The organism is Promicromonospora umidemergens (assembly GCF_024171995.1).
Taxonomy (GTDB): Bacteria; Actinomycetota; Actinomycetes; order Actinomycetales; family Cellulomonadaceae; genus Promicromonospora; species Promicromonospora umidemergens.
Window position 1 is genome coordinate 1 of sequence record NZ_JAMTCT010000017.1, and the last position, 57,427, is coordinate 57,427.

The window sequence follows — 57,427 nt, forward strand, 5'->3', positions numbered from 1 at the left end:
TGTTGCCGCGGATCGAGGCTGAGGGTTCGTGGCGGTCGGGTGGTACGGCGCGCACGTTCACGTCGTGGTTGCGGGTGCGTGAGGGCATCTCGGCGGCGGCGGCGGGCAAGGACATGACGATGGCGCGTCGCCTGGCCACGGCGTTGCCGGTGACGCGGGAGCGCCTGGTCGCGGGGACCCTGGGTGCGGATCACGCGCGGGTGATGACCGAGGTCGCCCCGACGAGCGAGACGCGTACGGACGCGTTGGCCTGGCTCATCGATACCCGCACGGGGGAGACGACCACCCCGGAGCAGTTCGTGCAGACCGTGTCCGTGGACTTCCCGGATCCGGTGGACGACCCGGACGGGATTCGCACCCGTGAACAGGTCACCGCGGTGCTGGAGGGCGCGATCGCTGACGGGACGCTGGTGACCGGGGAGGGCCTGGTGTTGCGGGAGGCGAATGTGCTCAACGCGGACCAGTTCCGTGTGGTGGCGCGCCGGTTCGCCACCGTGACCGATCCGGACACTGATGATGTGGAGGAGGACAAGGCCGCGCAGGGCGAGTTCCTGGACCTGTCCAAGACGTTTGGCGGGTATCACGTGGCGGGGTTCCTGACCGACGAGCACGGCCTGCTGGTCTCGACCGCGATCACCGCGGTGACGGGCGTGCCCGCGGCCGAGGACTCCCGGACGCCCGCGCAGCGTCGGGCGCAAGGCCTGGCGGACGTGGCCCGTGTGGTGCTGGACACCAACCAGGCGTCCCCGGGGGCCGCGATCGCGCCGCACCTGAACGTCACCGTGTCCTGGACGGAGCTGGTCACCCAGGTCACCCGCACCCGCGACGGCCTGTGCCTCACCTGCGGACAGGCCACGCCCGCACGCGGGAGCCGGGCACGCGCAGCTGGTGGCCCGGTGGGTTCGGGTGTGGCGGGTGCGGCGTCGGTGTCCGGGTTGCTGTCAGCGGGTGGTCCCGTGTTCACCGAGACCGGCGGTCGTGCACCACGAGCACTGTTGCGTCGGTTGGCGTGTGACAGTGCGGTCACTCGGATCGTGTTCGGACCCGACGGTGCGGCACTGGACGTGGGTCGCGCGCAGCGGACCGTGACCGGGCAGATGCGTCGCGCGGTCATCGCCCGGGACGAGCATTGTGTCTATCCGGGGTGTGATCAGCCGCCCTCACGATGCGAGGTCCACCACGCGGTGACCCATTGGGCCGACGGCGGAGAGACGTCGGTCGCGAACAGTGCGTTGCTGTGCTGGTTCCACCATCAGCTCGTCGACGCGCGTGGCATCGTCATGCACTGGACCGGCAAGCCCGCACAGGGCACCGGCGCCGTCGGCGTGCTGGTCGAGACCGGGTGGGCGTTCACCGACGCCCGCGGGCATCGCATCCACCTGCCCGAAGCCATCGAGGCCCTACCCTCGCCGGACGTCGAAGCCGCCTGACCGGCAGGACCCGAACCGCGTCAGCGGGGCTCGATGAGCTGGTTGGTGATCCGTGCCGTGCAGATGCGGCGGCCCTGCTCGTCGGTGACGACGATCTCGTGCGACGTGATGGTCCGCCCCAGGTGCACGGGAGTCGCCGTGCCGGTCAGCAGCCCGTCCGTCGCGCCCCGGTGGTGCGTGATGTTCAGGTCCACGCCGGCGCACACCTTGTCCAGCGTGCTCGCGTGGATCAGTGCGCACCACGACCCCAGCGCCTCCGTGAACGCGGCGGTCGCACCGCCGTGCAAGCGACCGAGCGACTGGGTGTTCCCCGCCACCGGCATGGTGGCCACGACGCGCCGACTGCTCCAGGACCTGGATGCCCAGCTTCTCGTCCAGAGCACCCAGCGTGATCGTCCACGGCGTCGTCATGCCGACACTGTAGGGCGCTACGGCATGCCGCCGGAGCCGGCCCGGCCGGCCAGCGGGACCCGCCAGCGGTGGCGCAGGGACAGCCCTCGCGCGGCGAACACCAGCGCCGCGACGGCGCTCCCGGTGACGACGTTGAACCAGTCGAGGTTCCAGAGCAGCGACGTCAGCGCGGCACCGGCCACCGCGGGGATCGCGTAGAGACCCTGAGGCCGGAACACCTGGGGGATCTCGTTGGCGACGACGTCCCGCATGACGCCGCCGCCGACCGCGGTCGTGAGGCCCAGCAGCACGGACGTCACCGCGCCCATCCCGGACTCCAGCGCCGTGAGCGTGCCGGTGACGCAGAACAGCGCCAGGCCGCCGGCGTCGAACAGCAACAGCGTGCGGCGCAGCCGCCGTACTCCGAAGACGTGCAGGTAGACCGTCAGGGCGGCCAGGAGCGGCGGGACGACGTAGAGCGGCTGCTGGAAGGCGTTCGGCACGCCCTGGTTGATGACCAGGTCCCGGATGACGCCGCCGCCGAGGCCGACGAGCGAGGCCAGCATGACCGACCCGACGATGTCGAAGTCACGGCGCGCGGCCAGGAGCGACCCCGACACGGCGAAGAAGAACACGCCGATCAGGTCGAGCACGAACATGACGTTCACGGCCGGCCGGCTCCTGTCGTCGGCGTCGGCGCCGGTATCGGCGTCGGTATTGGCGCCGGTATCGGCGTCGGCTCAGGCATGGTGGCCGACGCGGGAGAGGATCGCCGTGAGCGCGGACCGGGTGCCGGTCGACAGCGTCGGTTCCAGGGCCGGGGCGAATCGCGGGGAGTGGTTGACCGGGACGGCGGCGGAACCCAGCGTCTCCGGGGTGAACGCGCCGAAGAACCAGTAGACCGACGGCACCCCGATCGCCGTGGCGAGCAGGCCGAAGTCCTCCGACGCCATGACGGGGGAGCCCTCGACGAGGTCGTCGCCGAACTCCCCGCGCAGGGCCTCGCCGAGGGCGTCGGTGGCGGCGGGGTCGTTGTGGTTCGGCGGGAAGGTCGACAGCACCTCGATCTCGGGCTCCGGCGCACCCGAGGCCGCCGCCTCGGCCGAGATGATCCGGCGCAGGGCGCTCAGCACCTGCTCACGGACGGCCTCGTCGAACGTGCGCACGTTGAGCGTGAGCTCGGCACGGTCCGGGATGATGTTCTCCTTCAGCCCGCCGTGGAAGGTGCCGACGGTGACGACGGCGGCGCGGCGTGGGTCGACCTCGCGGGAGACGATCGTCTGGACGCGGGTGATGATCGCGGCCCCGAGCACTATCGGGTCGGTGGAGTCCTGCGGCTGTGAACCGTGCGCCTGCTTGCCGTGCAGGGTGACCTTCCACGAGTCGGCCTGCGTCATCGGGTGGCCATGGGTGTAGGACACCGTGCCGGCCAGGCCGGGCAGCACGTGCTGCCCGTAGACCACCTCCGGTCTCGGGGCCTTGTTCCAGAGCCCGTCGTCGACCATGGCCGCGGCTCCCGCGGCAGTCTCCTCACCGGGCTGGAAGATGAGCACGACCGTGCCGGACCAGTCGTCGGTGGCGTCCGCGAGGATGCGGGCCGCGGTCAGCAGCGACGCGGCGTGCGCGTCGTGGCCGCAGCCGTGCATGACCGGCACGGCAGTGCCGTCCGGAAGCGTCCCGACGGCCGTGCTCGCGTAGGGCAGGCCGGTGTCCTCGGCGATCGGCAGGCCGTCGATGTCCGCGCGGAACGCGACGGTCGGACCGTCGCCGTTGCGCAGGACGCCGACGACGCCGGTACCTCCGCAGCGGATCGTCTCGATGCCGAAGGCCGCGAGGTCGGCGGCCACGAGGTCGGCCGTCCGGTGCTCCTGCATGGACAGCTCAGGGTGCTGGTGGAGCTGCCGGTAGGTCTTGTGGAGGTACTCGCGGTGGTCGTCGGTCAGCAGATCGGCTGCTGAGGCGTGCTGTCCATGTCTCATCGCAGAACCCCCTGCTACCGCCCGGAACCCGGTCCGCCCGGCCATCCGTTCACGCTAGCACCGGGCCGGTCGGCGAGGGTCGCAGGCCCTCGAAGAGCACGCTGGAGATCGTGGCGGCCAGCGCGTCCTCGCGTACCGGCCCGTCGGGCCGGTACCAGTCGGCCAGGGAGTTGACCATGCCGAAGATGAGCCGGCTGACGATGTCTGGGTCGACGTCGCCCCGCAGGTCACCGTCCGCCGCCGCCTGGCGGACCAGGGCGGCCAGGCGTTCGTCGATGTGCCGGCGCCGCTCCATCGCCGCCCGCTCGACGTCGCTGTTGCCGCGAACCCGCAGCAGGAGCGTGACGGCGGGGAGATTGCCGGCAAGGATGCGGACCGCCGCCTCGACGGTGGTCCGCAGCCGTACGGAGCTGCGCTCGCCGTCGGTCGCGGTCGCCGCTGCCTCGACCGCCGAGCTCAGCCCTTCCAGCGCCTCGTCGAGCGCGGCCGACAGCAGCGCTTCCTTGCTGGCGAAGTGGTGGTAGACCGCCGACTTGGTGACGCCGAGCTCGGCGGCGAGGTCGCTGATCGACGTCGCGTCGAACCCGCGGCGGATGAAGAGGTCGATGGCCGTCCGCAGCACCGCCTCGCGGTCGTGGCCCGGACGTCCGCGCGGGCGGCGGCCGGGTGCGGCCGTCGAGGTGCCGAAAGTGCTCATCCGAATATCGTCCCAGACGGGCAGGTCCAGGACCGCCGGTGAGTGGTCGGCAAGACGTCAGGTGTTCGGCAACTCGGGTTACCGAACACCTGACGTTCTACCGACCACTCACCGGCGGTCCTTCGCGACCAGCGTCAGCACGTCGTAGGTGGCCACCTGCTCGTCGTCCTGGTTGGTGACCGTCGCGTCCCAGCGCACCTCGCCGTAGTCGGCCGAGCTGCGCGGCGTCAGCTGCTTGACGGTCAGGCTCACCCAGATGGTGTCGCCCGCCTTGACCGGGGTGAGGAACCGCAGGCGGTCGACGCCGAAGTTGGCGAGCACCGGGCCGGGGTCCGGGTCCACGAAGAGCCCGGCGGCCAGGGACACCACGAGGTAGCCGTGCGCGACGATGCCGCCGAAGAACGGGTTCGCCGCTGCGGCCTCCGGGTCGGTGTGCGCATAGAAGGTGTCGCCGGTGAACTCCGCGAAGTGGTCGATGTCGTCGAGCGTGACCGTCCGGGAGGCCGTCTCGATGGTGTCGCCGATCCGCAGCTCGGCCAGCGACTTGCGGAACGGGTGCACGCCGTCGAGCACCCGCCGGGACCCCGTCGTCCACCGGCCGGTGATCGCCGTGAGCATGTCGGGCGAGCCCTGGACGGCTGTGCGCTGCATGTGGTGCAGCACCGCGCGGATGCCGCCCAGCTCCTCACCGCCGCCCGCTCGGCCGGGGCCGCCGTGCACGAGCATCGGCAGCGGGCTGCCATGGCCGGTCGACTCGGCGGCGTCGTCGCGGTCGAGGATCAGCAGCCGGCCGTGCCAGGGGGCGAGCCCGCGGGCCACCTCGCGGGCGACCTGCGGGTCGTGGGTGATCAGCGACGCCACCAGGCTGCCCTTTCCGCGAGCGGCCAGCTCGACCGCCTCGTGGACCGACCCGTAGGTGAGCACGGTGGCGACCGGGCCGAACGGCTCCACCTCGTGGGGCTCGGCGGCGCCGGGGCGGGCCCGCAGCAGCACGGGGGAGAGGAACGCGCCACGCTCGGCGTCGGCGCCCACGACGTCGACGCGCGCCGGGTCGCCGTAGACGATGTCGGCGGAGGTGCGCAGCGCCTCGATGGCCTTGCGCACCTCGTCGCGCTGGCCGAGGCTGGCGAGCGCGCCCATCCGGACGCTCTGGTCGGCGGGGTCGCCGACGGTGATCCGGCCCAGGCGCGCGCTGATCGCGTCGACCACGGCGTCGACGATCGGCTCCGGGACGATGACGCGCCGGATCGCCGTGCACTTCTGGCCGGCCTTGACGGTCATCTCGGTGACGACGCCCTTGACGAACAGGTCGAGCTCCGGGTCCTCCACCGTCACGTCGGGGCCGAGGATCGAGCAGTTCAGCGAGTCGGCCTCGACCCCCAGCCGGACGCCGCGGTGCAGCACCGCCGGGTGCTCGCGCAGGATCGCGGCGGTGTGCGCCGAGCCGGTGAACGCGACGGCGTCCTGCTCGCCGAGCTCGTCCAGCAGGGTGCCCGCGCTGCCGCAGACCAGCTGGAGGCTGCCGGCGGGCAGGATGCCGGAGGCGATGATCTGCCGGACCACCGCCTCGGTGAGGTACGCCGTCTGGCTGCCCGGCTTGACGATGCTGGGCAGACCCGCGAGGAAGGCGGGCGCGAGCTTCTCCAGCATGCCCCACACGGGGAAGTTGAAGGCGTTGATCTGCACGGCGACGCCGGGGCGCGAGGTGTACAGGTGCTGGCCGACGAAGGCGCCGCCCTTGCCGAGCGGTTCGAGGGCGCCGTCGAGGTGCACGGTGTCGTCCGGGAGCTCGCGCTTGCCCTTGCTCGCGTAGCTGAACAGCGTGCCGATGCCGCCGTCGATGTCGACCTGCGAGTCACGCCGCGTGGCCCCCGTGCGCAGGGACACGGCGTAGAAGTCGTCCTTGCGGCCGCCCAGGTGCAGGGCCAGCTGTTTGAGCAGCGTCGCGCGCTCGTGGAACGTCAGGGCCTGGATCGCCGGGCCGCCGACCTGGCGCGCGTGCGCCACCAGCGCGGCGAAGTCGAGGCCGTGGCTCGAGACGCGGGTGACCTCGTCGCCGGTCACGGCGTCGAGGACGGGTTCGCCGCCGTCGGTCCCGCGGAACCAGCTGCCCGCGACATAGCTCTCCAGCTGTGTGCTCACTGTGCGCATCCCTCCAGATCGGTCTGCCCGGGCCGTTGTGCTACCCGCTGTGCCTGTGTCAATGTATTACAGAACGTTCGGTCGGTAAATAGCAGCAGTCGCCCAGCGGAGGTCCCCCATGTCGGTAGTCGCCGAGCCAGAGCCTGAGGCAGATCCTGAGGCAGATCCGAAGGCGGAGCCTGAGAGCGAGGCGCAGCTCGAGGCCCGCTTCCAGGCCGTGATCGCCCGCAAGGACCGCATCGAGCCGCGCGACTGGATGCCGGACGCCTACCGCAGGACGCTGGTGCGGCAGGTCGCCCAGCACGCCCACTCCGAGATCATCGGGATGCAGCCGGAGGGCAGCTGGATCAGCCGTGCGCCCTCGCTGCGGCGCAAGGCCATCCTGCTCGCCAAGGTCCAGGACGAGGCGGGGCACGGCCTCTACCTCTACTCGGCCGCGGAGACGCTCGGCGTCTCGCGCCAGGAGCTCACCGAGATGCTGATCAGCGGCAGGCAGAAGTACTCCTCGATCTTCAACTACCCCACGCTCTCGTACGCCGACATGGGCACCATCGGCTGGCTGGTCGACGGCGCGGCCATCTGCAACCAGGTGCCCCTGTGCCGCACCTCGTTCGGCCCCTACGGCCGGGCCATGATCCGCATCTGCAAGGAGGAGTCGTTCCACCAGCGGCAGGGCTACGAGCTGCTGGCGACGATGATGCGCGGCACCGACGAGCAGCGCGCCATGGTCCAGGAGTCCGTCGACCGGTTCTGGTGGCCCTCGCTGATGATGTTCGGCCCGCCGGACGACGCGTCGCCCAACACCGCGCAGTCCATGGCGTGGGGCGTCAAGACCCACACCAACGACGAGCTGCGCCAGCGCTTCGTCGACATGACGGTGCCCCAGGCCGCCGCGCTCGGCGTGACCCTGCCGGACCCGGACCTGGTCTGGAACGCGGAGCGTGGCGCGCACGACTTCGGGCAGCCGGACTGGGACGAGCTCTGGGCCGTCGTCAAGGGGAACGGGCCGTGCAACACCCAGCGCGTGGCCCACCGCAAGCGGGCCTGGGACGAGGGCGCCTGGGTCCGGGAGGCGGCGCTCGCCTTCGCGAACGGCACCGGCACCGGCACCGACGACAACGACAACGACAACGACGGGACCGAACCGGCATGAGCGGCCAGATCAGCGGCGAGTGGCCGCTCTACGAGGTGTTCGTCCGCGGCAAGCGCGGCCTCAACCACGTCCACGTCGGTTCGCTGCACGCGCCGGACGACCAGCTCGCGCTGCGCCACGCCCGCGACGTCTACACCCGCCGCAACGAGGGCGTGAGCATCTGGGTCGTGCGCTCGTCCGCGATCACCGCGTCCAGCCCGGACGAGAAGGACCCCCTGTTCGCGCCCAGCGGGGACAAGGTCTACCGGCACCCCACGTTCTACGACATCCCCGCCGACGTACCGCACATGTGAGCAGCGCCCACAGGGAGGAGGACCACCGCATGCCCGACGTCCGGACCCACGAACCAGACGACCACGACAACGCCTACTCGGGGTTGCTCGTGGGCGACGCCCGCTGGGCGTTCGGCACCGACTTCGAGGACCCGCTGGCCGGCGTGGACACCACGGTGCCCGACGGCGTCGACCCGGCGGCGCTGGCGACGTACTGTCTGATGCTCGGCGACGACGCCCTGGTGCTGTCCCAGCGCCTCGCCGAGTGGTGCAGCAACGCGCCCGACCTCGAGGAGGACATCGCGCTCTCGAACATCGCGCTCGACCTCCTCGGCCAGGCGCGCCTGCTGCTCGCGCGGGCGGCGGCCGCTGACGGCACGCAGGTCCCCACCCTTCCGGCGGGCTCACCGGTTCCCGACGAGGACCGGCTGGCGTTCTTCCGCGACGACCTGCGGTTCCGCAACGTGCGGCTGGTAGAGATCCCGGGCGGCGACTTCGCCGAGACCATCACCCGGATCCTGCTCTTCTCCACGTGGCGCCTCGCGCTCTTCGAGGAGCTCGCGCACAGCCGGGACGCCGTGCTCGCGGCGGTGGCCGCCAAGGCCGTCAAGGAGCTCACCTACCACCGGGACTTCGCCGGCCGCTGGTTCCTGACCCTGGCCCGCGGCACCGACGAGTCCCGGCGGCGGCTGCTCGCCGGGCTCGACACGCTCTGGCCGTACTGGACCGAGCTGTTCGAGACGCACGGCGTCGAGCGCGAGACGGCCGAGGCCGGTGTCGGGGTCGACCCGGCAGGCCTCGCCGCCGACGTCGACGTCGTCCTCGACCAGGTGCTGGCGGCGAGCGGCGTCGACCGGCCGGCCCTGCCGCCGCTCGCGGGGGTGCAGGGCCGCAAGGGCCGCGACGGGCGCCACACCGAGGTGCTGAGCAGGATGCTCGCCGAGATGCAGGTCGTCGCCCGCGCGCACCCCGGGGGGCACTGGTGACCGCCGCGCTCCGCCGGGAGCCGACGCGGGAGCCGACGCGGGAGCAGGCTCTGGCCCGGGACCCGGTGCTCGCCCGGGCCTGGGACGCCGCGTCCGCCGTCGTCGACCCAGAGCTGCCGATGCTCACCCTCGTCGACCTCGGGGTCCTGCGCGACATCGCCATCGACGACGACGGAGCCGTCGTCGCCGCGATCACCCCCACCTACTCCGGCTGCCCAGCGATGGCGACCATGCGCGACGACCTCGTGCGGGAGCTGCGGGCCGCCGGCTTCGCCGACGCGCGGGTGCGGGTCGTCCTCGAACCAGCCTGGACCACGGACTGGATCACGCCGGCCGGGCGGGCGGCGCTCGCGGCTGCCGGGATCTCCCCACCCGGGCGGGCACCCGGGCGGGCCGGCCCGGTGCCGCTGCGGCTCGTGCCCACGCGCCGGGCCGTGCGCTGCCCGCGGTGCGGGTCCGACGACGCCGTGGTCGGCTCGGAGTTCGGCTCCACCGCCTGCAAGGCGCTGTACCGCTGCCTGGCCTGCCTCGAACCGTTCGAGCACGTGAAGGAGATCTGACGTGACCGCGACCCTGCCGGCCGGCGCCCGCGCCTCGCGCACGACGTTCCACACGCTTACCGTGACCGACGTCGAGCGGCTCACCGACGACGCGGCCGCCGTGACGTTCGACCTGCCCGCCGACCTGGCTGACGTCTTCGACTTCGCCGCCGGCCAGTCGCTGACGCTGCGGCGCACCGTCGACGGCGTCGAGCACCGCCGGACGTACTCGATCTGCTCGCCCGCTGGCAGCGCCCCGCGGATCGGGGTGCGCGAGATCCCCGACGGCCTGTTCTCGTCCTGGCTGGTGCACGAGGTGCGGCCCGGCGACCAGGTCGAGGTGCAGCCGCCGAGCGGCAGCTTCCGGGCCGACCCGGCCCGCGGCGGACGGCACCTGTGCATCGCGGCGGGCTCCGGCATCACGCCGATGCTCTCCATCGCGGCCACGGTGCTGGGCAACCCGGACGCGCGGGTAACCCTGCTCTACGGCAACCGCACCACCAGCTCGGTGATGTTCGCCGAGGAGCTGGCTGACCTCAAGAACGTCCACCGCGAGCAGCTCGACCTGGTCCACGTCCTGTCCAGGGAGCCGCGCGACGTCGAGCTGTTCTCGGGCCGGCTCGACGGCGACCGGCTGCGCAAGCTGCTGACGCTCGTGGTCCCGGTCGGCGACATGGACCACGTCTGGCTCTGCGGGCCGTTCGGCATGCTGACCGACGCCCGGGCGGTGCTGGACGAGCTCGGGGTCCCCGCAGAGCGGGTGCACGTGGAGCACTTCTACGTCGACGAGCCCCCGCCGGAGCTGCGGCACGCCGACCGGGTCGTCGAGGGGGCGACGAGCCAGGTGACGGTCGTCCTCGACGGCCGGTCGACGACCAGCGCGATGCCGCAGGACACCAGGCTCCTCGACGCCGCGCAGGAGGTCCGTGCCGACCTGCCCTTCGCCTGCAAGGGTGGCGTCTGCGGCACCTGCCGCGCGAAGGTGCGCGGCGGAGAGGTCGACATGGTGCGCAACTACGCCCTCGAACCCGAGGAGGTCGCCGCAGGCTTCGTCCTCACCTGCCAGACGTTCCCGGTCAGCGCGGCGGTAGTCGTGGACTACGACGCATGAGCGCGCCGCTCGTGGTCGAGGAGCACGACGACCGGGTGGTCCTGCGGCTGAACCGGCCCGAGGTCCGCAACGCGATCGACCGCGCCATGGTCGAGGCGCTGCACGACGCGTGCGCCGCGCTCGAGGCCGCACCACGGGTGGCGCTCCTGATCGGCTCCGGCGGCACGTTCGCGGCGGGAGCGGACATCGCCCAGCTGCGCGAGCGGCGCAGGGAGGACGCGCTCGCGGGCATCAACTCCGGCGTGTTCGACCGGGTCCACCGGCTGCCGATGCCGACCGTCGCGCTCGTCGACGGGTACGCGCTGGGGGGCGGGGCGGAGCTCGCGTACGCGTGCGACTTCCGGATCGGCACCCCAGCCACCCGGATCGGCAACCCGGAGCCCGGACTCGGCATCCTCGCGGCGGCCGGCGCGGCCTGGCGGCTGAAGGAGCTCGTCGGCGAGCCCCTGGCCAAGGAGGTGCTCCTGGCCGGTCGGGTGCTCGACGCCCAGGAGGCCCTGGGGGTGCGCCTGCTCAACGAGGTCGTCGAGGCCGGCGACCTCGAGGCGGCCGGGCACCGGCTCGCCGACCGCATCACCGCCCAGGCACCGCTCGCGGTGCGGCTCACCAAGTCCGTCCTCGACGCACCGCGCGACGCGCACCCGCTGATCGACGACGTCGCGCAGGCGGTGCTGTTCGAGACGCAGGACAAGACCGACCGCATGACGGCGTTCCTCGACCGACGGAAGGAGCGGCGATGACCGCGGATACCTCCGGTACCCCGGGCGCGGCCAGCACCGCCGACGCCGTCCTGCGCACCGCGGACGCCGTACCGCGGGCCGTCGGCGTGTACGGCGGCGGCCGTATGGGCGGCGGGATCGCGCACGCCTTCACGCTCGTCGGAGCGGCCGTCACCGTGATCGAGAACGACGCGACGTCGGCCCGGGCGGCACGCGTGCGGATCGAGGCGAGCCTCGCCAGGGCGGCGGCCAAGGGCGTACGGGTCACCGGCACGTTCGAGGTGGTGACCGACGCCGCGGCCCTGGCCGACTGCTCGCTCGTCGTCGAGGCGGTGCCCGAGCTGGTCGAGGTCAAGCACGAGGTGCTGCGGGCGATCGCCGCCGCTGCCCCCACCGCCGTGATCGGTAGCAACACCAGCTCCCTGTCGATCGACCGGCTGGCAAGCGCCCTGCCGGACCCGTCCCGCCTGGTCGGCCTGCACTTCTTCAACCCGGTCCCGGTCAGCGGGCTGGTCGAGGTGGTGGTCGGCCCACGGACCGCGCCCGGTCTGGTCGAGGACGCCAGGGCCTGGGTCGCAGGTCTGGGCAAGACGGCCATCACCGTCAAGGACTCGCCGGGTTTCGCGAGCAGCCGGCTCGGTGTGGCGACAGCGCTGGAGGCGATGCGCATGCTGGAGGACGGCGTGGCCGACGCCGCCGACATCGACACGGCGATGACGCTGGGCTACCGGCACCCGGTGGGTCCGCTGCGCACCACCGATATCGTCGGGCTCGACGTCCGGCTGCACATCGCCGAGCACCTCGAGCGCGAGCTGGGGCCACGGTTCGCGCCGCCGCGGCTCCTCCGGGACAAGGTCGCGGCCGGTGAGCTGGGCCGCAAGACCGGACAGGGTTTCTACACGTGGTGACGCAAAGACGTGGTGACGCAGAGCCGCTCGCTGGGGCGGCCCATACCTCAGGAGGACCAATGACCGACAGCCCCGTCACCGTCGACCGCACGGCCGCGGTAGCGGCCATCACGCTGAACGACCCCGAGCACCGCAACGCACTGACCGCCGCGGCCAAGGAGGCGCTGCGGGACGCCGTGGCGGAGGTGGCCGGCGACGAGGGGGTGCGCGCCGTCGTCCTCACCGGGTCGGCCAGCGCGTTCTGCCTGGGCCAGGACCTCGGCGAGCACTCGAAGGCGCTGGCGGACGGGCCCGAGGCGGCGTTCGCCACGGTCCGCGAGCACTACACACCCATCGTGCGGGACCTGCTGACCATGCCCAAGCCGGTGATCGCCGCTGTGGGCGGTACCTGTGTCGGCGCGGGGCTCGGCCTCGCGCTGGCCTGCGACCACCGGGTCTTCGCGACCGGCGTCAAGCTGGCCACCGCGTTCGCCGGGATCGGGCTGACCTTCGACACCGGCCTGTCCGTCACATTGCCGCGCGCGGTCGGGGACGCACGGGCGAAGGAGCTCCTCCTGTTCGGCCGGACCTTCACCGCGGAGGAAGCCATCGGCTGGGGCATCTCCGGCGAGACGGTCGCCGCCGAGGAGGTGCTGCCCCGGGCGACCGCCCTCGCCCGGCAGCTCGCCGACGGGCCGACCACCGCCTTCGCGCAGAGCAAGCGCCTGATCGAGCGGGCGCACGGCCTGAGCCTCGACGAGGCCCTCGAGGCCGAGGCGCTCGGACAGACCAGGTGCGGCTCGACCAGCGACCACACGGCGGCCGTCGCGGCGTTCCTGGACCGTCGGACGCCCGTCTTCACCGGTCGCTGAGCCCGCTGGGCCAGCTCACCCTGAGGAAGATCGGGTTGCTGTAGAACCACAGGTCGTCCCAGGGGTTGGCCTCGCCGGGGGACATCCTGCGCCGGCCCCGTCGGGTCGACGTCGGCGCCCAGGTAGCCGGGCCGGCTCCGCTTGCCGTCGGTGCCACGCACCCGGACGTAGCCGTCGTGCTCGGCGACGAACGTGGAGGTCAGCTCGACCGAGCCGGACCTCCCGGCGGTGTCCCAGGAGCGGACCACCCTCGTGCCCGGAGCGTAGAGCGTGTCCGGATCGTCGGCGGGGCCGGTGATCCTGCCGCGGATCAGGTCGACACGAGCCAGCTCGGGCAGGAGTCCCGCGCAGTTGACGCTTTCTGCCAGATCGACGGTGATGGTCAGCTGGACCTCCGTCCGACCCAGGTCTTGTTGTAGGCGCCGGGCGGGAACGAGCTGTACTCGGCGACGGGCCGCCCCGCTCCGACCGGCGGCGGGTAGACGCCGGTGGGCGGCGACTGGGTCAAGAACCCCGTCGACCCGCTCGACCAGACCGGTTACGACGCCATCCCGTTCAACGACGACGGCGACACCTGCCGGACGCCGGCGAGCCAGACATACCTGCCGCGATGAGGGCGGGACCGGCAGAGCGACGGTCGTTCAAGGGTGCTCCTGTGGAGTTCGTAGCGAGACGCTCCCTGGTCGGCACGGGAGCGCGGCCCACCATCGCAACCACCCACCTCGTCGGCACCCCTTGACGTCGTCGTGCCCCTGCTCGTAACGTCCGTACAGAAGACTGCAAGAATCTGACAGAGCCAAAGCACAAAGCAGTGCGCACTCTGCAATTCACTCACCATGCCTCCGTGTGGCCAGCGTCTCCGACCTGCCGCCTCGGTGGCGTCGACCCGACCCAGAACGAGGACGTTCATGAGAATCCCCTGGAAGCACACGGTCGTGGCGGGCGCGGCGGTGGCGCTCGTCGTGCCGCTCGGCGTGGTCGCCGTCGCGCATGCGGCGGACGCCACCAACCTCGCGCTCGGCAAGCCGATCGCCGCGTCGTCGGCGACGCAGGCGTACGTCGCCGGCAACGCGAACGACGGCAGCACGAGCTCGTACTGGGAGGGCGGGGGCGGCCAGTACCCGGCGCACCTCACGGTCGACCTCGGCGAGCAGGCCGACGTCGAGCGCGTCGTCGTCACGCTGCCGCCGCCGGCGGTGTGGGCGCCGCGCACGCAGACGTTCAGCGTGCTCGGCCGGTCCGACGGCGAGTCGTCGTTCCGCACCCTCGAGGCCTCGGCGGACTACGGCTTCGACCCCGCGAGCGGCAACCAGGTCGAGATCCCGCTGAACGCGGAGGCCGACGAGATCCGCCTCGCGTTCACCGCCAACACCGGTGCGGGCAACGGCCAGGTCTCCGAGCTGCAGGTCTGGGGTACCCCGACGGGCGGCGGCGACCCGACCGACCCACCGACCGATCCGCCGACCGATCCGCCGACCGATCCGCCGACCGACCCGACCGGCACCAACTACGCGCAGGACCGGCCGGCGGCGGCGTCGTCGACCGAGTGGACGTACGGCGCGGCGAACGCCGTGGACGGGCGGACCGAGACGTACTGGGAGGGTGCGGGCGGGCAGTACCCGTCGACGATCGACGTCTCGCTGGCCGCGCCCACGCAGCTCAGCAGCGTGCGCGTGCGGCTGAACCCCGACGGCGCGTGGAGCCCGCGCACGCAGACGTTCTCCGTCTGGGGGCGGTCCGGCGGCGACCCGTGGCGAGAGCTCGAAGCCTCCGCGGCGCACGCGTTCGCGCCCGGGACCGGCAACCTGGTGGACGTCCCGGTGACCGGGACGGTCACCGACGTGCGGCTGCGCTTCACGGCCAACACCGGCGCCGGCAACGGCCAGGTCGCCGAGCTCGAGGTCTACGGCGAACCGGCGCCGAACCCGAACCTCACCGTCACCGCGGTGACGGCCACCCCGGAGTCACCCACGGCGACCACCCCCGTGACTCTCACGGCGACGGTCGAGAACACGGGCGACCGGGCGTCGTCGGACACGGCGCTCGACGCGCGGATCGGCGGCACCACCGTGGGCTCGGCGGACGTCGCGGCCCTCGAGCCCGGCGCGAGCGCCCAGGTGGAGGTCGAGGCGGGAACCCGCCCCGCGGGGGAGTACACGGTGGGCGCGCTCGTGGACCCGGCGGACACGGTGGCCGAGCAGGACGAGACCGACAACGCCTTCACGGCGGAGACGAAGCTCGTCGTCGGCGAGGCGCCCGGGCCCGACCTCGAGGTCGTCTCCGTGTCCTCCGACCCGGCCAACCCGGCCGTCGACGCGGACGTCTCCTTCACGGTCCGGGTGCGCAACCGCGGGAACGAGCCGGCCCCGGCCGGTTCGGTGACGCGCGTCGTGGCCGGTCCGAGCACGCTGAACGGCACGACGCCGGCCGTACCCGCCGGCGAGACCGTCGACGTCACCCCGGACGGGTCGTGGACCGCGACGAACGGCGGGGTCACGGTGACGGCGACGGCCGACGCGACCGACGTCGTCGACGAGACGAACGAGGACAACAACACCGGCAGGCTCGCGGTGACCGTGGGGCGCGGCGCCGCCGTCCCATACACGACCTACGAGGCGGAGGACGGCCAGTACACCGGCGAGCTCCTGGAGACCGACCCGCTGCGCACGTTCGGGCACACCAACTTCGCGACCGAGTCGTCGGGCCGCGAGTCGGTGCGGCTGAACAGTACAGGCCAGCACGTCGAGCTCACGTCCACCAACCCGACCAACTCGATAGTGGTACGCAGCTCGATCCCCGACGCACCCGGCGGCGGCGGCCAGGAGAAGACGATCAGCCTGTACGCGGACGGCGAGCTCGTGCAGAAGCTGACGTTGTCGTCGAAGCACTCGTGGCTGTACGGGACCACCGACGACCCGGAGGGCCTCACCAACACCCCGGGCGGTGACGCCCGCCGGCTCTTCGACGAGTCGCACGCGCTCCTCGACCGGTCGTTCCCGGCGGGCACGGTGTTCCGGCTCCAGCGCGACGCCGGCGACGACGCGGAGTTCTACGTGATCGACATGGTCGAGCTCGAGCAGGTCGCACCGCCCGCGGCGAAGCCTGCCCGGTGCACGTCCATCACCGAGTACGGCGCGGTGCCCGACGACGGCCAGGAGGACACGGAAGCGATCCAGGACGCCGTCACCGCCGACCAGAACGGCGACATCGACTGCGTGTGGATCCCGGCGGGGCAGTGGCGCCAGGAGAAGAAGATCCTCACGGACGACCCGCTCGACCGCGGCACGCACAACCAGGTGGGCATCAGCGACGTCACGATCCGCGGCGCCGGCATGTGGCACTCTCAGCTCTACAGCCTCCTCAAGCCGCACCTCGCGCCTGGCGTCATCAACCACCCGCACGAGGGCAACTTCGGGTTCGACATCGACGACAACGTCCAGATCTCCGACATCGCGATCTTCGGCTCCGGCGACATTCGCGGCAACAACGGTCAGCAGGAGGGCGGCGTCGGCCTCAACGGCCGGTTCGGCCAGGACACGAAGATCGACAACGTGTGGATCGAGCACGCGAACGTCGGGGTGTGGGTCGGCCGCGACTACTCGAACATCCCCGAGCTCTGGGGTCCGGCCGACGGGCTCCAGCTCAGCGGGATGCGCATCCGCAACACCTACGCGGACGGCGTCAACTTCAGCAACGGCACCCGCAACTCCACCGTGCTCAACTCGTCGCTGCGCAACACCGGCGACGACGCGCTCGCCGTCTGGGCCAACCCCTACGTCAAGGACCCGGCGGTCGACATCGGGCACGACAACACGTTCCGCAACAACACGGTGCAGCTGCCGTGGCGCGCCAACGGCATCGCGATCTACGGCGGCTACGACAACAGCATCGAGAACAACCTGATCTCCGACACGATGAACTACCCCGGCATCATGCTGGCGACCGATCACAGCCCCCTGCCGTTCTCGGGGACGACGCTCATCGCCAACAACGGCCTCTACCGCACCGGCGGTGCGTTCTGGAACGAGGACCAGGAGTTCGGTGCCATCACGATCTTCCCGCAGACGCACGACATCGTCGGCGTCACCATCCGCGACACGGACATCGTCGACTCCACCTACGATGGCATCCAGTTCAAGAACGGCGGCGGCAACATGCCCGACGTCCGGATCACCGACGTGCGGATCGACAGGTCCAACAACGGCTCCGGCATCCTCGCGATGGGCGGCGCTCGCGGCAACGCGATCCTGTCGGACGTGACGGTCACGAACTCGGGTGAGGGGGACATCGAGAAGGAGCCGGGCTCGCAGTTCGTGTTCACGGGCCAGTAGGCGCGGTCCCCGACAAGGTTGACTTCGGTCGCTCGGGACGAGATCGGTCGCTTGATTGACCGATCTCATCCCAAGCGACCGATCTCATCGAGTCGAGCTCCCTGGCCGTGTCATCGAGCAAGGGACTCGCCCTGACTCAGGTGTTCGGCTGTCTCCACCAGCTCGGCGAGTGCCGCGGACCGGGCGCCGGCGGGCCAGGCGAGGATCGTCGTGGCCAACGGGGCGTCGTGGACGGGCACGGAGACGTGCTCCGGCCACTGCCAGGCACGGCTGGAGTACGGAATGACCAGCAGCGTCCGTCCGAGGGCAACGAGCTGTGCCAGCTGGGACTGGCTGTGGACCTCGGGCCCTGGTCCGGGCGGGTAGGTGCCGTCGTGGCGCGGCCACCGGGCGATCGGCAGGTCGGGGACGTCGCTCACCTCGGCCATCGTCAGGCTCGGGCGCCGCGCCAGCGGATGCGCCGCCGGCACGATGGCGACCTGGCCCTCCGTCATGATCTGAGCGCTGTCCAGCCCGGTCATCACGTCGAACGGTGCGTGCATGATCGCCACGTCGGCGCGGCCGTTGCGCAGGAGCCGCGCCTGTCCACCGATCTCGCACAGCAGCACCTCGACCTCGACGGCGCCGGGCCGGGCGGCGTAGGCGTCCAGAAGCGCCTTCAGCAGCTCGTGGGAGGCGCCTGCCTTCGTGGTGAGCACCAGGGCCGGCTGCGCCGCCGCCGCGCGACGGGTACGCCGTGCTACGGCTTCGACGGCGTCGAGCGCGAGCCGGGCCTCCACCAGCATCACCTCACCTGCGGCGGTGAGCGAGACACCCCGACGGTCCCGGTCCAGGAGCACGACGCCGAGGCGGCGCTCCACCTGCTGGATGGCGCGGGACAGCGGCGGCTGGGCCATGTTCAGGCGCTCGGCGGCGCGGCCGAAGTGCAGCTCCTCCGCCACCGTGACGAAGTACCTCAGCTCGCGAGTCTCAAGTCCGTCCACGACCGCAGGGTATCCCTGATACCCCTGGGGTATGAGTCCGGACCGGACCGGTCTTGGACGGCGTCGTCCTCGCGTACGCACCATGGGCCCAGGCGCACCCCCGCGTCCTGACGAAAGGCGCACCGTTGAGCAAGCCCTCTCCTTCCCTTCCCGGCGGCACCTGGTCCCTCGGCGACATGACGGTCACCCGGTTCGGCTACGGTGCCATGCAGCTCACCGGACCCGGTGTGCTGGGTCCGCCCGCCGACCGTGACGGAGCCCTTGCCGTCCTCCGAGAGGCCGTCGACCTCGGGATCACCAACATCGACACCGCGGGTGCCTACGGCCCGCTCGTCACCAACGAGCTCATCCGAGAGGCCCTGCACCCGTACCCCGAGTCGCTGCACGTGATCACGAAGGCCGGAGCGACCCGTGACGAGCACGGCGGATGGCCGGTGGCGCGTCAGCCCGACCAGCTGCGCGAACAGATCGAGTCCGACCGCAAGAGCCTCGGGCTCGACACCCTTGACCTGGTCCAGCTACGTCTCGGCGCCGGTATGGACCGCGAGGCGGGCTCGCTCGCCGAACCGTTCGAGACGCTCGTCGAGCTGCAGCAGCAGGGCGTCATCCGACACCTCGGCCTGAGCAACGTGACACCGGAACAGGTCACGGAGGCTCAGTCGATCGCGCCGATCGTGAGCGTGCAGAACCTGTACAACCTGGCGCACCGGGACGACGACGAGCTCATCGACCGGCTCGCCGCCGAGAACATCGCCTACGTGCCGTACTCGCCGCTCGGCGGGTTCAGCCCGCTTCAGTCAGCGGCGCTCTCGGCGGTGGCGGCGCGTCGGGGCTCCACGCGGATGTCGGTGGCGCTGGCATGGCTGCTGCAGCGGTCGCCCAACATCCTGCTGATCCCGGGAACCTCGTCCGCGGCGCACCTGCGCGAGAACGTCATCGGCGCCGGTATCACCCTCGGTGCCGCGGACGTCGCAGAGCTGGAGGCGCCCAGCTGACCGAGCCGGTCACGGTGACGAGGTGACCCGGCGGCGCAGCTCGGCCGCGGCGGCCCGGGGGTCGTCGGCCTGGGTGATCGCACGGACGACGACGACGCGCCGTGCCCCGGCGTCGAGCACCTGATCGAGTCGGTTGGCGTCGACCCCGCCGATCGCGAACCAGGGGGTGGCCGGCTCGTGGGCGGCGACGTCGCGCAGCAGGTCCAGGCCGACGGCGGGGCGGCCCGGCTTGGTCGGGGTGGCCCACAGCGGCCCGACGCAGAAGTAGTCGACGCGCGGGTCGGCCTCGGCGGCCAGCGCCTGGTCCAGACCGTGGGTGGAGCGGCCGAGGACGGGTCCGTCGCCCAGCAGGGCCCGCACCGCGTGCGGCGGGAGGTCGCCCTGGCCCATGTGCACCGCCGGCGCACCGGTGAGCTGCGCGATGTCGGCCCGGTCGTTGACCGCCCAGAGCGCGCCGTGCTCGGCGGCCACACGGGCGACGAGAGCGTGCAGCTCGACCTCGCGGGCCGCGTCCAGGGACTTGTCCCGGAGCTGGACGACGTCGACACCGCCCTCCAGTGCCGAGTGCAGGAACGGTTCGAGGTCGTCCGTGTCCTGGCGAGCGTCCGTGCACAGGTACAGGTGGGCGTCGGCGAGTCGGGTTCGGGGGTCCACGAGCGCGAGTCTAGGCAGACGGCGGAGCAGACGGCGGAGCAGACGGCGGCCTCCGCTGGGGCCAACGCCCTTGTCGGGGCACCTCTCGGACGGGGATATGGTTGTCGGGTGCACGGGAGCCCCGCACGGGGCTGAGAGGGCGTGAGCGCCGACCGTCGAACCTGATCTGGGTCATGCCAGCGAAGGGAGAACACGTGAGCAGTCATGTGAGCAGTCGTGCGTGCGACGTCCTCGTCATCGGCGGGGGCATCATCGGCCTGACCGCCGCCTGGCGTGCGCTGGAGGCCGGCGCGAGCGTCGTCGTCCTGGACCCGTCACCCGGCGACGGCGCCACCCACGCCGCCGCGGGCATGCTCGCGCCCGTCATGGAGGCGGGCTTCGGGGAAGCGGGGCAGGCCCGGCTGGGCACCGCCTCGCTCGCTCTCTGGCCGGCGTTCGCCGAGGCGCTCGAGCACGCGGCGGGGCTGGCGCCGGGCGCCGTCGGGCTGGAGACGACCGGCACGCTCGCCGTGGCCTACGACAGCGACGACCTGGTCGCGATGCGCCGGATGCTCGCCCTGCACCGCGAGTGGGGTCTCGGCTCGACGGAGATCTCGGCCGACGACGCGCGCCGCCGCGAGCCCGCGATCGGGCAGCGGTTGGCTGGCGCTGCGTGGGTACCCCGCGACCACCGGGTCGATCCCCGCGCGGTGCACGGGGCGCTGCTCGCCGTCGTCGCCGCGCGCGGGACTCTCGTCCGCCGCGCCGCGGTGTTGCTGACGTGGGCGGGGGGCGCGGTGGGGGACGGCATGGTGGCGGACGGTGCGGTGGTCGGCGCGGTCGACGAGGCGGGCGACGGGTACGCGGCCGGGACGGTGGTCCTGGCCGCCGGCCACGCGAGCGGGGCGCTGTTCGCGGGCGCGCCCACCCGGCCGGTGCCCGGCACGACGCTGCGCCTGGACGCCGCCGCCGACCGGGCGCCGGCGGTCGTGGTGCGGGGCACCGTGCAGGGGCGCCCCGTCTACGCGGTGCCCCGCGCGCCGCGGTCCGACGGGCGGCGCGAGGTTGTCGTGGGCGCGACGTCGGACGAGCGCGAGGACGACCACCTGACGCGCGCCGGCGACGTCTTCGCCCTGCTGCGGGACGCCCGCGCGTTCCTGCCAGGGCTCGACGACGCCGTGCTCGTGGAGACCACCACCCGGTCCCGGCCCGGCAGCCCCGACAACGCGCCGTTGCTGGGCCGGGCGGCCGACGGCCTCTGCCTGGCCACCGGGCACCACCGCAACGGCATCCTGCTCACGCCCCTGACGGCCGCCGCCGTCGACCAGGTGCTGGGGGTGGCACCGGTCGGCTCGCAGGCCGAAGAGGCCGTCGAAGCCGCCGACCAGTTCGCGGACCCGCGCAGGTTCGCCGACACGTACAGCACGACTCGAGGAGGCACAGCATGAGCACCGCTCCGTCCACCGCTCCGGCCACGCAGCACCCGCACCGCGAGACCCCAGAGATCCGCCAAGGGCCCGCAGGCACCGCCGTCGTCAACGGTGAGCCGTACCGGCTCGACGGCGAGCTGCCCGTCATCGACCTGGTCGCCCGGCTCCTGCCCGGCCTCATGGTCGACGGCGCACCGCAGGGCGTCGCCGTAGCGCTGGACGACGCCGTCGTGCCGCGCGGTGCCTGGAGCACCACGACCGTCCGGCCCGGCGACCGCGTCGAGGTCGTCACCGCCGTGCAGGGAGGCTGACCATGCAGGACGCAACACTCAACCAGGACGCACCGCTCACCATCGCGGGCACGCCGCTCAGCTCACGCCTCGTCATGGGGACGGGAGGAGCGGCGAGCCTGCTCGCCCTGGAGGACGCGCTCGTGGCGTCGGGCACCGAGCTCACGACCGTCGCGATGCGCCGGGTGTCCCGGCCCCGCCCGTCGGACGACCCGGCCCGCGCCGGGGACCCGTCGGTCTGGGGGCTGCTCGCCCGCCTGGGCATCCGCGCCCTGCCGAACACCGCCGGCTGCTTCTCCGTGCGGGAGGCGGTGCTCACCGCCCAGCTCGCGCGGGAGGCGTGCGAGACCGACTGGATCAAGCTGGAGGTCATCGCCGACGACGTCACGCTCCTGCCCGACGCGATCGGCCTGGTCGAGGCGGCCAAGGCCCTGGTCGACGACGGCTTCACCGTCCTGCCGTACACGAACGACGACCCGATCGTCGCGCGCAGGCTGGAGGACGTGGGCTGCGCGGCGGTCATGCCGCTCGGCTCACCCATCGGCTCAGGGCTCGGGATCGCCAACCCGCGCAACATCGAGGCGATCGCCGCGGCATCGGCGGTCCCGGTGATCCTGGACGCGGGCATCGGCACGGCCTCGGACGCCGCGCTGGCGATGGAGCTCGGGTGCGACGGCGTCCTGCTCGCCACCGCCGTGACGCGCGCCGCCGACCCGGTACGCATGGCCAGGGCCATGCGGCTCGCCGTGGAGGCGGGGTACGACGCCGCGCGCGCCGGCCGGCCACCGCGCCGGGAGCGGGCGCTCGCGTCGTCCCCGGCCGACGGGCTGGTGCGCGTCGGCGACAACCGCGCCGGCGACAACCTGGACCTGGCCCTGTGACCACGCTGCCGCCGCTCGTCGGGACCGGCCGGGAGCTCAGCCGAGCCGAGCTCGTCCGGTATGCCCGGCACCTCGTCCTGCCCGGCGTGGGCCCGGCGGGCCAGCGCCGGCTGGCGAACGCGCGCGTGCTGGTGGTGGGCGCGGGCGGCCTGGGCAGCCCGATCCTGCTCTACCTCGCCGCTGCGGGCGTCGGCACGCTGGGGATCGTGGACGACGACGTCGTCGAGGCGTCCAACCTCCAGCGCCAGGTGGTGCACGGCGTCTCGGACCTGGGGCTGCCCAAGACGGCGTCGGCTCGGGCGGCGGTCGCGGAGGTCAACCCGCACGTCGAGGTGGTCGAGCACCGTGCGCGGCTGACGACGGCGAACGCGCTCGACGTGCTGTCCGGCTACGACCTGGTGCTGGACGGGACGGACGCCTTCGCTACCCGCTACCTCGTGTCGGACGCCGCAGAGGTGCTGGGCATCCCGTGCGTCTGGGGTGCGATCTACCGGTTCACGGGGCAGGTCGCCACGTTCTGGGGCGCGCCACCTGCCGGGGTCGACGGGGTGACCTACCGGGACGTGTTCCCGGCCCCGCCGCCGCCCGGCGCCTCCCCGGACTGCGCGGCCGGTGGTGTGCTGGGCGCGATGTGCGGAACCGTCGGCTCGGTCATGGCGACCGAGGCGATCAAGCTCGTCACCGGGGCGGGGGACACCCTGCTCGGGCGCCTCGCCGTGTACGACGCCCTGGCCCTGACCTGGCGGCAGCTCACCGTGGGCCCCGATCCCGCGAGGGAACCGGTCGCGGCGCTGCTGACGGGTACCGGCGACGCCGACCCGTACGTGGCGTTCTGCGGGCTGCCGTCGGCGGACGGTGCGACGGTCACGGTGGCGGAGCTGGCAGCGCTGCGCGCCGACGGGTCGGAGCCGGTGGTGCTCGACGTGCGCGAGCCGTGGGAGGTCGAGCTCGCCGCCCTGCCCGGGGCGCGGGTGGCTCCATCGGGCACCTTCGAGGGCGACGGCGCGGCCGCGGCGGTGGACGAGGTGGTGGTCCGGGCCGCTGGCCGTCCGGTGCACGTGCTGTGCAAGTCGGGGGCCCGGTCCGCGCGCGTGGCCCGGCGGCTGCGCGACGCGGGGGTCGATGCCCGGTCGGTCGCGGGCGGGATCCTCGCCTGGGCGCACGAGGTGGACGAGACGATGCCTGTCTACTGACCCTGGGCGGCTGCCCACACCTCCGGGTTCGCGACGTGGCTCGAGTGCCCGGCAGCGAGCACTGTGCGGAGCTCGGCAAGGTGCTCGGTGCCCGGGGCGAGCCCCAGGTCGTCGAGGATCGTGAGGGCCGGACCGGGTTCGAGGTCACCGAAGTAGTCGTGGTAGCTCCGCAGGAGCCCGTGAAAGACCGCCGGCCGGAGGGCCTCGATCGAGGACGCGGCCTCGTAGGCCCGCGCCTTCACGCCCCAGCGGACCGGACCCGAGGCCGTCAGCACCCGGGCCGCCCGACGGAGGAACCCGTCGTCGGCCACGCCTCCTGCCACGCCGCCTCCCATGCCCCCTGCCACGCCGCCCGCCTCCAGCAGCTCGACGTCGTGGCCGAGCAGGGCCACGAACGCCTCCTCGGACGTGTCGGTGCACTCGAACCAGGTGTACCAGAGCGACTGGGTGACCTGTTCGCTGACCTGCGGCGCCTCCAGCCGGTCCCGGTATCCGTCCCACAGCTCCGCCGGAGGCTGCTCGCGTGAGCTCCCGCAGTACGGGAAGTGCATCTCCTGGGTGGTCCAGTACTCGTCGAGCAGGTCGATCAGACCGAACGCGATGCGAAAGCGCAGCGCGACCTCCAGGTCAGCGTCGTCGAACACCCAGCTCGAGTAGTCGAGCGCGACGTCGTTGGCGCTCAGCTCCGACCCGAGATCGTCGTCGACCCACGTCAGGTCCCCGGTCTGGCGAACCTTCGCCCGCGCAAGCCACGATCGGGCGGTCTCGGCGTCAGCCGTGCTCATCTTGGTACCTCTCCGCCGCACCCTTGTGACCCGTGGCCGAGCCAGGGTTTCGCGTCGGTCGCCACAAGGAGTGGGATCTCGTCTTGCCGCATCCCCGGTGGGATCGCGAAGGGGGAGCGGCGGTTCGCGGTCCCGATGGTATCCGACGGTGGAGCCCGGCGTCGTGAGGGGTACCGCCGCCGGTCGCGCGGTCCGGGCGGGGCCGGAAGCAGCGGCTCGCCGTGCGAGCCGTCTCCGTCCGGCCTACCGTGACCAGGAGAGACGTCTTCGGACGTCCCCGGCGTGGGCCTCAAGGAGCGGGACTCTCGGGCGCCGAGCGGTGCGATGTCGGCCGCTCGAAGGGAGGTCGCCATGAGTGACAGCGCTGCTGACGAAGCGAAGTCCCGTCCGCGGTTCCACCGGCGTACTCCTTCGGGATCGTGACGGCCGGCCGGGTCCTTCCTGCTGTCGTGGATCGGCCAGTTCCGTGTTCTAGGCCATAGCGGTCCGGAAACGAGGCGACCCAGCACGGAGCCAGGATCGACGCCCTCCTGGAGCTGTTCGTGCAGATGACAACAACACCGAATGGAGAAGCATCATGGCGCAACCCATGTCCTCGACAGGTACCCGGGCACCATTCCAGTGGCTCGCTCTCGTGATCGGCGCTGTCTATCTCCTGGTGGGCATCGCTGGATTCTTCGTGACCGGATTCGACGGCTTCACCGAGCACGACCACGACCAGACGCTGCTCGGCTTCGCGATCAACCCCCTGCACAACATCGTGCACCTTCTGATCGGGATCCTCGGCCTCACCATGTGGTCCAGCCCTGGCCGGGCACGGACCTTCGGCTGGCTGCTCGTCGTCGGGTACGGTGCGGCGTTCATCTACGGCCTGTTCGCGGTCAACAACCCCGACATCAACTTCCTGAACATCAACGTGGCGGACAACTGGCTGCACATCTTGAGCGTCGCGGCCGGCCTGGCCATCGCGCTCTGGCCGCGCAAGCACGCCGACACCACGACGCCCGGGGCGCAGCGGCAGTACTGATCCGTCCCGTGCGCGTCTACCCAGGGATCGGGCCCGGACTCAGCGCGAGTCCGGGCCCGATCCCTGGGTAGACGCACACACCGGGTAGCACACACCGGGTAGCACACACAGGGGCCCGGTCACGGGCCGACCGCGATGTCGGCCGCCGTCAGGCCGAGCAGGACCACACAGACCACGGCGACCCCGAGGCTGAGGCCGAACGGGGCGCGGCTGCGCGGCCGGGCGACGGTGCTGATGCCCGCGGCAAGAGCCAGGCCGACGGCGATCGTGCCGCCGATCCAGGCCGCGCGGCCCGGAGCACCGGCCGGGCCGGTGACCACCACCGCGACAGCGGCCACGAGCAGGCTCGGGGCCAGCACGCCGGAGGCCCTGCGACCGAGCCGGTGCGGTAGCCCTCGCACGCCCGTCGCCGCATCGTCCTCGAGGTCGGGCAGGGTGTTCGCGACATGTGCGCCGACACCCAGCAGCGCCGCGGCTGCCACCGCCCAGCCGGCCGGGACGCGCGGCCCGGGTGCCGCCAGCACGACGGCGACCGCCAGCAGCGCGAACGAGAGCGCATAGGGCAGCCACGACCAGACGGTCTGCTTGAGCCGGGCGTTGTACGCCCACGCGCCGGCCACTGCGACGAGGTGGGCGGCCCCGGCCGCGAGCCCCAGGGCCAGCGACGTGGCGACGCACACGGCGACCGCTACGAGCGCGGCGTCGCGCAGGGTGCCTGCGGTGAGGAGCCCTGCCACGACCGGCTTGTCGGTGCGGCCGACGGCGACGTCGCGCGCGGCGTCGATCCAGTCGTTGGACCACCCGACGGAGAGCTGGCCGGAGCCGACCGCCACGGTGATCAGGGCCACGGTGCCCCATCCGGAGCCCAGGGCCGCCGCGAGCGCGGCGGCCAGTCCCGTCACGACGACTGCCGGAGCGGCATGGCTCGCGCGCACGAGCCCGCTGACCAGCCTGCGGGCTTCCGTGCGGGGCGCCATGGGCGGCACTTTAGTCGCGGCGCGTCCTCCCCGCGCGGGTGAGCGGGTCCTGGGTCAGGATGCATGAATGTCGCGAGTCGTGGCGGTCGAGTCGGTCCTGCCGGGGCACGGGTACGCCCAGGAGGTGATCACGGAGGTCGTGGGGCCGCTGGTGGCGCCGGACCCGGCACGTACCGCGCTGCTGCGCCGCCTGCACGCGGGTGCCGGCGTGCGCCGCCGCCACCTGGTGCTGCCACTCGAGGAGTACGCGGGCCTGCACTCGCTGGGAGCCACCAACGCCGTCTTCGTGCGCGAGAGCGCCGTGCTGGCCGAGGAGGCGTCCCGGCGGGCGCTGGCCGCGGCCGGGCTGGAGCCGGGCGATGTCGACCACGTGTTCGCCACCTCGGTGACGGGGGTGGCTGCGCCGTCGCTGGACGTGCTGCTCTCGGAGCGGATCGGCCTGCGGAGCGGGGTCCGGCGCACGCCGTCGTTCGGCCTCGGCTGCGCGGGGGGTGCCGGAGGGCTGGCCCGCGTGCACGACCATCTGCGGGGCCGGCCCGGCGACGTGGCGCTCCTGGTGTCCGTCGAGCTGTGCTCCCTGACGCTCCAGCACGGCGACGACTCCACGGCCAACATGGTGGCCTCCGGCCTGTTCGGTGACGGTGCGGCGGCCGTCGTCGTCGTCGGTGCGACGCATCCGCTGGCGCAGCCGCGGTCGGCGGACCTGGCGGCCGGCCGGCAGCGGCGCACGGCCCGGGTGGTCGACACCCGCTCGGTGCTGTACCCCGGCACCACTGCCGCGCTCGGCTGGGAGGTGCGCGACACCGGGTTCGCGATAGTGCTCTCCGCCGGGCTGCCGGACCTGCTGCGTGCGCACCTGCGCGCCGACGTGAAGGACCTGCTCGCCGAGCACGACGTCACCCTGTCGGAGGTGCCCACCTGGGTGGTGCACGCGGGCGGGCCCCGGGTGATCGACGCCGTGCGGGACGCCCTCGGGCTGTCCGAGGACGCCGTCGGGGAGAGCAGGGCGAGTCTCGCCGACGCCGGCAACCTCTCGTCGGCGTCGGTGCTCGACGTCCTGGCCAGGACGCTCGCGCGCTCCGCAGCCCCACCGGGTTCGCTCGCGGTGCTCATGGCCTTCGGCCCTGGTGTGTCGTGCGAGCTGGTCCTGCTGCAGCTGGAGGGCCGCTGATGCTCTGGTTCTATGTCGCACTCGTGGGTGCCACGGCGGTCGAGCGCCTCGCCGAGCTCGTCGTGTCGGCCCGCAACGCCCGGTGGTCGTTCGCCCGTGGCGGTGTCGAGACCGGGCGGGGACACTTCCCGGCGATGGTCGCCCTGCACAGCGGGCTCCTCGTGGCGTGCGTCGCCGAGGCGGTGCTCGCCGATCGGCCGTTCCTGCCGTGGCTCGGCTGGCCGATGCTCGTCCTCGTGCTGGCGAGCCAGGCGCTGCGGTGGTGGTGCGTGGCCACGCTCGGGCACCGCTGGAACACCCGCATCATCGTGGTCCCCGGCCTGCCGCTCGTGTCGGCCGGCCCGTACCGGTGGATGCGGCACCCCAACTACGTGGCCGTGGTGCTCGAGGGCGTAGCGCTGCCGCTGGTGCACACCTCCTGGGTCACGGCCCTTGCGTTCACAGCGCTGAACCTGGTGCTGCTCGCCCGCTTCCGCATCCCGGCGGAGGACCGGGCGCTCCAGCCGGCCGCACGCGGGACGCGGTGAGCAGCGTGGCTGACGGCGGAGGCTCGCGAGACGCGGACGTCGTGGTGGTGGGCGCCGGGCCGGTCGGGCTCGCGGCGGCGGTGCACGCACGGGCCGCCGGGCTCGAGGTGCTGGTCGTGGACCGGAGGACGGGCACGTTGGACAAGGCCTGCGGCGAGGGTCTGCTTCCCGGTGCGCTGCGGGCCGTGCAGGCGCTCGGCGCCGACCCGCCGGGCCATCCGCTGACCGGGATCAGCTATCGGGCACCTGGTCGGCACGCCGACCACCGGTTCGCCGCAGGGCCCGGCCGAGGGGTCCGTCGCACAGCGCTGCACGAGGCACTGGGGGAGCGCGCAGCCGCCGTCGGCGCGCAGCTCGTGCACGGCAGGGTCACGGCCCTGCGGCAGGACGCGGCGGGCGTCGAGGTCGACGTGGTGCCCGGATCGCGGACCGGCGAGATCGGCGAGATCAGTGAGGTGCGGGCTCCCGTCACGCTGCGCGCCGGCTGGGTGCTCGGGTGCGACGGCCTGCACTCCATGGTCCGGCGGCTCGCGGGTCTCGACGCCGGCACCGGCCAGCGCACCGGACAGCGCACCGGACAGCCCACCGGCCAGCGCACCGGACAGCGCGGCGGCCGGCCGGTGCGGAACCGGTACGGGCTGCGCAGGCACTTCGAGGTCGCACCCTGGAGCGACCTCGTCGAGGTGCACTGGTCGCCGCACGCGGAGGCCTATGTGACACCGGTCGCCGCCGGCGTGGTCGGTGTCGCACTGCTCGGGTCTCGTACGGTGTCCGGCGTGGGCTTCGACGCGCTGCTGCGTACGCAGTTCCCCGAGCTCAGCGCACGGCTCGCGACCGCGACGAGCGCCGGGCGGCTGCTCGGGGCCGGTCCGCTGCGCCGTCGGTCGCGGCGGCGCTCCGTGGGGCGCGTGCGGCTCGTCGGCGACGCGTCCGGCTACGTCGACGCGCTGACCGGTGAAGGCGTCCGCGTGGGCCTCGCCCAGGCGGACGCCGCGGTCCGCCACCTCGGTGACGCCGACGCGTACGAGCGGGCGTGGCGGACGGTGACCCGGGACTACCGCGCCCTCACCACGGGGCTGCTCGCCTGGGCCTCCAGCCCTGCCCGCAGGGCCATCGTGCCGGCGGCAGCGCGGGCGCCGTGGCTCTACGGCGCCGTGGTGGAGCGGCTGGCCCGCTGATCCCCGACGGACCGCTCCAGCCTGCATGCCTGGCGGACGCCGTTCATGCCCGAAGATAGCCAGGCTGGCTCAATCGACGGAGGAGGACGGATGACGACGGAAAGAGTCGTCCTGCTGGACGAGGACCGCACACCGATCGGCTCGGAGCTCAAGCACCTCGTGCACTCCGAGAGCACGCCGCTGCACCTGGCGTTCTCGTGCCACGTGCTGAACGCCGCAGGGCAGGTGCTGGTCACACGGCGTGCCCTGAGCAAGCGCACCTGGCCAGGCGTCTGGACCAACTCCTTCTGCGGCCATCCGCAGCCGGGAGAGCCGATCGAGGACGCCGTCGTCCGCCGCGGCCAGGACGAGCTGGGCCTGTCCGTGCGCGGCGTCCGCGTCGCGCTGGCCGAGTTCCGGTATCGCGCCACCGACGCCACGGGAATCGTGGAGAACGAGGTGTGCCCCGTCTACCTGGCGGTCACCGACGAGGAGCCACGGCCGAACCCGGACGAGGTCATGGAGGCCCGGTGGACCGATCCGGGTCCGCTGGGCGACGCGCTCCGCGCGGCACCCTGGGCGTTCTCCCCGTGGTTCGTGAGCCAGGCACCGGAGCTGGCGCTCTACACGGCCTCCGGCACTCCGTAGGTGGATCAGCAGGTGGGCCAGCAGGTGGGGCCAGCAGGTGGGATCAGTAGATGAGAGCAGTCGAAAAGTTTCGGTCCCGCTCAGGCCCGTCCTCGCCGGCCCTTGTGATTTTCGGGGATTCGCGATAGAAAACTGTCGGAACGAGGAGGCAGCCTTGACGAAGAAGACCGGGACGGTGCGCCCCAAGCTCTCCGCCGTGGCCGCCCAGGCGGGCGTGTCGACGGCCACCGCGTCCAAGGTCGTCAACGGCCGGCCGGACGTCGCCGAGGGGACGCGCGAACGGGTCGAGACCGCGATCACCGAGCTCGGCTACCGGGGGCCGTCGCGTGCCGGCGCAGCGCGCACGGTCGAGCTCATGGTCGACATCCTCGACACCGCCTATGCGACGCAGATCCTGCGTGGTGTCGTGCTCGCGGCGGAGGAGCTGGGCATCGATGTGGTCGTCGGGCGGGTGCGGCGCAGGTCCGCGCGCGGGGTGATGGAGTCGAGCGCGGCCTGGGCGCAGCGCCTCGCCGCCGCCGAGCACGTCGGGGCCATCGTGCTGACCTCAGGCCTGGGTCCGGACGTCTACGGGAGCCTGGCGCGTGCGCGCATCCCGCTCGTGGTGATCGACCCGCTGGACGTCGCTCAGACGGGCGTGGTGTCCGTCGGTTCGACGAACTGGCTCGGTGGACGGAGCGCCGCCGAGCATCTGGTCGGGCTCGGGCACCAGCACATCGGAGTCATCGCAGGCCCCGCGGAGTCCATCAGCGCGATGGCCCGTCTGGACGGGTTCCTCAGCTACTGCCGGCAGAAGGGCGTGGAGGTCGAGCCGGACCTCGTCCGCCCGATCCGCTTCGACCACGACCAGGCGGTGCAGGTCGCGGAGGACTGGTTCCGCAGGCCCGGTCCGCCGACGGCGATCTTCGCGGGCAGCGACGCACAGGCGATGGGGGTGCTCGAGGCGGCTCGCCGGACGGGTCTGCTGGTGCCGGAAGACGTCAGCCTCGTGGCGTACGACGACACGCCGATCGCGTCCTGGGCGAACCCGCCGCTGACCGCCGTCCGCCAGCCCTTGGAGGAGATCGGCCGGCGGGCGCTGCTGACGGTCCGGCAGCTGCACGTCGGAAACCCTGTCGACTCCCACCACATCGAGATCGCCACCACGCTCGTCGTCCGGGACTCCACGGCGCCGCCCCGGACCGGCCTGGTGAGAAGGACCCGGTCCTAGGCTCCCGCCGGGCCGGCGGTCAGGGGGAGGAAGCGGCGACGCGACCCCTGCTCGGCGGCAGAAAACGTTCTACACGAACCACCGAACGACAACCGAGATGCCACCCGGCATCCCAGATCGACGGAGATCACATGCGCACAGCCGACAGCTGGCCCATCGCGGCCAACATGCTTTCCTTCGGGTCGACGACCGCGGACGGCACCCCCAACGTCGACGCGCCGGCCGAGTCCTGGCGTTCCCAGCTGCAGCAGGTCGCCGACCTGGGCTTCACCGAGGTGGACCCGACCGATGCGTGGCTGTCGATCGGAGAGCTGAGCGATGCCCGTTTCGGCGAGCTGTGCACGGTACTGAAGGAGGCGGGGCTGTCCGTCCCGTCGGTGTCGACCACGCGCAGGAGCGTGATCGACGCGCGGTACGGGGACGACTACCTGCGGTTCGGCCACACGATCATCGATCGTGCGCCGGAGCTCGGTGCGGAGGTCGTCAACTTCGGTTTCATGCAGGCGCTCACGCCCGCCCAGCAGCGGGCGTTGTGGTTCTGGCTGGCCGACGGGCACCACGACGATCTCTCCGACACCGCGACGTCCGAGGTGGCGGTCCGTCGCATCCGTGAGCTCGCCGACCACGCCGGGGAGCTCGGTGTGCAGGTCAGCCTGGAGATGTACGAGGACACGTACATCGGGACGCCCGACCTCGCGGTCCGGTTCCTGCAGGACGTCGACCGGGAGAACGTCGGTCTCAACCCCGACCTGGGCAACCTGGTGCGGCTGCACCGGCCGATCGAGGACATCCCGACGATGTTCGAGAAGGTCCTGCCGCTGACGAACTTCTGGCACATCAAGAACTACACGCGGGACGAGGACCCGGCGACGGGCTCGTACGCCACCCACCCGACCCCGCTCGTCCAGGGCGTCGTGAACTACCGCTCCGTGATCCGCCGGGCGTTGGAGCTCGGGTTCGAGGGGGTCTTCGTGTGCGAGCACTACGGCTCCGACAGCCTGGGCGTCGCCGCCATCAACCGCGACTACATCCGGGGCGTGCTCCGCGGCGCCGGTCGCTGAATCGCTGAGTCGCTGAATCGTTTTCGGTCCACACAAGCAAAGGTGCAGGTGAGATGACCTACGTTCACAACCGTCCGGAAGACTTCGTGGCCGAGGCCCTGCGTGGTCTCGTCAAGGCCCACCCAGGCAGGCTCCGCTCGGTCCCCGGCGGCATCGCCCGTGCGGAGGGCACCCGGCCCGGCAAGGTCGCCGTCGTCGTCGGCGGTGGTTCCGGGCACTACCCGGCCTTCGCGGGGCTGGTCGGCGACGGCCTCGCCGACGCGGCCGTCTGCGGCGACATCTTCACGTCCCCGTCCACGCGCCAGGTCATCGACGTCTGCCGAGCGGCGGACGCCGGCGCCGGCGTGTTCGTGACCTTCGGCAACTACGCGGGCGACGTGCTCAACTTCGGCGCGGCGGTGAGCCGGCTCCGGGCGCAGGGGACCGACGTCACCATCCTCCTGGTGACCGACGACGTCGCGTCCGCGCCCGCCGAGCGAGCGGGGGAGCGGCGCGGCGTCGCCGGCGACCTGGTGGTGTTCAAGCTCGCCGGCGCGGCGGCCGAGGAGGGCGCCGACCTGGCCGAGGTGAACCGGACCGCCACCCGGGCCAACGAGCGCACGCAGTCGTTCGGCGTCGCGTTCGGCGGGTGCACGCTGCCGGGCCACGACCACCCGCTGTTCAGCCTCCGGCCCGGCGAGGTCGGGTGGGGGCTCGGCATCCACGGCGAGCCCGGCATCGGCGAGGAGCCGCTGCCGACGGCCGCCGCGCTGGCCGCGGAGCTGGTCGACCGCGTGCTCGCCGAGCGCCCGGCCGACGCCGACGGCCGTGCCGCCGTGCTGCTCAACGGCCTCGGCAACGTCAAGTACGAGGAGCTCTTCGTCCTCTGGGACAGCGTGCACGACCTCCTGCTCGAACGCGGGGTGCGGCTCGTGGCCCCCCTTGTCGGCGAGTACGTGACGAGCCTCGACATGGCCGGCTGCTCGCTGACCGTCACGTGGCTCGACGACGAGCTGGAACGGTTGTGGCTCGCGCCCGCCGACACACCCGGCTTCCGGCACGGTGGCTGGCGGCCCGCGCCGGAGTCCGTGCCTGCCGAGATCGCGTCCGACGCGGAGACCGAGCTCGCGCCGGCCGCAACGGCGGAGGGCGCAGCCGCCGCCAAGACCGTGACCCGCCTCCTGCGCCGCGCCCAGGTCGTGCTGCACGACGCCGAGCAGATGCTCGGCGACCTCGACGCGGTAGCGGCCGACGGCGACCACGGCCGGGGCATGCGCCGCGGGATCGACGCGGCGGTCGACGCCGCCGACGCCGCGGTGGAAGCCGGAGGCGACGCGCCGTCCGTGCTGCGCCGCGCGGCCGACGCCTGGGCCGACCGGGCCGGCGGGACGTCGGGGGCGTTGTGGGGCGTGGGCCTGCTGGCGCTGGCCGACGCGCTCCCTGCGGACGCCCCGGTCACGCTCGACCACCTCGTGGCGGGCATCACCGCGGCACGCGACCAGATCCAGGCGGTCGGCGGCGCGCGGGTCGGCGACAAGACGCTCGTCGACGCGCTGCACCCGGCGGTCGAGGCGCTCGCCGCATCCGCCGCCCGGGGCGCCGCACCCGCAGAGGCGTGGCAGAACACCGTGCTCGCGGCCCACGCGGGTGCGGCGTCGACCGAGAACATCGCGGCGCGCCGTGGTCGCGCACGCGTGCTCGGTGACAAGAGCCTGGGGGTCCCGGACCCCGGGGCCACCTCGCTCGTCCTGCTCCTGGGCGAGGCGGGTGCCGAGCTCGGCATCCCCGCGCCCGTCGACCCGAAGGTGGAATCGTGATGACGGACGGTCTACGGCTCGTGATCGGCTCGGACGACGCCGGGTACGAGTACAAGGAGGCTCTGAAGAGAGACCTGGAGGCGGACGAGCGGGTCGCCTCGGTCGTCGACGTCGGTGTGGCGAGCGACGAGCACACCGCGTATCCCCATGTCGGGGCCTCGGCGGCGCGTCTGGTCGCGGCAGGGGACGCGGACCGCGCCCTGCTCGTCTGCGGCACCGGGCTTGGCGTGGCGATCGCCGCGAACAAGGTGCCGGGCATCCGGGCCGTGACCGCGCACGACTCGTTCTCGGTCGAGCGCTCGGTGCTGTCCAACGACGCCCAGGTGCTCTGCTTCGGTCAGCGCGTCGTCGGCCTCGAGCTGGCCCGCAGGCTGGCCCGCGAGTGGCTCGGCTACACGTTCGACCCTGGCTCGGCGTCCGCGCCGAAGGTCGCCGCGATCGGGGAGATCGAGGCCGGCGCCGCGGGCGGCGGCCCGGCGCAGGCAGCGGCGTCCTGCGGCTGATCCTTCCGCCCACTCATCAAGCACACCTGTCAGAGAGGACATCATGGTCACGACCATCAGCTCCGTCGCCGTCGTGGGGACCGGATACATGGGCGGCGGCATCGCGCAGTCGTTCGCGCTCGCCGGCCTGCCGGTGACGATCGCCGACGTCTCCACCGAGGCGACGGAGGCCGCCTACGCGCGGCTGCTCGCCGAAGCGCGGCAGTTCGAGGACGACGGGCTCTACGACGCCGGTGCCACCGAGACGATCCGGGCCAACCTGCGGACCGCCGGATCGATCGAGGAGGCCGTGGCGGACGTCGACTTCGTCGAGGAGGCGGTGTTCGAGTCGATCGAGGTCAAGCACGACGTCCTCGGCCGGATCTCGGCAGCGGCGCGCGCGGACTCGATCATCGGGAGCAACACCTCCACGATCCCCGCGCGCGTGCTGGTCACGGCGGTGACCAACCCTGAGCGGTTCCTCACCGTGCACTTTTCCAACCCGGCCCCGTTCATCCCGGGGGTCGAGCTCGTCCTGAGCGAGCGGACCGACCCGGAGGTCGTGCCGGTGGTGCGGGAGCTGCTGGCCCGGGCCGGCCGGCAGGGCGCGCTCGTCGCCGACGTACCGGGGTTCGTCCTCAACCGCCTCCAGTACGTGCTCCTGAAGGAGGCGATGTCGATCGCGGAGGAGGGCATCGCGTCACCGGAGGACATCGACACCGTCGTGCGCACGACGTTCGGTTTCCGGCTGGGCTTCTTCGGTCCGTTCGCGATCGCGGACCAGGCGGGGCTCGACGTGTACGCCGGCGGGTTCCGGACGTTCGAGGAGAACTTCGGTGAGCGCCTCGCGACGCCGAACCTCATCAAGGAGGCCGTGGACGGCGACCGCAAGGGCGTGAAGAACGGCAGGGGCCTCACCCGGGACTACACGCCGGAGCAGGTCAAGGCGCTGGTGGACTACCGCAACAAGGCCTACAGCGAGATGGGGAGGCTGCTGCGAGCCATGGGGCCGGCCCCGGAGTAGGCGTCCCCCGACGCGCCGGACGCTCAGGTCAGCCGGGTGACCTGAGCGTCCGGAGACCAGGCGCCGTGGTCCGCGGCGACCTACCGTTGACGGCATGACGAATGGTTGCGGGAGTGGGCGTTTCGCGGAAAAAGTTGTCTTCATCACCGGTGCGAGCAGTGGGGTCGGGCGAGCGACCGCGGTGGCGTTCGCGGCCGAGGGTGCCGATGTGGTGGTCACCGGCATCGACGAGGAGGGCAATGCGGAGACCGAGCAGCTGGCGGCGGTGCACGGGGGTCGTGTGCTCTCCCTGTTCTGCGACGTGACCAGCGGGGAGGACGTCGCCTCCGCTCTGGGGAAGACGATCGAGACGTTCGGGCGCCTCGACATCGCGTTCAACAACGCCAACATCGAGCAGCAGCCCGCGCCCCTTGCCGAGATCAACGACGCCGACTGGGACCGCCTCCTGGACGTCGACCTGCGCGGCGTGTTCCTGTGCATGAAGCACGAGATCCCGTTCCTGCGTGCGAGCGGCGGGGGCGCGATCGTCAACACCGCGTCGGGGGCAGTGGGTACAGGTCTTCGGGGTCAGGCCGCCTACGCGGCGGCGAAGCATGCGGTCATCGGGCTGACGAGGTCGGCAGCGCTCGACTACGCGGGGCAGGGGATCCGGGTCAACGCGGTCTGTCCGGGCATCGTCGAGACGCCGATGTCGGTCCGGTCCTCCGGTGGCACGGCGGAGGGAAGCGAGCGGGTGACCGTGCAGGAGCCGGTCGGGCGGTCGGTCCGTCCCGAGGAGATCGCCTCGGCCGTGCTGTGGCTGTGCTCCGACCTGGGATCGGTCACGACGGGTCACGCCATGGTCGTCGACGGCAGCCAGACCGTCGGTCGTGACACCTCGCCGACGTCGCGGCTCAGCGGGTGAGCCGGTGAGCAGAGGTGCCCGGTCCCGACCCCTACGGGGTGCACGTCGCCGTCGGCGTGTCGCGTGCAGCCCGTAGGGGTCGGCCGGCTCCTGTCGGCTCCTGTCGGCCCGTGTCGGCCTCGGAGCCGTCCGGTCCGGTCGCTACGCGACGAAGGCGTACCGACCCGACCCGATCCGCACCAGGACCGCGCCGTCCTCGACCGACACGCCCGTGACGCCCTCCGCGTCCGCGAGCGGGCGACCCCGCTCCGTGACGGCGGCGGGGTCGCCGGTGGGCAGGCGCACCGTCGCCGTCGCCCCGACGGGGACGGTCACGGTGAGCCTCAGCCGGCCGCCCGTGCGCCGCCAGTCGCTCGCGACCGTGCCGTACGGCGTCCGGATCGAGGCCTTGGCCCGGTCCAGGTGCTCGGTGACCGCAGGGGCGATCGTGATGTCCCGGTAGCCGGTGTCGGCCGACGCCTGGATACCGGCGACGTGCTGGTAGAACCAGTCGTCCACGGTGCCGAGGAAGTAGTGCCCGTAGGACCGTGCCTCCAGCGACCAGTGCTCCCACATGGAGGTGGCACCGTTCTCGATCATGTAGCCCCAGCTCGGGTAGGCCGTCTGCACGGCGAGCTCGTAGGCGACGTCGGCGTGCCCGTGCTGGGTCAGCACCGGCAGCAGCCACTTGGTGCCGAGCACGCCCGTGTTGAGCGTGGTGCCCTTGGCGCGCACGTCGGCGACGATGCTCCCGACCACCCGCTGCGTCGTCGCGGTGTCCGGCACGAGCCCGAAGGCCACGGCCAGCACGTTGTGCGTCTGCCGGTACCCCCGGTCCCCGTCGCCGCGGTAGTGGCCGGCGCCGAGGTCGAGAAAGGTCTCGTTGAACGCGGCCTTGATCGTGGCCGCGTTCCGGGCGAAGTGCTCGACGTCGGCCGCCTTGCCGAGGAACCCGGCGCTGCGCCGCATGGAGGTGGTCATGGCGTAGAGGAAGGCGGTGGCGGAGACGCGGAGGTCCTCGGGCGCGTTGCCGCCCGCGGGGCTAGCCTCGGGGCTGACCCAGTCACCGAGCCGCGCGTCGGGGACGATGCCGCCCTTGGACCGGTCGAACTCGAGGTCGACGTACGTCTTCATCCCGTCGTAGCACTCGGCCAGCACGCGCTTGTCGCCGCCGTACTGGTAGAGCCACCAGGGGATCATCACGTAGGCCGCGTGCCACGGTGGGCACACGCCCCACTCGCCCCAGTCGCCGGAGCTGGGCGCGATGACCAGCGGCCGGCCCTGGGCGTCCCGCGTCTCGTGCACGTCGCGCAGCCACTTGGCGAACAGCTCGTGCACGTCGAGGTTCGTCAGGAACATCTCGGCGCCGACGGCGGCGTCGCCGGTCCAGCCGTTCTTCTCGAACATCGGCGTGTCGGTCGGGATGCCGTGGATGTTGTTCTTCAGCGTGTCGACCACGGCGCGGTGGGTCCGGTTCATGATCTCGCTGGAGCTGTCGAACGCCCCGGTCTCCTCGGCGGCCGTGTGCACCACCTTCGCGGTGAACGCCGACAGCGGCGGCGGGCCGTCCTGCGGCCACCCGGTGACCTCGATGTACTGGAAGCCCTTGTAGGAGAAGGCCGGTTCCCACGTCTCCGGCTCGGACGTCCCGGCCAGCGTGAAGCGGTCGGTCTGGAACCCGGCCTGGAACCCGCCGTTGTTGCTCATGTTCACGCGACCGCCGGCGGTGAGCTTCTCGCCGTGAGCGGCCCGGATCGTCGCCCCGGCCGGACCGGTCGCGGTGTACCGCACCCAGCCCGCGAGCACCCGGGGGAACTTCACCACGTAGACGCCCGGCTCCGGCTCCGTGACCCCGACGGCGGGCAGCGAGTCCATCAGCTTGATCGGCTGCTGGCGCTGGTTGACCAGGACGCCCTGCGGGCCGGACGCCACTGAGGCGGCCGCCCACCCGCCGTCGTCGAACCCGACAGTGTCCCAGCCGGGCACGGTCCGGCGCGCGTCGTACGCCTCGCCGCCGTAGAGGTCGTCGAACACGGTGGGGCCGTCGTGGATCCGCCAGGTCGCGTCCGTGACCACCTGCTCGACGCCGCCCCCGGCGTACTCCAGGTGCAGCACCGCACGCACGACGGGCTCGTCGTGCCACGGCGGCGCCTGCCACCGCCACACGTTGCCGCCGGTCATCCCGTAGAAGCCGCGGCCCAGCTCGATGCCCAGCGCGTTGCGGCCCCGCCGCAGCCTCCGCGTCAGGTCGACAGCGGTGTACTGGACGGTGTCGTCGTAGTCGGCGAACCCTGGCGAGAGCACGTGGTCGTCAGCAGGCCTGCCGTTCAGCGACACGTTCGCGTACCCGCCGGCGGCCAGGTAGAGCGTGGCGCGCTCGAGACGCGGCCCGACCGCCAGCTCCTTCCGGAGCAGCGGCGCCGGCAGGGGCTCCTGCGTCGGCAGCCGTACCCCTCGGCCCCACGGGCCTGAGCCGTAGGGTGCGATCTCGACGGCCTGGTCCCAGCCGGAGTCGTCGAGGTCCGGCCGCGCGAAGTCCGCGGGGAACTGGGTCGCGGCCTTCCAGGCGCTCCCGGTCGCGGCGGTCGACGTCGTCCCGTCCGACCAGGTCACGCGCACGACGGCGAGCACAGCGCCCGCGCTGACCGCGTCGTTCGTGCCGCGCACGGCGACGACCGTCGTGTCCCCGGACACGTCTGCCTCGTAGAAGCGTGCGCCCTGCCAGCCGTTCTCGACGGGCTCGGTCCCGCCGGCCTCGGCGCCGTCGACCCAGAGCGTGAACGAGTCGTCGGCGGTGACCAGGACCTCGGCTTGCACAGCAGACGCACCGTCCGGGGCGGCCAGCGTGAGCCGGAACGCCCGGTCCTGGTCCGGCAGCCGGCCCTCCGCCAGCCAGATCCAGGAGGCACCGTCGAACCTCAGGTCGGTGACCTCGTCCGAGCGGCGCTCGTTGCCGATCCACTCGGCGCCGGCCCAGTCGCTCTCGTCGTACAGCCCGGTGCGGAAGTCCGACGTCGTCGTGCTCGTCCCGTGCGTCGTCGCGACGTCCACCCGCCAGGTGTGGTCCGTGGCTGCGCGCAGGGCAGGGCCCTCGTACTCGACGTTCGCCGACTCGCGGGACGGCACGACGCCGCTGTCCCACACCTCACGGGGGCGCGGTCCACGGGTGCTGACCCGCACCCGGTAGGACTCCTGCTCGACACCGCGCCGGTTCGACTCGACGGTCCAGGAGAACCGGGGACGGTCGACGTCGAGCCCGAGCGGGCTGGTCTTCTTCTCGACGAGCGGGTCGTTCAGCCGCACGGCGCCGGCGCCGCCGTGCCGGGTCTCGTCCGCCGCGGCGGCGACGGCGCCGAGGGGCAGGGCAGCGGCGGTGGACGCGACGCCGGCGGTCTTCAGGAACAGTCTGCGGTCCAGGGTCATGGCGCCTCCAGGCGTATGCGATCGTCGTCGATCGTCCGGGTTGAGAAGGTCATGCTCCATTGCATCGTTTCAACCAGCCGTCGTCAGTGTAGGGGGACGATGCGCTCCCGACCAGGCCCACGCAGAGGTACCGCGAGGTACCGCTCAGATCCAGCCGCGTTCCTCCGCGAGGAGCACCGCCTGCTGCCGGGTGCCGACCGAGAGCTTCCCCAGCACGGCCGAGACATGGTTGCGCACCGTGCCAGGCGCGAGCGACAGGGTGCGGGCGATCTGGCGGGTCGTCTCGCCGTGCCGGCCCGCGCGCAGCACATCGAGCTCACGGTCGGTCAGTGGTGAGCGTTCGTCGCTCAGCGCGTCGGCCGCGAGCTCCGGATCGATGTACCGCCCGCCCGCCGCGACGCGGCGGATGACGGAAGCGACCTCGTCGGCACCGCGGGACTTGGGCAGGAACCCGGCGGCTCCCGAAGCCAGTGCGCGCCGCAGGACGCCGGGCCGGGCATGGCGGGTGACGATCACGCACCGGGTGGCGACCGTGCGGTTCAGCCTCTCGGTGACCTGCACGCCGTCGAGCTGCGGCATCTCGAGGTCCAGCAGGCAGACATCCGGCCTGAGGCGCTCGGCGGCGGCGACGGCCTCCGCGCCGTCGGCGCACTCCGCCACGATCTCGATATCCGCTTCCAGGCGCAGCAGCGCGGCCAGAGCGGACCGGATCATCCCCTCGTCGTCGGCGAGCAGCACACGGATCATCCGAGTTCCTCTTCTCCGGCGGGCACCGTCTCTCCAGCAGGCACCGTGACGACCACGGCGAACGTACCGCCCTCGTGGCGCACCTCGAGGTCCCCGCCCGCCTCCGCCGCCCGCCGTGCGACGCCCGCCAGGCCCGAACCGCCAGCGCTGTCCGGGACGTCGGTGCCGGCGTCGTTGGCGATCTCGTAGCGCCACGACCGGTCCGAGCGGGTGAGGGAGAGGCGTGCCCACCCGCCGCTGCCGTGGCGCAGCACGTTCGTCGTCGTCTCGCGGATGACCGGCCCCAGTGCGGAGGCCGGCGCCTGCGACGCCTCCGGGTCCACCGCGGCCTCGGCCGTCATGCCCCCGGCGCGCAACAGGTCGACCGCGTTGGCGAGCTCGTCGCGCAGCGGGACGGAGCGGAAGCGGGTGGCCAGGTCGCGGGTGCCCTGCCGCGCGTCGTCCACGCTGGCGCGTGCGGCATGCAGCTGCTCCATGCCCGCCTGGGGGTCCGCGGGCATGAGCCGCTCGGCGAGCTCCAGCTGGAGGGCGATGACCTGGAGGTGGTGGCCCTGCAGGTCGTGCACGTCCGTCGCGAGCCGCAGCCGTTCCTGGGTCGCCGCGAGCTTCGCCTCCGAGGTGCGGGCCCGGTCGAGCGCGACGAGCACGTCCCACCACCACAGCGAGGAGACGGTCATGCCGGGAAGGGCGACGGCGAAGAAGACCAGCTGGTACCAGCTCGTGCCGCCGTTCATCCCGATGGTCGAGTGGATGTCGACCACCGACAGGGCGACGAGCAGGGCGGTAGCGGCCAGCACCACGCGCAGGCGCACGCCCGGCGGCCAGTTCAGCAGCATGACCACCTGGATCACGGGCAGGACCGCCAGCAACCAGGTCCCGGTGGCGACCCCGGCCGCGAGCCCGTAGGCCGCGCCGATCAGCAGCGGCACCAGATGGCGTCGCCAGACCAGCAACGGCGCGGCGTCCGTCCGGTGCCGGTAGTCGGCCAGGGGGAGCAGGGTCGCGGCCCACCACAGCAGCCCGCAGACCCCGACGACGACCGCGACGCCGCTGGGGCCGCCTTCGGCGAGGGCGCTCACCGCGAAGAGAACTACGGTCAGCTCGAAGACCACGACCGCCACGGCCACATACCACCAGGTCGCACTGATGCCCCGGGTGAGCCGCAGTGCACTGTGGGCTTCCGCCGCAGCGGACGCGGCGGCGGCACGCTCGGCCTGGCTCCTCATCCGCCCAGGCTACGGGCATGACACATGTCATGGACGCGGCGTGCGAAGGGCCCGGGGAGCAGTGACATGAGGGCACTTCTGCGCAGGCCGCCCGACCTGTGGACTGGGGTCAGCACCGGGGGCTCACCCCGGCACCCACGACCACAGGAGCACACCATGGACCTCGTCGACACCCTCCAGGACCTCGTCGGGCAGGTGCCCGAGCTCGTGCAGCCGCTGATCGTCGCGGCAGCGGGGGCGATCCCGTTCATCGAGGGCGAGGGCGGCGCGGCGATCGGCATCCTCGGCGGCATCCACCCGGTCGTCGCCGCGATCGCCGCGATGGCCGGCAACTTCCTCGTCGTGGCCGCGCTCGTGCTGCTCGGCTCCGGTGCGCACGACGCCGTCGTGACCCGGCACCGCGCGAAGGTCCGGGCACGGGACGGCGTGCCGGTCGGCGGGCCCGCACCGGGGGCGGCGCCGGACGACGGCCTCGACGACAACCTCGATGGCGGTCGCAGCTCCGTGCGCAGGGCGAAGTTCCAGCGCGCCTACGAGCGCTACGGAGTACCGGGCGTGAGCTTGCTCGGCCCGCTGCTGCTGCCCACGCACTTCACCGCCACGATGCTCGCTGCCTCCGGCGTGGGCAAGGCCCGCATCCTGATCTGGCAGGCGCTCGCGATCATCGGCTGGACGACGGTCACCGCGGTCGTCATCGGCGGCGTCGTCAACGCCGTCGGCTGACCTGGAGCGTCGCCGGGCGAACCGGCGCCACGGAGATCGAGGCGGAGAGCGAGGGGACGAGGGGGGGCCGGCAGCGGGGTGGTAGGTGACCAGGGTCGCGGTCGCACGGGGATAGTCACGGAGATAGTTGAGAACCGTTCTCAACTCTGCTTCACTGTACCCGATTAGCGGGAATGATTATCAATCTCCCCAGTTGTCCGACCCTAGATGATTCGCCCCCAGAAAGGATCCCTAGTGGTGAGAGTCACCGCCCTTCGCCGCCCTCCAGCGGCGATACCTCGTGCAGGCACAGCGCTCGTCGGCATGACCGCGCTCCTCGCGGCGTTCGTCGTCCCCGCGGTCAGCACTGCCGAGGCGATACCCGTCCGCACTGCCGTCGCGGACCGCGAGCACGTCCTGGACCGCGGCCACGTCGACGGGTTCGAGACCACCTACGACGCCGACGCCGGCAAGCTCGTGCTGTCGGTCCGGGACGACACCCGCATCTACGACAGCGAGCCCGTCTTCCGAGCGCCCGAGTCGACGACGTTCGCCTACGAGGACCCCCAGAGCCGGGTCACGCTCCCCGCGGCCGAGGGCAGCTGGGGGTTCCTCGGTGAGCACGGCGGATCCACGGTCTGGCTCGGTTCGCAGACGGGCGGCGACCAGGAGCATGCCCCCTGGGTCGGCTGGAGCACCGAGCGGCTGCTGGACTCGCTGGCCGGGACCGGCATCACACCCGCATCGGGTCAGCCCGTGTCGCTCGACGTCGTGGTCGACGGGCCGGGTGACGTCCTCACCTTCCAGAACGACGCCTTCGGGCAGCCGGTCAACCGGTACCTCGACACGACGACGTCCGACGGCGGGACCATCCCCGTGGCGGCCAACGCGCACGTGCACACCAACTGGATCTTCACAGCGGAGGGCGACTACACGCTGACCGTGCGCCCGTCCCTCGCGACGGCCGACGGCGGCACGGTGACAGGGGATCCCGCGACCTACCACGTCCGGGTGGGTGAGCGACCCGTCACGACGGCGCTCACCGTCACGGCCGACCGGGCCGAGCACACCGAGGGCGACACCGCCGTGCTGACCGCCACCCAGGACCCGCCGACCGGGCTGTCGGTCCACCGGTGGGAGGTCGCGCCAGCGGGCGGCGGCCAGTTCGCACCGGTCGACGGCCAGGAGGCCGCCACCTACGAGCGCAGCCTCACGACGGCGGACGACGGCGCACGCGTGCGTGCGGTCCTGCTCGACGGCGACCGCACGGCGGGGACCTCCGAGCCGGTGACCCTCTCGGTCGAGGCGCGGCCGGCTCCGACGCCGACGCCCACGCCGACGCCGACTCCGGAGCCGACTCCGGAGCCGACTCCAGAACCGACGCCCACGCCGACCCCGGACCCCACGCCAACGGACCCGGGAGCCGAGGAACCCGACGGTGACGACGCCGACCGCGAGTACGTGCTGGACCACGGGCACGTCGACGCGTTCGAGACCAGCTACGACGCCGAGGCGGAGCACCTGACACTGTCGGTCAAGGACGACAGCCGCATCCATGCGGACCGCACGGTCTACCGGTCGCCGGAGGACGTGACGCTGGCCTACGAGGACGCCCGCGGCGAGGTCCGGCTGCCCGAAGCGACCGGCGCGTGGGCCTTCCTCGGCGAGCACGGTGGCCAGGCCGCCTGGCTCGGTTCTCAGACAGGCAGTGACCAGGAGTACCTGCCGTGGGCGGGCTGGAGCACCGAGCGGCTGCTGTCGTCGCTGGCCGGGACGGGGATCACGCCGGCTTCCGGCAGCCCGGTGTCGCTCGTGGTGCGGGTCGACGGCCCGGGCGACGTGTTCACGTTCCAGAACGACTCGTTCGGTCAGCCGGTCAACCGGTACCTCGACACGACGTCGTCGGACGGCGGGACCATCCCGATCGCGGCGAACGCGCACGTGCACACCAACTGGGTCTTCACCGCAGAGGGTGACTACCACCTTGAGGTGACCCCGCGCTTGCGCACGGCCGACGGTCGCACGATCACCGGGCCGCCCGCCGACTATCACTTCCGGGCGGGAGGCCAGCAGACGGACGGCCCCGGCAAGGGCCCTGACACGGACCCGGGCACGGACCCCGGCAAGGACCCGGGCACGACGCCGGACGGCGAACCCGGCAACGAACCCGGTAGCGAGCCCGGCAACGGTCCCGATAACGCTCCCGGCAGCGATGCGAGCGGTGACCCGGCGACCGGCGGGACCGGCCCGGGCGTCCAGCCCGAGCAGTGCATCGCGGAGCAGGTCGAGCGGGAGGTCAGCACGCCCGAGGCGGGCACGCCCGGGTCGGGCGCGTCCGAGGCGGACGGCATCAGCTCCGGCCACTTCGACTTCGGCTCGATGGTGCAGGACGGCGAGCTCGTCGCCCGGGTGAAGGACGACCGCGAGCAGCCCTCGTCCTGGGTCGACCCGGCGTCGCTCACCTTCCGGCTGGGCGAGGCCGCGGAGCACGAGGTGCCGACGGGCAGCGAGTTCGCGTTCCTCGGCACGCCCGGTTCGACGATCTGGTCGGTCGGTCAGGTCCAGGAGCCGGGCGTTCCGTGGATCGGCTGGAACACGCAGCATCCCAGCCTGATCGAGGCAGCGGACGGTCCGGTCACCTTCACGCTCGACGGCGTCGAGGGCCCCGGGGAGCTGGGTGTGTACGCCACCGGCACGTTCGGGGGCGTGGGGGCCAAGAGCTTCGGCACCATGTCCGGGTTCCCGAAGTCCCTGTCCGTGCCGCTCAACCAGCACGTGCACGCCAACTGGGCGTTCACAGAGCCGGGCGCCTACTCCGTGACGGTGACGCAGTCGGTCCCCCTGAAGAGCGGCGGCACGGCCTCGGCCGCGGCCACGCTGAAGTTCTCGGTGGGTGACACGTCGGGAACCACGTCCGAGCCCACGTCCGAGCCCACGTCGGAGCCCACGACGGGAACCACGACGCAGACCAGCTTCGTGGGACGTACGGCGTCGGGCGGGGAGTGTGACCTGAGCGCCGCTCAGCGTGCCGCGCTGGCGAGCACGGGCGCGAGCGTGTTCCAGCCGCTCGCCCTGGCAGGTCTCCTCGTGCTGATGGGCGCGGTGCTCGTCGTCGTCGCCCGTCGTCGTCGGGCATGACCACGACCCCACCATGGCGGCCCGCCGCGGTCAGCATGATCGCGGCGGGCTCGCTGGTCCTCGCCGGCTGCGCCGGCGGCAGCGGTGCGGCGGACGACGACCGGCTCCGCGTGGTCACGACCACCGGCGTCCTGGCCGACCTGGTGCGCAACGTGGCCGGTGACGACGTCGAGGTGACGTCGATCGTGCCGCCGACAGGCGACCCGCACTCCTACGACCCGACCCTGCGTGACGTACGCGACGTGGTCTACGCCGACGTGGCCTTCAGCAACTACCTGCTGCTGGAGGACCACTCGGTGGTCACCACCCTTGACGCGAACCTGCCCGACGGAGCCCCGAACATCTCGCTGGCCGAGTCGGCCACGAAGTACGCCGCCGAGGTGATCCCGCTGGTCGAGAACGTCAACCTGGACACCATCTGGCTCGGGCTCCGTGTGAGCGGCACCGGCGAGGAGCTCGGCGCGACGCGGGCGTCGGAGGCCCGGCTCAGGGTGACGGACGTGGACGGGCCGGGCCGCCTGGCCGGATACCTGACCGAGACCTTCGGGCAGCCGCGGGTCTACTTCGACTCTGGCGACGGGTTCGACGCCACCGACGGGTACGCCCGCGACACCGCGACGCTGCCAACGGACGCACACACCCACATGAGCTGGGCATTCACCGAACCAGGCATCTACAAGGTAGCGATGGAGTCGGACCTGGTGGTCGAGCCCGGCGAGGACCCGCGGCCGCTGGGGGAGACGTCGGTGACCTTCGCCGTCGGTGTGGATCCGCACTCCGTGCCCGGCATGGCGGACGCCCGGGTGCTCGACAGCGGGCACGCGGACGTCACCGTGGACCTCGACGACGGAGCGATCGTGCTGCAGGCCGACACACCGGCGGGGGAGAGCCCGGACCAGGACGCGGACGAGTCTCAGAGTCCCCAGTCCCAGAGTCCCCACGGCGCCGCCACGCACACGCACGCGGAGACGCTCGACCCCGCGTCGACCGTCGTCTCGGTGCCGAACAAGGCGCTCGCCTCCGTGCCCAACCAGCCGGGCTTCGGATTCCTCGGCAGACCAGGGGACCAGGTGTACCTGCTGCCCCAGGCCGTGCTGGGCAAGCACGTCCACGGCGAGATCGACCCCCACCTGTGGCAGGACGTCCGCAACGCCCAGGCGTACGTGGAGGTCATCCGCGACACCCTGGTCGCGGCCGCGCCGGACCAGGCGGACCAGTTCCGGGCCAACGCAGAGGCTTATCTGGCCCAGCTGCGTCGCACGGACGCCTACGTCGAACGGACGATCGCCCAGATCCCCCGCTCCCGCAGGCACCTGGTCACCACGCACGACGCGTTCGCCTACCTCGGCAAGGCGTACGACGTCGACATCGCCGGCTTCGTGACGCCCAACCCTGCCGCCGAGCCCAGCGTGGCCGACCGGATCAAGCTCACCCGGACCGTCCAGGCGCTCGACGTGCCTGCCGTGTTCCTCGAACCCAACCTCGCCGCGCGGTCCACCGTGCTCACCGAGGTGGCGCACGAGAACGACCTGCGGGTCTGCGAGATCTACTCCGACGCGTTCGACGACCGCGTCACCACCTACGTCGACCTGATGCGCGCCAACGCCGACAGCCTCCGCCGGTGCCTGACATGAAGGAGTACCCCATGACATCGCCGACCACGCGGAGCCGCACGGCGGCCGCGTGCATGGCCGTGCTGCTCGCCGGCCTCGCGATCGGTGCCGCACCGGCCGCCCTGGCCGGCACCGAGGACGACGCCGGGCTGGAGCAGACGGTCGAAGCAGGCGAAGAGGTCGTGACAGAGGACGCCGTCGTGACCGACGGCCACGTCGACGTCGGCCCCCGCTTCCTCGACGACGAGTGGACGATGCTCGCGCGCGACGACCGCGAGGTCCCGTCCGTCTGGCGCGACCCCGCGCGGACCGTCCTGCACCTCGGCGACGCGGCGGTGCTGCCAGCACCGGACGGCCCGGACTACGAGTTCCTCGGCGTCGAGCCGGGCACCCCGCTGCACGTCGTCCCGCAGACACAGACACCCGACGTCGTCTGGCTGGGCTGGAACACGCAGGACCCCCGCGTCGTGGACTCGGTCGAGCAGGGAGCGACGCTCCGGCTCGACGGGCTGGACGGCCCCGGAGAGCTGTTCGTGTTCCTGCAGGAGGGCGTGACCGGGCCGCCCAACGTGCTGTGGGACTCGGGCGAACCCCTGCCGCAGGAGCTGTGGATGGAGGTCAACACCCACGTCCACGCCAACTGGGTGTTCACAGAGCCGGGCATCTACCGGCTGGACGTGACCACGCTCGCCGACCTGGCCGACGGGACCCAGGCCGAGGACGAGAGCACCCTCGTGTTCGCCGTCGGCCAGGACACCGATCCGGCGCAGGCGCTCGCGGCGGTGGCCGCCGACACGACGTCCGACACGGCGTCCGACACGGCGGACGAGCAGACGGCGGACGGCGCCGCCTCGTCGGACGCCTCGCCGGCTGCGGACCCGGCCACGGAGGTGACGGACGCACCCGAGGCGGGCGCGCCGTCGTCGGACAGCGGCGGCTCCGCAATGCTGGTCTGGGGTGCCGCGCTGGCCGCGGTGGTCCTGCTCCTGGTCGTGGTCGGTCGCGTCCTGCGTGCCCGCCGGGCGCGGGACGCGGCCGATCAGGCCACCGGGGACGCGTCGTGACGGCGACGGTCGCGGTCGACGCGAGCGCCGCGGCCCGACCGGGACCCGCACCCGTGCTGCAGGTGCGGGACCTTGCCGTCGCGCTCGGCGGGCGGCCCGTGCTGGACGACGTCCGGCTCGAGGTCGCCGAGGGCGAGCTGCTGGGCCTGGTCGGCCCGAACGGCGCGGGCAAGACGACGCTGCTGCGCGCCGTGCTTGGCCTGGTGCCGTCGTCCGGCCGGATCACCATCGAGGGACAGGACGCGCGCTCGGGCCGCGCGCGCACGAGGTCGGCACGCGCGACGCGCTCGATCGGCTACGTGCCGCAGCGCCACGAGTTCGCCTGGGACTTCCCCGTCACCGTGGAGGAGGCGGTGCTCACCGGGCGCGTGGCCCGGATCGGCTGGTTGCGCGGTGCCCGGACGGAGGATTACCGAGCGGTACGCCGGGCGCTGGACCGCGTGGAGATGACCCACCTGCGGGCCCGGCCCGTCGGCGAGCTCTCCGGCGGCCAGCGCCAGCGGGTCCTGGTAGCCAGGGCACTGGCCCTCGACCCGCGGATCCTTCTGCTGGACGAGCCGTTCACCGGCCTGGACGTACCCACCCAGGAACACCTGACCGAGCTGTTCCGCGAGCTGGCGGACGAGGAACGAGCCGTGATCATGACGAACCACGACCTGGTGGGTGCGGTCCACGCGTGCGACCGGCTGTGCCTGCTGAACCGGACCGTCGTCGCGTCCGGCACGCCCGCGGAGCTGGCCGGTCCGGAACCCTGGATGACGGCGTTCGGTGTCTCCGCCGGCTCGCCGCTGCTGACGGCGATCGCTCAGGTCGCCAAGGCACGGACGACCGGCTCGCCGGACGGGGGCGGCAGCGCATGATCTCGCCCATCGACTTCGTCCACGACCTGCTCAATCCCGACCTCGCCTTCCTGCCCAAGGCGCTGCTCATGGCGGTGCTCTCCAGCGTGGTGTGCGGCGTGGTCGGCACCCACGTGGTGCTGCGCGGCATGGCCTTCATCGGCGACGCCGTGGCGCACGCAGTCTTCCCCGGGCTCGCGGTGGCGTTCGTGCTGCAGGGCTCGCTCGTGCTGGGCGGGGCCATCGCCGGGATCACCACGGCGCTGCTGGTCGCGCTGTTCGCGCAGAACCGCCGGCTGCGCGAGGACTCGGTGATCGGCGTCTTCTTCGTCGCCGCGTTCGCGCTCGGGATCGTGATCATCTCGGGCGCGCCCGGGTACGCGGGGTCGTTGCAGGACTTCCTGTTCGGGTCCATCGTCGGCATCCCTGACGAGGACGTGCTGATCGCGGTCGTGGTCGGGCTGGTCCTGATGGCCGTGCTGTTCATGTTCCACAAGGAGCTGGTCGCCGTCAGCCTGGACCGGGAGAGCGCGCGCGCTCTCGGGCTGCCCGTCCTGCGGCTCGACCTGCTGCTCTACGTGGTGGTCGCGGCCGCGATCGTGATCTCGGTGCAGACCATCGGCAACGTGCTCGTCCTCGCGCTCCTGGTCACCCCGGCTGCCGCCGCCCGGCTGCTGACCGACCGGCTCGCGCCGATGATGCTGCTCGGCCCGACCATCGGCGGGGGATCGGCGCTCGTGGGCCTGTACCTGTCGTGGAGCCTGGACCTCCCGGTCGGCGGCACGATCGTGCTCGTCGCCACTGCCGTGTTCCTACTGGCCTGGCTGCTCGCGCCCCGGCACGGCGTGCTGGCCGGCGCCGTGCTGCGGCGTGGGCGTCAGGCGAGGCGCGTGGCCCGGACGGGCGCCTCCTGAGCGTTGTTCGTGATTCCCGCGGGCAGCACCTCGTCGCTCGCGGCCCTACGCATGGAATGAGAGGTTCATCGTGAGAGCGATGCGCTCGAACGAACGAGCAGACCGATCGTCTGCCCGGCGACCGCTGGGGGTGCTGGTCACCTCGGCGCTCGTCGCTGCGGCGGCGCTCGGCACGGCGAGCCCGGCGCTGGCCGACGACGGCCCGGCACCGGACCCGGTCGAGTACCAGGTGCTGGAGAAGGTGCACACGGATGCGGTCTCCACGTTCCTGGACGAGGGGACGTTCACCCTGGGTACGAGGGCCGACCTGCCGGAGGGCAACGGCACACGCCTGGATCCCGCCGAGACCCTGTTCCACGTCGACGACGCGTCGCGCCAGAGCGTCCCGGCGGGCTACGAGTTCGTGGCGCCGGCCGGCGGGTCGGTCTGGATCGCGCCGGAGTCGAACCCGGCCGGCGGTGACGGCTACACCCAGCTGTGGCCGGGGTTCTCGACCGAGTCGGTACCGGTCGGGGCCGTCGACGGGAACTCGACGAAGTTCCGCCTCGTGTCGATGGACGGCCCGGTGGGTGGGGACCTCGAGGTCTGGCGGGGGTCGGGCTCCGGCCTGACGCGGATGTGGTCGTCGGACGAGGGGATCGACAGCTTCGCCGTCGGCCGCACCCACATGCACGCCAACTGGGCCTTCACCAAGGCGGGAACCTACCGGCTGACCGTCGAGGGGGCGGCGGCGATCGGTGGCGAGCCGGTCACCGGCACGGCCGTGTACACGTTCGTCGTCGGCGGCCTGCCGGAGATCGTCGGGACGACGACGACGCTGGAGGCCTCGGCGACCGAGGTCGTCGAGGGCAGCCCCGTGACCTTCTCCGCGGCCGTCGCCCCTGCGGGCGTCGAGGGCCATGTCGAGCTCCGCGACGGCTCGGCGGTGCTGGGCCACTCCGAGGTGTCCGACAGCGGTGCGGCGGAGCTGGAGGTGTCCGGCCTGGGGGTCGGCACTCGTTCGATCACCGCGGTGTTCGTGCCGTCGGTCGCCAACTTCACGACCGGGTCGACCTCCGACCCGGTCGCTGTCACCGTCGTCGACGGTTCGGGTATGGAGTTCGGTGTCGTGGGCGTCGCGGACGCGTACGAGCCGGGCGACACGCTGACCGCTACCGCCGTCGGGGCGACGCTGAAGGAGAACCAGGTCTTCCGCTGGCTCCTGCGCACCCAGGGCTATTCCTCCACCGTCGTCGCACAGTCCGGCGCCGGCGCGACGTACTCCCGGGAGCTCGACGCGCTGGCGGACGGCATCGAGATCAGCGTGGCCGTCTACGACTCGGCCACCCGCACGACGCTGGCCGAGAGCCCCTGGGTACCGATCGCCGTCGTCGGGCAGGGTGCACAGCCTGTGATCACGGCGACCGAGGGCTTCCACGACCCGCTGCTGCCGGGGGACGTCATCGAGTTCACGGTGAGCGGGCGCGAGCTGGCCGAAGGCGAGTCGATCACGTGGGGCTTCGTGCCCTACGGCGGGTACTTCGGCGCGATCATCCCGGAGTACGAATGGGACGCCACCTACACCGACGACGCCCGGACCACGGTGCGCCTGAGGTCCAAGGTCAACGCGCCGGAGACTCGGCCGTACTCCGGGCCCCTGACCGCGAGCGTCGTCAAGGACGGCGTGACGATCGCCCGTTCGGACTTCCACACGATCACTACCGGGCACCGCGAGCTGAACGTCACCGGGCACCGCAACCTCTACCGCGAGGGCGGGACCGTGACGATGGACGCGAGCGTCTACCCGGTACGGGAGGGCGACGAGCTCGCCTACACCTGGAACTTCACGAAGGGCGACGTGAGCGAGGTCTGGGGTGCCGAGCAGCAGGCCACGGCCGCGCTGACCGGACCGGAGCTCTCGCTGGCCGAGCACGACGGCGGAACACTGCGGCTGGACGTCTACAGCGACGGCCTGCTCGCGCAGCAGTCGCCGAGCTACCCGGTCAACGTGACCGCCGACCTGACGTCCCAGATCCTCGAGATCGGGACCCTCGCCGGCCACTACCACCAGGGTGACGCGCTCGACCTCACGCTGACGGTGGACCCGGAACCCCTGGACGGCGACGTGCTGGAGTGGCAGTGGAAGTGGCCGGGCTCCGAGGACTGGAAGGCCATGACCGGTGTCGAGGACAACGTCTTCGCGACGGCCGCCGAGCAGGCGCTCGACGGGGTGGAGATCCGCGCCGTCCTGACGTACGCCGACCCGGAGACCGCGTCGGCGGTCACCGAGACCCGGACCGTCCACGTGGACGACCACGGCGCCCCCGCCCGGCAGCAGGTCGCCGTGGTCGGTGAGGCGGCGTACCAGGAGGGCGAGACCGTCACGCTGTCCGCCGAGGTCACGCCCGGCACGGTGCTCACGGCGTACCAGTGGGAGCGGAAGGCCGCTCCTGCCGACGAGTTCTCGGTGGTCGAGGGTGAGAGCGGAGCGACCCTCACGTTCACGGCGGCCGCCGGCGATCACGGTACCGAGTACCGCGTCACCGCGATGACGCCTAGCGGCCTGGTCGGGTACGGGCCTTCTCCGGCGACCGCTCTGACGGTGACCGAGGCCGACGACGAGCCGGGTACGGATGAGCCGGGTACGGATGAGCCAGGTACGGATGAGCCGGGCACGGATGAGCCAGGTACGGATGAGCCGGGCACGGACGAGCCAGGTACGGATGAGCCGGGCACGGACGAGCCGGGCACGGACGAGCCGGACACGGACGAGCCAGGCACGGACGAGCCGGGTACGGACCAGCCGGGTACGGATGAGCCAGGCACGGATGAGCCGGGTACGGACCAGCCAGGCACGGATGAGCCGGGTACGGACCAGCCAGGCGGTGAAGAGTCGGAGCCGTCCGTTCCGCGGGGACGGCCGACCGACGAGCAGGGATCGCCGAGCCCGGAGGGCGTGCTCGCGGCCACCGGCTCCGCCGGTGTTCCGCTCCTCGTCGGGGGAGCGCTCCTGCTGACCCTCGGCGGAGCACTCCTGATCGCGGTGCGCGGACGAGCTCAGCGTCGGGCCGCCTGAGCCAGCGGCCCGAGCCGGCCCCGCCGACGGGCCCACGCAGGCAGCGTGAGTGGTCTGGCCGGCGGGGACGGTCGGCCCGCAAGCGGCGAACAGCGCCGGTTGAGCCGGGAACAGCCTGGGCAGAAGGTCCCGCGGCGTGCGTGCAGCCCATAGGGTCGAGTCGTACCGACGCTTGACGAGCGGAGTGGACGGGATGGCCGAGACGATGTTCGTGGTCGAACGGGGCGATGTGCTCGGCGAGGCATACCGGCGCCGGATCACCGAGGTCTACGTGCGCAGCTTCGCGGAGGACTTCGCCGCGTTCTCGCGCGACCCCGACAGGCTGACCGACGCGTTCGAGCACATGCTGCTGCTCGATCGCTTCTACATCGTGCTCGCAGACGGGGAGCCAGCAGGCCTCGCCTCGTTCACCGAGGGCGACCAGGTGCTGTTCGCGCCGCGCAGGCGGGAGATCCTTCGCCACCTCGGGCCGGCGCGCGGGCTGCTCGGCTACGGAGTGATCCGGAGCTGGTTCATGGGTGCCTCCGACGGCGCGCGGCCCGGGCTCGCCGAGATCGGGTTCGTCGCCACGGAGCCGGCGTACCAGGGCCGCGGCGTCGCGACAGCGCTGCTGCGTCACCTGCTGGCGCTGCCCGGGTACCGCGAGTACGTGCTCGAGGACATCAAGGACACCAACGTGCCCGCCCTCGGCCTCTACGCGAAGCTCGGCTTCACCGTGTACAAGCGTCGGAAGGTGCGCTTCGCCCGACGCGTCGGATTCACCGAGCTCGTGTCGATGAAGCTCGTCCAGGACGCCGAACCAACCGTCTGACTGGCTCGCCGGACGGAAGCCCTGCGCGGGGTGCTCGACGGGCGCTCAGTGCTGCCTGCGCATCACGAACCCTGCGTGGTGCAGCGTTCCGTCCAGCAGCTCACCGAACGCCCAGAACCCTGAGTCGTCCAGGTAGGTGATCCGGCCGTCGCGGACCCAGTACTGCCCCGTGTAGGCGTTCGGCCGGCCGCCCCGGGTCTCGGCGTAGCGTCCGTCGGCTCCCAGGTGCTGCTGCAGCCCGCGACCCGGATCTTCCCAGGTCCCGACCCAGTCGTCCCGCACGGCAGGTTCCGTCAGGTCCGCTCCCGCGGGCCGGGTCGCTCGTCCGTCGCGTACCTCCAGGCGGCCGGACACGTACACCGCGGCGAGGTCGTCGGGGTCGACGACGAGCATGCGACGGACCTGGGACTCGCCGACCGGGCGGCGGACTAGTGCGAAGGTGGCGGAGTTTCCCGGCACCAGGTCGTACGCCCCGTGCTGTGACTCGGGCCGTTGTGCCACGGCGCTGTCCACCATGAGCGGGACCGCGTAGGCGTCGGGGGCCGCGAGCACGGTGGCGCCTCGATCCGAGAGCTCGGGTACGAAGACGGCACCCGATACGAGCAGGTCGCGCGAGACCAGGGTCCCGGGCGTCTCCATCACGTTCGCGCCCCTGAGGACGAACGGCCCATCGGTCAGCTCGCTCATCGGTTGCTCCTCTTCATCTTCATCGGTCCCGCCCGTTCATCTTCATCCGTCCCGCCCGGCGACGTGGGTGGTCGCCATGGCCACCACCCTCGCTGACGGGTGCCTACCGAAGAAGGTTCTGTCGCACCTGGGCGTGGCGCACCCTGGCACGACGTCCCTGTGGCGGGACGCGAACGGGCCGGCGGCACCACGACAGGGTCTCCCCGTCGGGTACCGCCGGCCCGGGCCGGCGTCGCTCGGTCTCGGGTCAGCCGGTGACCTCGAACGTCAGCGTGTCCGTGAACTCACGCCCGTGCACGTCGGTGGCCGTGACCTCCGTCGTGTGCGTGCCGACGGCGAGGTCCGCCGGCAGCTCGAGGCGCCACAGGTGCATGGAGCGCTCGGCGACGCTGCCGCCGTGCACCAGCTGCTGCTGCGCCGCGACCGGGTCGGACCACTCGGCGCCGACCTTCTGCGCCTCGCCCCGCATCGGCTGGGTGCGCACGGCGTCCAGCGCCACGCCGTCGTCGAGCGCCGCCGTGACGGTCGAGCCAGTGCTCCCCATCCAGAAGTTGGTGGTCAGCCAGGTGGTGCCCGCCAGGTCGGCCTGCGAGACGACGAGCGGGTCGGTGTACTCCGGCGCCGAGCCGACGTCGGACCGGTTCGCCGCGAACCACTCGCGGTAACGGGGCGTGTTCACGCCCAGAGCCATCTGGTGCGAGTCGTCCTCACCGCGGACGGTGAACCGCTCCTTGACCCGGGTCCCGGTGATGTCGAGCGTCAGGACCCCGGGCTGACCGCCGTCGCGCTGCAGCGCGGCCGGGTAGCCGGCGGGCAGCACCGTGCCGGAGTACCAGTCGCCGGAGATCGCGCCCGCCGTGATGTGGGTGAACGGCAGCTCGCCGACGCCGAGGACGTCGGACCAGCCCTGCAGGCTGTCGCCCGCGCGCAGGTTCTCGATGCTGTGCGTGTGACCGCCCAGGGCGACCGCCTCGCGGCCCTCCAGCAGCTCGTAGATCTCCTTGACCTGAGCGACCTGGTGCCTGCTGCTGCCCTCGTCGGCGTAGTCGAGGAGCGGGATGTGCGCCGCGATGACGATCAGGCGGTCCTGCGGCACCTGCGCGAGGTCGTTGCGCAGCCACTCGAGCTGACGCTCGTCCAGGGAGCCGGTGTACGAGCTGCCCGCCGCGTACTCGACCGTGTTCAGCGCGACCACGTGCGCCTTGCCCACGTCGTAGGAGTAGTACTCCGGGCCGAGCGCGGCCCGGAAGGTGTCGAACGTGTGCTCGCTGCTCGCGGCGTCGAAGTCGAGGTCGTGGTTGCCGGGCAGGAACCGCGCCGGGCCGTTGAGCGCGCTCACGAGCTCACGCGTCTGCGGGTACAGCGACAGGTCGTCGCCCACGACGTCGCCGATGAAGAGCGCGCCGCAGCCGGTGTAGTCGGTCCGGGCGGCGAGGTCCGCGAACGCCCCGTTGCGGGCGTACTCCACCTCGTCGAGGTCGTACGTCTGGATGTCGCCGCCGATGAGGCAGTGCTGCTTCGCCGAACCGGTGATCTTGCTGGTGGCGAGCGGGAAGTTCACCTCGTCCGGGAGCTGGCCGGTCGGCTCGAGGCCGCCGTAGCGCAGCTCCGGCGAGCCCTCGGGCAGGTGGTGGTAGAAGAACTGGGCGACGTTGTCGTCGTCGACCGGCACCTGGTACCCGCGCGGCTGGGTGACGGAGACCGTCATGTTGTCGAACGCCGGGAGCTCGTAGCGGCCCCGGCGGTCCGTCGTCGTGACGTCGCGGCCGTTCGTGACGGTGACGCCCCGCAGGCCCCGCTCGTGGCGGTCCTGCTCAGAGTCCTGGTCGCGGTCGACGAAGACGACGCCGTCGAGGGTCTGCTGGTCCCCGTCGGGTCCGCGGACCACGTCGACGGCGCCGCGGTAGGCCGACTCGGCCCATGAACCGGTGCCGTGGCCGGTGTCATGGCCGGTGTCATGGCCAGTGCCGGGGGCCGCAGCGGCGGACGGCAGCAGCGCGCCGGCGAGGACGAGCGCGAGGCCACCTCCGGTCAGGCCGAGCCTCCGGTGCGAGCGAGTGGTCGATCGGTTGGCAGTCGAGGTCACAGAGTTCTCCTGTCGTGATCGCGAACCGGCCCTCCGGCCGGCCCGCCATCACGCTGCCGCCCTGTCATGAACCAGGGCTGTCCTTTTCCCCACGGCACGGCGAACCTCACCCGACGCCCGGTGGCCGCAGCGAGCGGGTCGTCCGATCGCGACTCGGCGGCGGCGGTGTGAGCCTGGACGCTCGGCAGTGCCACGGGGAGGTCACAGTGGGAACGATGGCGTATCGCGGTCCGTACGAGCTGCTTCTCGGACCGCACGATGTACCGACCGGACCGTTCGGCGGCGCGGGTACCGGACCCGTGCGAGGGGCGCCTGGCGCCGCTCGTGCCGCAGGGGCAGCGCTCGGCGCCGCCACGGCGGTGGTGCGGCGGTGGCGTCGGCGGCCGCTGCACCCGGCCGGCTCGGTGTTCACGGGGACGCTGCACCTCGAGGCCGCAGCGGCGCCGGGCGCCGAGGCCTTG

Annotated in this window: 51 protein-coding genes and 1 riboswitch (1 of these 52 cut by a window edge); of the genes, 36 read left to right on the forward strand and 15 right to left on the reverse strand. The window is 72.4% G+C overall.

Going from position 1 to position 57,427, the window contains the following annotated elements; all coding sequences use genetic code 11:
* Positions 1–1,430 (forward strand): HNH endonuclease signature motif containing protein (locus tag APR04_RS21940; RefSeq protein WP_253874289.1); only part of this gene is annotated, 1,430 nt, incomplete at its 5' end.
* A 20-nt stretch (positions 1,431–1,450) separates the two neighbouring features.
* Here the strand turns inward: APR04_RS21940 and APR04_RS21945 are convergent.
* The 5 genes from APR04_RS21945 to paaZ form a co-directional block, all read right to left on the reverse strand.
* Complete coding sequence (locus APR04_RS21945; RefSeq protein ID WP_308292388.1) at positions 1,451–1,753, reverse strand: hotdog fold thioesterase; 303 nt, start codon at positions 1,751–1,753, stop codon at positions 1,451–1,453.
* Between the two features lie 105 nt (positions 1,754–1,858).
* Entirely contained in the window at positions 1,859–2,479 is a 621-nt protein-coding gene (locus tag APR04_RS21950) for a trimeric intracellular cation channel family protein (RefSeq protein ID WP_253874567.1), read from the reverse strand.
* Positions 2,480–2,560: 81 nt separating this feature from the next.
* On the reverse strand, positions 2,561–3,799 hold the full coding sequence (locus APR04_RS21955) for an amidohydrolase (RefSeq protein ID WP_253874291.1): 1,239 nt from the start codon (positions 3,797–3,799) through the stop codon (positions 2,561–2,563).
* A gap of 49 nt (positions 3,800–3,848) precedes the next feature.
* On the reverse strand, positions 3,849–4,496 hold the full coding sequence (locus tag APR04_RS21960) for a TetR/AcrR family transcriptional regulator (protein ID WP_253874293.1): 648 nt from the start codon (positions 4,494–4,496) through the stop codon (positions 3,849–3,851).
* A gap of 108 nt (positions 4,497–4,604) precedes the next feature.
* Positions 4,605–6,647: a phenylacetic acid degradation bifunctional protein PaaZ gene (paaZ, locus tag APR04_RS21965; protein WP_253874295.1), complete on the reverse strand. Its 2,043-nt coding sequence runs from the start codon at positions 6,645–6,647 to the stop codon at positions 4,605–4,607.
* Positions 6,648–6,756: 109 nt separating this feature from the next.
* Between paaZ and paaA the strand changes: the two genes are divergently transcribed.
* Genes paaA through APR04_RS22005 form a run of 8 tightly spaced genes read left to right on the forward strand, consistent with a single transcriptional unit; the run spans position 6,757 to position 13,177 of the window.
* Positions 6,757–7,791: a 1,2-phenylacetyl-CoA epoxidase subunit PaaA gene (paaA, locus tag APR04_RS21970; protein WP_253874297.1), complete on the forward strand. Its 1,035-nt coding sequence runs from the start codon at positions 6,757–6,759 to the stop codon at positions 7,789–7,791.
* Positions 7,788–8,084, forward strand: a complete 297-nt coding sequence (gene paaB, locus APR04_RS21975; RefSeq protein WP_253874299.1) for a 1,2-phenylacetyl-CoA epoxidase subunit PaaB — start codon at positions 7,788–7,790, stop codon at positions 8,082–8,084. Before paaA ends, paaB begins: the two co-directional genes overlap by 4 nt.
* Positions 8,085–8,113: 29 nt before the next feature.
* A complete protein-coding gene (gene paaC, locus APR04_RS21980) occupies positions 8,114–9,049 on the forward strand; it encodes a 1,2-phenylacetyl-CoA epoxidase subunit PaaC (protein WP_253874300.1) in 936 nt (311 codons plus the stop codon).
* A 50-nt stretch (positions 9,050–9,099) separates the two neighbouring features.
* Positions 9,100–9,609, forward strand: coding sequence for a 1,2-phenylacetyl-CoA epoxidase subunit PaaD (gene paaD, locus APR04_RS21985; RefSeq protein WP_301312846.1), 510 nt, complete (start codon positions 9,100–9,102; stop codon positions 9,607–9,609).
* A 1-nt stretch (position 9,610) separates the two neighbouring features.
* Positions 9,611–10,699: a 1,2-phenylacetyl-CoA epoxidase subunit PaaE gene (gene paaE / locus APR04_RS21990; RefSeq protein WP_253874302.1), complete on the forward strand. Its 1,089-nt coding sequence runs from the start codon at positions 9,611–9,613 to the stop codon at positions 10,697–10,699.
* A complete protein-coding gene (locus tag APR04_RS21995; RefSeq protein ID WP_253874304.1) occupies positions 10,696–11,439 on the forward strand; it encodes an enoyl-CoA hydratase/isomerase family protein in 744 nt (247 codons plus the stop codon). Before paaE ends, APR04_RS21995 begins: the two co-directional genes overlap by 4 nt.
* A complete protein-coding gene (locus APR04_RS22000) occupies positions 11,436–12,326 on the forward strand; it encodes a 3-hydroxyacyl-CoA dehydrogenase family protein (protein WP_301312838.1) in 891 nt (296 codons plus the stop codon). Before APR04_RS21995 ends, APR04_RS22000 begins: the two co-directional genes overlap by 4 nt.
* Positions 12,327–12,385: 59 nt before the next feature.
* Positions 12,386–13,177: an enoyl-CoA hydratase/isomerase family protein gene (locus APR04_RS22005; protein WP_253874306.1), complete on the forward strand. Its 792-nt coding sequence runs from the start codon at positions 12,386–12,388 to the stop codon at positions 13,175–13,177.
* Here the strand turns inward: APR04_RS22005 and APR04_RS22010 are convergent.
* The gene (locus tag APR04_RS22010; RefSeq protein ID WP_253874308.1) at positions 13,164–13,334 is read right to left on the reverse strand and encodes a hypothetical protein; all 171 of its coding nucleotides are present in this window, start codon (positions 13,332–13,334) and stop codon (positions 13,164–13,166) included. The two genes, APR04_RS22005 and APR04_RS22010, sit on opposite strands and share 14 nt — an antisense overlap.
* A gap of 331 nt (positions 13,335–13,665) precedes the next feature.
* Between APR04_RS22010 and APR04_RS30675 the strand changes: the two genes are divergently transcribed.
* Entirely contained in the window at positions 13,666–13,791 is a 126-nt protein-coding gene (locus APR04_RS30675; protein WP_301312839.1) for a hypothetical protein, read from the forward strand.
* A 294-nt stretch (positions 13,792–14,085) separates the two neighbouring features.
* Positions 14,086–17,508 carry a CARDB domain-containing protein gene (locus APR04_RS22015; protein ID WP_253874310.1) on the forward strand — a complete coding sequence of 1,141 codons (3,423 nt, stop codon included), beginning with the start codon at positions 14,086–14,088 and terminating at the stop codon, positions 17,506–17,508.
* A 110-nt stretch (positions 17,509–17,618) separates the two neighbouring features.
* Here the strand turns inward: APR04_RS22015 and APR04_RS22020 are convergent, their stop codons facing one another.
* Positions 17,619–18,491: a LysR family transcriptional regulator gene (locus tag APR04_RS22020; RefSeq protein ID WP_253874312.1), complete on the reverse strand. Its 873-nt coding sequence runs from the start codon at positions 18,489–18,491 to the stop codon at positions 17,619–17,621.
* A 125-nt stretch (positions 18,492–18,616) separates the two neighbouring features.
* Here APR04_RS22020 and APR04_RS22025 point away from each other — a divergent pair, with 125 nt between their 5' ends.
* Positions 18,617–19,486, forward strand: coding sequence for an oxidoreductase (locus APR04_RS22025; RefSeq protein ID WP_301312840.1), 870 nt, complete (start codon positions 18,617–18,619; stop codon positions 19,484–19,486).
* A 9-nt stretch (positions 19,487–19,495) separates the two neighbouring features.
* Here APR04_RS22025 and thiE read toward each other — a convergent pair whose 3' ends face one another.
* Complete coding sequence (gene thiE / locus APR04_RS22030; protein WP_253874314.1) at positions 19,496–20,140, reverse strand: thiamine phosphate synthase; 645 nt, start codon at positions 20,138–20,140, stop codon at positions 19,496–19,498.
* A 102-nt stretch (positions 20,141–20,242) separates the two neighbouring features.
* Positions 20,243–20,345, forward strand: a riboswitch (TPP riboswitch).
* Here thiE and thiO point away from each other — a divergent pair.
* The 4 genes from thiO to APR04_RS22050 all read left to right on the forward strand — a co-directional run bounded on the left by thiO (position 20,335) and on the right by APR04_RS22050 (position 23,913).
* Entirely contained in the window at positions 20,335–21,567 is a 1,233-nt protein-coding gene (thiO, locus tag APR04_RS22035) for a glycine oxidase ThiO (RefSeq protein WP_253874316.1), read from the forward strand. (Overlaps the previous riboswitch by 11 nt.)
* The gene (gene thiS, locus APR04_RS22040; RefSeq protein ID WP_308292385.1) at positions 21,564–21,860 is read left to right on the forward strand and encodes a sulfur carrier protein ThiS; all 297 of its coding nucleotides are present in this window, start codon (positions 21,564–21,566) and stop codon (positions 21,858–21,860) included. Before thiO ends, thiS begins: the two co-directional genes overlap by 4 nt.
* Before the next feature lie 2 nt (positions 21,861–21,862).
* A complete protein-coding gene (locus APR04_RS22045) occupies positions 21,863–22,720 on the forward strand; it encodes a thiazole synthase (RefSeq protein ID WP_253874318.1) in 858 nt (285 codons plus the stop codon).
* Positions 22,717–23,913 (forward strand): ThiF family adenylyltransferase, encoded by a 1,197-nt coding sequence (locus APR04_RS22050; RefSeq protein WP_253874320.1) that lies wholly within the window; start codon positions 22,717–22,719, stop codon positions 23,911–23,913. The genes APR04_RS22045 and APR04_RS22050 overlap by 4 nt, the downstream gene beginning before the upstream one ends.
* On the opposite strand, the gene APR04_RS22055 is transcribed toward APR04_RS22050, so the two are convergent.
* Positions 23,907–24,698, reverse strand: coding sequence for a hypothetical protein (locus APR04_RS22055; RefSeq protein WP_253874322.1), 792 nt, complete (start codon positions 24,696–24,698; stop codon positions 23,907–23,909). The two genes, APR04_RS22050 and APR04_RS22055, sit on opposite strands and share 7 nt — an antisense overlap.
* A 577-nt stretch (positions 24,699–25,275) precedes the next feature.
* Between APR04_RS22055 and APR04_RS22060 the strand changes: the two genes are divergently transcribed.
* Complete coding sequence (locus tag APR04_RS22060) at positions 25,276–25,725, forward strand: DUF4383 domain-containing protein (RefSeq protein ID WP_253874324.1); 450 nt, start codon at positions 25,276–25,278, stop codon at positions 25,723–25,725.
* A gap of 119 nt (positions 25,726–25,844) precedes the next feature.
* Here APR04_RS22060 and APR04_RS22065 read toward each other — a convergent pair whose 3' ends face one another.
* On the reverse strand, positions 25,845–26,702 hold the full coding sequence (locus APR04_RS22065) for a UbiA family prenyltransferase (protein WP_253874326.1): 858 nt from the start codon (positions 26,700–26,702) through the stop codon (positions 25,845–25,847).
* Positions 26,703–26,769: 67 nt separating this feature from the next.
* On the opposite strand from APR04_RS22065, the gene APR04_RS22070 reads away from it, so the two are divergent.
* From APR04_RS22070 to APR04_RS22115, 10 genes are all read left to right on the forward strand, one after another.
* Complete coding sequence (locus tag APR04_RS22070) at positions 26,770–27,873, forward strand: type III polyketide synthase (RefSeq protein ID WP_253874328.1); 1,104 nt, start codon at positions 26,770–26,772, stop codon at positions 27,871–27,873.
* Complete coding sequence (locus APR04_RS22075) at positions 27,873–28,400, forward strand: isoprenylcysteine carboxyl methyltransferase family protein (RefSeq protein WP_253874330.1); 528 nt, start codon at positions 27,873–27,875, stop codon at positions 28,398–28,400. Before APR04_RS22070 ends, APR04_RS22075 begins: the two co-directional genes overlap by 1 nt.
* Positions 28,401–28,405: 5 nt before the next feature.
* Entirely contained in the window at positions 28,406–29,578 is a 1,173-nt protein-coding gene (locus APR04_RS22080; RefSeq protein ID WP_372496156.1) for an NAD(P)/FAD-dependent oxidoreductase, read from the forward strand.
* Positions 29,579–29,668: 90 nt separating this feature from the next.
* Positions 29,669–30,205 (forward strand): isopentenyl-diphosphate Delta-isomerase, encoded by a 537-nt coding sequence (idi, locus tag APR04_RS22085; RefSeq protein WP_253874335.1) that lies wholly within the window; start codon positions 29,669–29,671, stop codon positions 30,203–30,205.
* Between the two features lie 154 nt (positions 30,206–30,359).
* Complete coding sequence (locus APR04_RS22090) at positions 30,360–31,415, forward strand: LacI family DNA-binding transcriptional regulator (RefSeq protein WP_253874337.1); 1,056 nt, start codon at positions 30,360–30,362, stop codon at positions 31,413–31,415.
* A 131-nt stretch (positions 31,416–31,546) separates the two neighbouring features.
* The gene (locus APR04_RS22095; protein ID WP_253874346.1) at positions 31,547–32,476 is read left to right on the forward strand and encodes a sugar phosphate isomerase/epimerase family protein; all 930 of its coding nucleotides are present in this window, start codon (positions 31,547–31,549) and stop codon (positions 32,474–32,476) included.
* Between the two features lie 53 nt (positions 32,477–32,529).
* Positions 32,530–34,272 (forward strand): dihydroxyacetone kinase family protein, encoded by a 1,743-nt coding sequence (locus APR04_RS22100; protein ID WP_253874348.1) that lies wholly within the window; start codon positions 32,530–32,532, stop codon positions 34,270–34,272.
* Positions 34,272–34,775 (forward strand): ribose-5-phosphate isomerase, encoded by a 504-nt coding sequence (locus APR04_RS22105; RefSeq protein ID WP_253874350.1) that lies wholly within the window; start codon positions 34,272–34,274, stop codon positions 34,773–34,775. The genes APR04_RS22100 and APR04_RS22105 overlap by 1 nt, the downstream gene beginning before the upstream one ends.
* 43 nt (positions 34,776–34,818) lie before the next feature.
* Positions 34,819–35,778, forward strand: coding sequence for a 3-hydroxyacyl-CoA dehydrogenase family protein (locus tag APR04_RS22110; protein WP_253874352.1), 960 nt, complete (start codon positions 34,819–34,821; stop codon positions 35,776–35,778).
* A 94-nt stretch (positions 35,779–35,872) separates the two neighbouring features.
* Positions 35,873–36,682: an SDR family oxidoreductase gene (locus APR04_RS22115; protein ID WP_253874354.1), complete on the forward strand. Its 810-nt coding sequence runs from the start codon at positions 35,873–35,875 to the stop codon at positions 36,680–36,682.
* A 141-nt stretch (positions 36,683–36,823) separates the two neighbouring features.
* On the opposite strand, the gene APR04_RS22120 is transcribed toward APR04_RS22115, so the two are convergent.
* From APR04_RS22120 to APR04_RS22130, 3 genes are all read right to left on the reverse strand, one after another.
* On the reverse strand, positions 36,824–40,084 hold the full coding sequence (locus APR04_RS22120; protein ID WP_253874356.1) for a family 78 glycoside hydrolase catalytic domain: 3,261 nt from the start codon (positions 40,082–40,084) through the stop codon (positions 36,824–36,826).
* A 144-nt stretch (positions 40,085–40,228) separates the two neighbouring features.
* Positions 40,229–40,831 carry a response regulator transcription factor gene (locus APR04_RS22125; protein WP_253874358.1) on the reverse strand — a complete coding sequence of 201 codons (603 nt, stop codon included), beginning with the start codon at positions 40,829–40,831 and terminating at the stop codon, positions 40,229–40,231.
* On the reverse strand, positions 40,828–42,057 hold the full coding sequence (locus tag APR04_RS22130; protein ID WP_253874360.1) for a sensor histidine kinase: 1,230 nt from the start codon (positions 42,055–42,057) through the stop codon (positions 40,828–40,830). The genes APR04_RS22125 and APR04_RS22130 overlap by 4 nt, the downstream gene beginning before the upstream one ends.
* Before the next feature lie 156 nt (positions 42,058–42,213).
* Between APR04_RS22130 and APR04_RS22135 the strand changes: the two genes are divergently transcribed.
* The 8 genes from APR04_RS22135 (at position 42,214) to APR04_RS22170 (ending at position 54,193) form a co-directional block, all read left to right on the forward strand.
* Entirely contained in the window at positions 42,214–42,780 is a 567-nt protein-coding gene (locus tag APR04_RS22135) for a small multidrug efflux protein (protein ID WP_253874362.1), read from the forward strand.
* A 237-nt stretch (positions 42,781–43,017) separates the two neighbouring features.
* Positions 43,018–45,897 (forward strand): TIGR03773 family transporter-associated surface protein, encoded by a 2,880-nt coding sequence (locus APR04_RS22140; RefSeq protein WP_253874364.1) that lies wholly within the window; start codon positions 43,018–43,020, stop codon positions 45,895–45,897.
* Entirely contained in the window at positions 45,894–47,531 is a 1,638-nt protein-coding gene (locus APR04_RS22145; RefSeq protein ID WP_253874366.1) for an anchored repeat ABC transporter, substrate-binding protein, read from the forward strand. The genes APR04_RS22140 and APR04_RS22145 overlap by 4 nt, the downstream gene beginning before the upstream one ends.
* Before the next feature lie 11 nt (positions 47,532–47,542).
* The gene (locus APR04_RS22150) at positions 47,543–48,574 is read left to right on the forward strand and encodes a TIGR03773 family transporter-associated surface protein (RefSeq protein WP_253874368.1); all 1,032 of its coding nucleotides are present in this window, start codon (positions 47,543–47,545) and stop codon (positions 48,572–48,574) included.
* Positions 48,571–49,434: an anchored repeat-type ABC transporter ATP-binding subunit gene (locus APR04_RS22155; RefSeq protein WP_253874370.1), complete on the forward strand. Its 864-nt coding sequence runs from the start codon at positions 48,571–48,573 to the stop codon at positions 49,432–49,434. Before APR04_RS22150 ends, APR04_RS22155 begins: the two co-directional genes overlap by 4 nt.
* Entirely contained in the window at positions 49,431–50,327 is an 897-nt protein-coding gene (locus APR04_RS22160; protein ID WP_253874372.1) for an anchored repeat-type ABC transporter permease subunit, read from the forward strand. The genes APR04_RS22155 and APR04_RS22160 overlap by 4 nt, the downstream gene beginning before the upstream one ends.
* A 79-nt stretch (positions 50,328–50,406) precedes the next feature.
* Positions 50,407–53,382, forward strand: coding sequence for a choice-of-anchor M domain-containing protein (locus tag APR04_RS22165; RefSeq protein ID WP_253874374.1), 2,976 nt, complete (start codon positions 50,407–50,409; stop codon positions 53,380–53,382).
* 193 nt (positions 53,383–53,575) lie between these two features.
* Positions 53,576–54,193, forward strand: a complete 618-nt coding sequence (locus APR04_RS22170; RefSeq protein ID WP_253874376.1) for a GNAT family N-acetyltransferase — start codon at positions 53,576–53,578, stop codon at positions 54,191–54,193.
* A 45-nt stretch (positions 54,194–54,238) separates the two neighbouring features.
* Here the strand turns inward: APR04_RS22170 and APR04_RS22175 are convergent, their stop codons facing one another.
* Together APR04_RS22175 and APR04_RS22180 are read right to left on the reverse strand one after the other, a co-directional pair.
* Positions 54,239–54,880: an Atu4866 domain-containing protein gene (locus tag APR04_RS22175; RefSeq protein WP_253874378.1), complete on the reverse strand. Its 642-nt coding sequence runs from the start codon at positions 54,878–54,880 to the stop codon at positions 54,239–54,241.
* Between the two features lie 247 nt (positions 54,881–55,127).
* A complete protein-coding gene (locus tag APR04_RS22180; protein ID WP_253874380.1) occupies positions 55,128–56,966 on the reverse strand; it encodes a calcineurin-like phosphoesterase C-terminal domain-containing protein in 1,839 nt (612 codons plus the stop codon).
* Between the two features lie 215 nt (positions 56,967–57,181).
* On the opposite strand from APR04_RS22180, the gene APR04_RS22185 reads away from it, so the two are divergent.
* Positions 57,182–57,427: the beginning of a hypothetical protein gene (locus APR04_RS22185; protein ID WP_253874382.1), read on the forward strand. Its footprint extends 525 nt past the window's final position; the window shows 246 of its 771 coding nt (coding positions 1–246); it begins with the start codon at positions 57,182–57,184; the stop codon falls past the right edge of the window.

Bases quoted from the DNA above. Each gene is read 5' to 3' on its own strand.
- APR04_RS21945 (WP_308292388.1), bottom strand. From the start codon at position 1,753: ATGCCGGTGGCGGGGAACACCCAGTCGCTCGGTCGCTTGCACGGCGGT.
- APR04_RS21950 (WP_253874567.1), bottom strand. From the start codon at position 2,479: ATGTTCGTGCTCGACCTGATCGGCGTGTTCTTCTTCGCCGTGTCGGGG.
- APR04_RS21955 (WP_253874291.1), bottom strand. From the start codon at position 3,799: ATGAGACATGGACAGCACGCCTCAGCAGCCGATCTGCTGACCGACGAC.
- APR04_RS21960 (WP_253874293.1), bottom strand. From the start codon at position 4,496: ATGAGCACTTTCGGCACCTCGACGGCCGCACCCGGCCGCCGCCCGCGC.
- paaZ (WP_253874295.1), bottom strand. From the start codon at position 6,647: ATGCGCACAGTGAGCACACAGCTGGAGAGCTATGTCGCGGGCAGCTGG.
- paaA (WP_253874297.1), top strand. From the start codon at position 6,757: ATGTCGGTAGTCGCCGAGCCAGAGCCTGAGGCAGATCCTGAGGCAGAT.
- paaB (WP_253874299.1), top strand. From the start codon at position 7,788: ATGAGCGGCCAGATCAGCGGCGAGTGGCCGCTCTACGAGGTGTTCGTC.
- paaC (WP_253874300.1), top strand. From the start codon at position 8,114: ATGCCCGACGTCCGGACCCACGAACCAGACGACCACGACAACGCCTAC.
- APR04_RS21995 (WP_253874304.1), top strand. From the start codon at position 10,696: ATGAGCGCGCCGCTCGTGGTCGAGGAGCACGACGACCGGGTGGTCCTG.
- APR04_RS22000 (WP_301312838.1), top strand. From the start codon at position 11,436: ATGACCGCGGATACCTCCGGTACCCCGGGCGCGGCCAGCACCGCCGAC.
- APR04_RS22005 (WP_253874306.1), top strand. From the start codon at position 12,386: ATGACCGACAGCCCCGTCACCGTCGACCGCACGGCCGCGGTAGCGGCC.
- APR04_RS22015 (WP_253874310.1), top strand. From the start codon at position 14,086: ATGAGAATCCCCTGGAAGCACACGGTCGTGGCGGGCGCGGCGGTGGCG.
- thiS (WP_308292385.1), top strand. From the start codon at position 21,564: ATGAGCACCGCTCCGTCCACCGCTCCGGCCACGCAGCACCCGCACCGC.
- APR04_RS22045 (WP_253874318.1), top strand. From the start codon at position 21,863: ATGCAGGACGCAACACTCAACCAGGACGCACCGCTCACCATCGCGGGC.
- APR04_RS22055 (WP_253874322.1), bottom strand. From the start codon at position 24,698: ATGAGCACGGCTGACGCCGAGACCGCCCGATCGTGGCTTGCGCGGGCG.
- APR04_RS22060 (WP_253874324.1), top strand. From the start codon at position 25,276: ATGGCGCAACCCATGTCCTCGACAGGTACCCGGGCACCATTCCAGTGG.
- APR04_RS22065 (WP_253874326.1), bottom strand. From the start codon at position 26,702: ATGGCGCCCCGCACGGAAGCCCGCAGGCTGGTCAGCGGGCTCGTGCGC.
- APR04_RS22070 (WP_253874328.1), top strand. From the start codon at position 26,770: ATGTCGCGAGTCGTGGCGGTCGAGTCGGTCCTGCCGGGGCACGGGTAC.
- APR04_RS22075 (WP_253874330.1), top strand. From the start codon at position 27,873: ATGCTCTGGTTCTATGTCGCACTCGTGGGTGCCACGGCGGTCGAGCGC.
- idi (WP_253874335.1), top strand. From the start codon at position 29,669: ATGACGACGGAAAGAGTCGTCCTGCTGGACGAGGACCGCACACCGATC.
- APR04_RS22095 (WP_253874346.1), top strand. From the start codon at position 31,547: ATGCGCACAGCCGACAGCTGGCCCATCGCGGCCAACATGCTTTCCTTC.
- APR04_RS22100 (WP_253874348.1), top strand. From the start codon at position 32,530: ATGACCTACGTTCACAACCGTCCGGAAGACTTCGTGGCCGAGGCCCTG.
- APR04_RS22105 (WP_253874350.1), top strand. From the start codon at position 34,272: ATGACGGACGGTCTACGGCTCGTGATCGGCTCGGACGACGCCGGGTAC.
- APR04_RS22110 (WP_253874352.1), top strand. From the start codon at position 34,819: ATGGTCACGACCATCAGCTCCGTCGCCGTCGTGGGGACCGGATACATG.
- APR04_RS22115 (WP_253874354.1), top strand. From the start codon at position 35,873: ATGACGAATGGTTGCGGGAGTGGGCGTTTCGCGGAAAAAGTTGTCTTC.
- APR04_RS22120 (WP_253874356.1), bottom strand. From the start codon at position 40,084: ATGACCCTGGACCGCAGACTGTTCCTGAAGACCGCCGGCGTCGCGTCC.
- APR04_RS22125 (WP_253874358.1), bottom strand. From the start codon at position 40,831: ATGATCCGTGTGCTGCTCGCCGACGACGAGGGGATGATCCGGTCCGCT.
- APR04_RS22130 (WP_253874360.1), bottom strand. From the start codon at position 42,057: ATGAGGAGCCAGGCCGAGCGTGCCGCCGCCGCGTCCGCTGCGGCGGAA.
- APR04_RS22135 (WP_253874362.1), top strand. From the start codon at position 42,214: ATGGACCTCGTCGACACCCTCCAGGACCTCGTCGGGCAGGTGCCCGAG.
- APR04_RS22145 (WP_253874366.1), top strand. From the start codon at position 45,894: ATGACCACGACCCCACCATGGCGGCCCGCCGCGGTCAGCATGATCGCG.
- APR04_RS22150 (WP_253874368.1), top strand. From the start codon at position 47,543: ATGACATCGCCGACCACGCGGAGCCGCACGGCGGCCGCGTGCATGGCC.
- APR04_RS22160 (WP_253874372.1), top strand. From the start codon at position 49,431: ATGATCTCGCCCATCGACTTCGTCCACGACCTGCTCAATCCCGACCTC.
- APR04_RS22165 (WP_253874374.1), top strand. From the start codon at position 50,407: ATGCGCTCGAACGAACGAGCAGACCGATCGTCTGCCCGGCGACCGCTG.
- APR04_RS22170 (WP_253874376.1), top strand. From the start codon at position 53,576: ATGGCCGAGACGATGTTCGTGGTCGAACGGGGCGATGTGCTCGGCGAG.
- APR04_RS22175 (WP_253874378.1), bottom strand. From the start codon at position 54,880: ATGAGCGAGCTGACCGATGGGCCGTTCGTCCTCAGGGGCGCGAACGTG.